The organism is Novosphingobium kalidii (assembly GCF_040534015.1).
Classification (GTDB): domain Bacteria; phylum Pseudomonadota; class Alphaproteobacteria; order Sphingomonadales; family Sphingomonadaceae; genus Novosphingobium; species Novosphingobium kalidii.
Genome location: NZ_JBEWLY010000027.1, coordinates 56,124 through 111,198 on the forward strand (window position 1 = coordinate 56,124; position 55,075 = coordinate 111,198).

Sequence of the window (55,075 nt, forward strand, 5' to 3'; positions counted from 1 at the left end):
TAGCCGCATGCGTCCACGTGCGACCGGAATCTGCAAGTTTACGCCCGTTAAAGTCGCTCGCAAATGCGCGGGCATGTCGTCCGGCCCTTCGTCGTCATGCCGGTAGTGATCGCCCTCTGGCGCGATGCGATCAAACCACGCCATCAAATCGTGCCGAACGGCACGCGCTGCATTCTCCTGGATCAGAAGCGAGGCCGATGTATGGCGGCAAAGCAAAGTCAGCAGGCCGTCGGTCATGCCGGTGCCGGAAAGCCAATCCGCCACGTCCGAACTGATATCCGTCAGCCCGCGTCCCGCGGTGTCGAAGCAAAGGGTTGTGCCAGCCTGCCGCATTCCGCCTTTTTGGCCCGCAACGTGCGCGCTGGCAATGGCGCCTCGTCCGTTCAATTGCCGAACGGCCCTGCTACGAGTAGCTTGGCGGGATTCCCAAGCGACAGGACTGCCATGAGCACGACGGCCGAACCCGAACTGCACTACCTCGAATACTACGAAGAGTTTCTCGCCAAAGTACGGCTCCTTGCGTGCAGGATCGTGGAAAGCGAGTGGCAGCCCGAGTTCGTCATCGGCGTGGGCCGCGGCGGGCTCGTGCCTGGGGTCTACCTCTCGCACCAGCTCCAACTGCCGATGCTCTCCATTGACCATTCCTCGCGCGTGCCAGGCTTTGCCGATGAACTGCTTGCCAAAGTGGCGGCGATGAGCGCAGCTGGCAATCGGCTGCTGTTCGTAGATGACATCAACGATAGCGGCGGAACGATCACAACCATTCGCAAGCTGCTCCATGGCAGCGGTTGCTCCGACGGAAACCTACGCTTCGCAGTGCTGATCAACAATCGAGGGTCGAAAGCAACCGTCGACTACTGGGCCGACATGATCGATCGTGCGGAGGACAAGCGCTGGTTCGTCTTCCCGTGGGAAGCCGTGGGCAGGACCGACGCGATCGTGGACGAAGCGCAGTCTGTGCCCGAGCGTTTGGCCTGAGTGCCACCCTAGCCCGGCTCGTGGGCTGCCAGGAAAGCGTCGAGCTTGCTCAGGTGCACCGCGATCTGTTCGGGCGGCAGGAACGAGCCGGTAAAGCTGTTGCGTGCCAGCATAACGAGATGTTCGCGCCCAAGGCCGCGCGCCCTCGCCACTGCGCGATAGTTGTCGCCTACGTATCCGCCGAAATAGGCCGGATCGTCCGAGTTCAGCGTCGCCTTCAGGCCCGCTTCCAGCATCCGGTCTATAGGATGGTTTGCGAGATCATCGACGACGCACAGCTTGAGGTTGGACAGCGGGCAGACCGTCAGCGTCACCTCCTCGCTGCTCAGCCGCTGCACCAGCCCGGGATCCTCCATGGCGCGATTGCCGTGGTCGATCCGATCCGCTCCGATCAGGTCCAGCGCTTCGTAGACGTAGGCGGGCGGCCCCTCCTCTCCTGCATGAAGCGTGATCTTCAGGCCCTTCTGGCGCGCAGCCGCAAAGACCCCGGCGAACTTGGCAGGCGGATGCCCCACCTCTGAAGAATCGAGGCCCACGGCAGTGATGCGGTCCAGCCATGGCTCAGCCTCTGCGAGGGTGGCGAACGCCGCTTCCTCGCTCAGGTGGCGCAGGAAGCACAGGATCAGTTCGGTCGTCATGCCGAACTTGGCCCGTGCGTCCGCCATCGCCGAAAGCAGCCCCTCGATCACCTCTGCAAAAGCAATGCCGCGATCGGTGTGCGTCTGAGGATCGAACATGATCTCGGCATGGATCACCCCATCGGCGGCCGCCCGTGCGAAGTAGGCCGCGGCAAGGTCATGGAAATCCTGCCGCGTGCACAGGACGGCAGCGCCAGCGTAGTAGATATCCAGGAAATCCTGCAAGTTCGAGAAGGCATAGGCCGCCCGCACCTCTTCCACCGTCGCGTAGGGGATCGCCAGGCCATTACGCTCCGCGAGCGAGAACATCAGTTCAGGCTCCAGGCTGCCTTCGATGTGCAGGTGAAGTTCGGCCTTCGGAAGGCCGGAGATGAAGCTGTCGAGATCGGTCATGGTACCCTTTCAGGGCTCAAGTCTTGAGCAACATGGCAGATGCCGCGAGGCCGCGCTACGCCATTTCAAACCGCATCACCGGCCCGTGCTTCAGCCGCACTTCTCTCCGCCAGACGGGTCGCCTGCGCCGATTCAACCGCCCGTGCCGAGCGGGCATAACGCCCGGCAAGCCACGCGCAGACAAACAGCTGCAGCTGGTGGAAGATCATGAGCGGCAGCACGACGAGTCCCACTTGCGCGGGAGCGAACAACGCGCCGGCAAGAGGCACGCCCGATACCATGCTCTTCTTAGAGCCACAGAACAGCAGCACAATCGCGTCTTCGCGCGGGAGCTTCGCCAGCCTGGCCGTGAATGCGGATGCTGTTAGGATCAGCGCCAGTATAGCCGCGCTCAAGATCAGCAGCATGCCAAGGTCGGAAACGTTCAGCACCTGCCAGATGCCGTTGACCACGGCTGCACTGAAGGCGGTGTAAACGACCAGAAGGATCGAGCCGCGATCCACCAGCATCAACATCTTCTTGTGCCGGTCGACAAAGCTGCCGATCAGCGGGCGTAGCAGGTGGCCCGCTACGAATGGCACAAGCAGTTGCAGGACGATACCTTGCGCCGCATGCCAGTCGAAGCCCTGCCCTGAAGCCCCCGAATGGATAAACAGCGCGGCCAGCAGCGGGGTCGCGGCGATCCCAAGCACATTCGACAAGGAGGCGCTGCAGACTGCCGCCGCCACGTTGCCGCGCGCCATCGCCGTAAAGGCAATCGAGGACTGGACGGTGGAAGGCACCAATGTGAGGAACAGCACGCCGGAGACCAGCAATGGGTTAAGCCAGCCTTGGGCAAGCTGCGCGGTCACCAGTCCCACCGCCGGGAACCAGACATACGTCGATGCGAGAACAAGGGCGTGGAGCCGCCAGTTGCCGATCCCCTGCACGATCGCCGCGCGGGACAGCTTCGCGCCATGCATGAAGAACAGCAGCGCGATAGCGGCGTCGGCGAGAACGTCGAAAGCCTCTGCCGATCCACCTCGGACCGGCAACAGCGACGCCGCCGCCACCACCCCGATCAGGCACACCAGAAAAGGATCGATGCCGGGGATGAACGACCTACGGCGCATGAAACCTCTCGATGACATCTTTTGCCGATCTAGCGGGAAGGGATCTGGAAACGCGATCCAATGATGGAGTGCCCCTCGGCACCCCGTCACTACCGGCTCACGCCTCCATCACCCTCAGGTGCCTGTGCTACCACCGGCGGCTGAGTTTGCCGGAGGGTGTCGGACGGTGGCCGCCGCGCTTCGATCATCTGCGCGGCTTCATCCAAAGCCCTTGCCTCGCCCACCGTCACCCCTCCGGGACCCGGTGCGTTATCGGCCTTCTCGCAGCCGCCAAGCAGCAGCCCGGCCAGTCCGATCCATATCAGTCTCACGCCGCAGCTATAGCGAACCTATGCCCGCGCGAGAACCTTCAGCCTTCGATGATTCGTGTATGCGGATGATGCTTGTCGAGATGGCGCTGAATAATCTTCAGATTGCGTGTGTTGGAGCGGAACAGAAAGTCGAAGGCATCCCCCGCGATCGGCACCGCGCCGAGCACCGAATCGACGCCAACGTTCGCCGCCATGCGCGCGATCTGGAACTTGGACATGCCCAGCTTTCGCGCTTCCCAGACCAGGTAGAAGCCGAGCGCGGCGGAGACGACGTCGCCTGCGACCGGAACCAGGCCGACCACCGCATCCAATCCCACCCGTCGCCCGATCCCGGGTATCACGAAGCTGCGCTCAAGCACCTTCTCAAGCGCTTCGATACGCCGGCGAATTGACGCCGCGTCGTTCCCAAGCGGTAGCTCGGGACGCATGGGCCGGGCCGACCCTGTTTCGGGCATCGTGACGAACCTTTCAAAAGCGAGTGAAAGCCTATCTGTGCAGCCAGGCGAGCGGCATCAAGGGGTGCCACGCCCAGGCGTTCGTCGCAAAGCCTTCCACATTCCCGCGCACCAATGACCAGCGGATCGGCGTTCCGAGAGGGATGAACACGTTTGCCTCGGTCAACCTCGATTGCGCCTCTGCCATTTTTGCGGCGCGCTCGGCGGCATCCTCGGTCTTGACCGCCGCCGCCACAAGGGCGTCGATCTCGGCATCGCAGAGACCATTGCGGGCAACGCACGACAAACGATTCAAGAACCAGTGCGCGCGGGGATAGCGGGCAACTTCGTCAACCAGCCGCAACCCGGCTGACTCTGGATCTTCCACGCGCTTGCTGCTTACCCCGATGATGCGGAAATCGCTCGACAGGCGGTTGAACAGGATGTCGGATCCTGGCCCCGACGGCAGCCAGATCGATACTTCCGGCGCTGCCGCGGTGTCCTCCCCGTCTTCACCGGCCAAACTCGCAGCCCACTGCCGCACGCGCTGCGCGGCCACCGCTCGCCTTTCCTCCAGCGAGAGATCGGCCCAGCGCTCTCCCTCGGGGCCAAGCTCCCCTTCCAGATCGGGCGAAAGAATGCTGGTCGACGGGTTCCACCCACTCACGCCGAACGGTTCGATCAGGGCCGGACGGTCGATCGCCATGGCCAGTGCCTCACGATTTGCGGGATCGCTGAGGAAGCCCTCGTTCTTCATCACCTGCAGGCCGAAAAGCCCGATGACAGGATCCAGTTGGATCGTGCCGCGCAGGATGCCAACTGACTTTGTAAGCGGAAAGTCCTGAATTCGTCCGCCCAGCACAAGGTCCACCTGCCCATCGTTGAAACGCTCCACCGCCTGCTCTGCCGGAAGTGCGACCATTTCAACTTCCCGGACGCGTTCTTCCCACTCGGGCACCTCGGGCAAGCCCAGGCGCCCGGGCTCAATCGGTGTGAAGCGGGCGATCGCACCATCTCGCTTGAGCATCATCGGCCCATCGCCCTTCTTCTCGTGCAGAAGGGCCAGCTCAGGCTGCGCCAGCAACTGCAGGAAATACGGCATGGGACGGTGCAGACGAATTTCGATGACCCGCCCGGCCATAACCCGAACCTCATCCACTCCAGCGAGATCAAGACCGAGCGGGGTATTGCGCAGCGCACGCATGGCGGCATTCAGCGACCTCTTGGCAGACTTGGCGGTCAGCGGCTCACCGTCCAGCCACTCCCCATCGCGAAGCCGGAAGATGTAGCTGCGGCCGTCATCCGTCACGATCCAGCGGTCAGCCAGAGCGGGGACCACTCGCCCCTGCTCGTCGAAAGAGACCAATCCACCGGCAGTGGAGGCGCGCGTTAGCTGTCCTGCAAGAGGGCGATTGAGACCGGTTTCGAAAGGATCATCAGGTGACCCGATAACCGCGACTGCGAAGTGCGACGTGTCGTTGGAACCGCAACCGGCGAGTAACGCAAGCAGCAACCCTAGCGCCGTCAACCAGCAGGTCTTGCATATCGCAGGCGCATTTTTCAGAGCTGCCATGGAAAATCGACTAGTCGATTTTTGCGGTGTCCGCAAAGGCGCCGTCTAGCAACATTGCGCGACCGCAATCTCTTGCCGCCCCGGCGTTGGTCCGCAAGCGTCAGACTTTTCGGATCTTGCCCGTGCTGGAGTAAGGCTGGTGATTGCGCGTGTAGCCCGGAATCGAATCGTCTTCCGTGTTCAACCTGGTTCTCGCGATTCGCGCGTCGATCGGCTCAAGGAAGGCGACGCCGAACCGGCTTTCCTGAATCCACGCAATTGAACCTTTGACCCAGCCGATGTTGCGAATGTTCACCTCAACGACGGAGCCGCGCAGAACACGCACATTGCCTTCGCCCATCATCCCGCCATCGGACAGGTTGCGAACTTTGATGCGGTGCTCGCCCGAGATGTTTTCAGTCCGCAGATCAGCCATGAGAAACAGGCTGTCGCGGGCGATCTGCCTATTTTCGCTTTCGTCCATCGGCTCCATCCGCAAGGCTTCGGGCGTCTCGTCTATAACTCATCGCCGCCGCAAAGGTGACGAGAGACGTACTCTAATCGCAAAGCGCAAAAAAACGCTTAACGCTTGAGTAATTTTTAGACGCCCGACACCGCCGGTCAATCGTCGCGTGAGACCTTTTCGCGCCGCTCATGCGCCTCCTGCGCCTCCACAGTCATTGTCGCAATGGGACGCGCGATCAGGCGGCCCATACCGATCGGCTCGCCGGTCACTTCACAGAAGCCGTATTCGCCCTCCTCAATTCTGCGCAGCGCCGAATCGATCTTGGTAATGAGCTTGCGCTGGCGATCCCGCGTGCGCAGCTCGATACCCCAATCGGCCTCGCTGGAGGCCCGGTCATTCAGATCCGGCTCGCGTATCGGCCCGTCCTGCAACTGCTGGAGGGTTCCGGCCGAGGCATTCAGTATCAGGCGTTTCCAAGCCAATAGCAGCCTGCGAAAGTACTCCTGCTGCGGCTCGGACATGTAAGGTTCGTCGTCAGAAGGGATATAGGCGCCGCCGATTTCTCGCTTCGCCTTGGCAAGTACGTCAATTTCGTCAGCTAGGGCCGTCGTCATTTCAAGATGAACTCCGCACCGTTTCACCCCTGGGAACGACGATGCCCTGCAGCCCCAGGTTGTCCCTGGTGACCCCCGCTTTCCCAGGATGCCGGGCCTATAATTCCGAGGGTTTCCGCACACAAGCATTGATGCAGCTTCTTTGACGAAAAAGCTTCGCGTCAGGCAGGCTCACGGTCGGCGAATGCCCGAGGTGGCTGCGGCAATTAAGCGCTCGCGTTAACCATTTGTTGAGTGCGGAAAGGCAGATTTAACCGTGAACTGAAGGGCGAAAGGGTCGTCTCGGCGGTTCGGGGGTGAATCCTATGAGCATTGCCTGGTTTAACCATCCTGATAAGAACAGCGTCGAGAGTGCTGCCGTGGAAGACGCACTTGTCGCAAGTTGCCTTGCTGCTGCCGGGCAAGGCGACATCTCCGCATACTTCGATCTTGGCGTAGCATTCTCCACCGGTAGCCACGGGGTAAGCTGCGATCTGGTCGAAGCGCACAAGTGGTTCAATCTGGCGGCCGTCGCCGGGCACGAGGAAGCGGCCATGTGCCGCGCCGACATTGCCGACGAGATGACCGCACGCGAAATCGCCGAGGCACAGCGCCGTGCGCGCCAGTGGCTCTCGACGACCACTCGCCGCGCTGCCTGACCTTAGTCGCTTTTCCGAAAGGGCGTTCGCTGCGCCAGCCAGAGCTGGTCTTGAGCGACACCCTGGCGTTCGCGGCTGAGGAAACCCGCGACAGCGTCGCGGAAGCTCTCGTTCGCGATGTAATGCGCTGAGACGGTGCTGACAGGCTCATAACCGCGCGCCAGCTTGTGCCCGCCTTGCGCACCGGCTTCCACCCGGGACAGGCCAAGCGCAATCGCGGCATCGATCGCCTGATAGTAGCATAGCTCGAAGTGCAGGAACGGCCGGTCCACAAGCGCTCCCCAGTAGCGACCGTAAAGTGCTTCGCCGCCAATGAAGTTTAAAGCACCGGCAACAGGGCTGTCGTCCTCGTAAGCCAGGATGAGCAGTATCTTGTCTGCCATCCGCTCGCCGAGCAGCGTGAAGGCGTCACGAGTCAGATACGGATGGCCCCACTTGCGCCGTCCGGTGTCCTGATAAAACTGCCAGAACACGTCCCAATGGCGGTCCGTCAGCTCATCGCCCGTCAGCGCGCGGATGGACAGGCCCTCTTGTGCCTTGGCCCGCTCCTTGCGCAAATCCTTGCGCTTTCGCGACGCGAGCACGCCCAGGAAATCCTCGAAGCTGGCGTAGTCCCGGTTGGTCCAGTGGAACTGCGTGTCCTCCCGCAGGAGCCATCCAGCTTCCTCGAACGCAGGCACTTGTTCGGGCGCGATGAAGGTCGCGTGTGCCGATGAGAGGCCATTCTGATCGCACAGCGCCTCTGCAGCCCGCAGGAGCGGCAGCACAAACTCGGGTTTGCCAGTCAGCACGCGCGGCCCCGTCGCCGGTGTGAAGGGCACCGCGATCTGGACCTTGGGATAGTAGTCTCCCCCCGCTCTATGCCAAGCGTCGGCCCAGGCGTGATCGAAGACGTACTCGCCTTGGCTATGCTCCTTCAGATAGGCAGGAAGTGCGCCTGCAAGCTCACCGGCCGCACCTTCTATAACGATCGGCGTGGGCGCCCAGCCACTGGACCCGCCCACACTTCCGGAGTCCTCCATCGCCGACAAAAAGGCATGGCTGACGAAGGGATTGCCGCAGTCAGTGAGTGCATCCCACTCCGCTACCGGCAGAGCGGAAACGCCGCCAGCAGCGACCTTCGCAACGAACTCTCCTTCGTTCACGCTTAAAGCCCCGTTTCGTTCGCCACGCCGGCGACGCCCTCGGCCTCTGCTATTGCGGCGTCCGCGTTTTTCACAGCGCGCTCACGCTCCTCGGCGCTGCGCACCGTCCAGGTGGTGATCGGGAGACCGCGGTTGCGCTGCCCGGCCGCAAAGCGGCTGGGGAGGTCGCGAATATCGTAAGCCAGGAAATCCGGCCGCGCATGCCATAGGGCTCCACGCCGTCGAAGCATGCCAGCACCCCCTCGCCGCCCGTTCTCAGACAGGACCAGCCCGCGGACGGTATGCGGTGAATGAAGGAAGAACCATCGGGCAACCCGCGGATCGAAGCTCATCACGGCATGACAGCCGGTGTAGCCCTCCAGGACTCGGCGCACTGCCAGACATAGAGGAGCCACGCCCTGTTCGCGGCGGGTTTTAATTTCGATCAGCAGCGGCACGCGCCCGGCAATCAATGCCAGAACTTCGCGCAAGGTCGGGATGGTACCGCAGCCTCCTCGCAGGCTGATCTGGCCGAGTTGAGCCGCGCTGAAGCGAACGATCGAGCCGATCCGCTCTGTCAGGCGCTCGAGCTCCGAGTCGTGGAACACCATTGCCTGACCGTCACTGGAGCGCTGGATGTCGCACTCGATTCCCAGTCCCCTGCCAATGGCCGCCTCGAAAGCTCCAAGGGAGTTTTCCAGCACACCGGCCCTGTGCAGCCCTCGATGTGCGTAGTCCTGCTTGCCGATCCACGCCACCTTGCGCGGATCAGGCGCAGGCGCCCGCCACTGATCAAGGAGCGCGAACAGCGACAATCGCATCAACCTCCACCGCTGCCCCGAGTGGCAGCACCGGCACGCCCACAGCGCTGCGGGCATGTTGGCCCGCAGCGCCGAATACCGCCGCCATCAACTCGGAGGCTCCATTGGCGACCTTGGGCTGGTCCGTGAACAGCGCCGTTGAATTGACGAAGACCCCCAGCTTCACGATTCGCTCCACCCGCGTCAGCGATCCGAGCGCCGCCTTGAGCTGTGCGAGGATCATGACCCCGCAGGCCTGCGCCGCGAGGACGCCGTCTTCAAGGCTTACATCTTCGCCCAGCCTACCCGTCACCAGCTTGCCGGAGACGAAGGGCAGTTGTCCTGAGACATGAGCGAGACCGCCCGCCTCGACGACCGGCACATAGGCGGCGACAGGTGCTGCGGGCTCAGGCAGCGTCAGCCCCAAAGCCGCCAACCTGGTCTCGACTTCGCCGTCACTCATGTGTCTTGCCTTTCTTCGTACTGGTGTAGCTGGGTGAGCAGCCAGGGCACTGCTCCTTCCCAATCATCGATGCGCGCATGAGCATGACCCGCCTTGTGCGCGCATGCGATATGGGGCGCAATCAGCGGCTCTGCGCACAAGTGCAACCGCGACACATTCGGCGCGATCTCCGAAACCGAATCGTGATGCTGCGCAAGATCGTCGATGAAAGCCGCACGGCTTGGTGCGTATTCTTCGAGGATGGCTTTCAGCGCCGGCCCCTTGGGTCCTTGATTCGTAAAGACGCGCAGATCGAGCCCGTGCTCCAGCAACTGCCGCGTGCGGGCTTCCTGGCGGAAATCCATAAGGTTGGTGAGCACGACGACATTAGCATGTTCACGCAGCGCATTGATGGCGTTCACAGCGCCGCGAACGGGCGTCTGGCGGTGCATCTGATCGTCGAAAAACCGGTTGAGCAGCGTCCAGATCTCGGGCTGCGGCACCGGTTCGCCGCTGTCGGTACGCCGCATGGCATTGGCGAAGTCACTGCTGCCCATCGCGAAGGTCACACCCTCTGCCTCGGCCAGCCAGTCACGAAAGTGCGAGACCATGTAGAGCAGCACTTCGTCGCAATCGGTTATCACCAGTGGACGCTTCATGCGCGGAGCCTCCCACGTGCGGCCGCAAGATCTTGCGGAGCGACATCGAGTGCCTCGGCAGCGCCCAGAAGATCCGGCTCATGAGAGCACAGGAACTCGAGCACCGCGCCCAACGTACCTCGCTCGCCAAGGGAGGTGCGGAGGTCTTCGGGCGTAAGACCCGTCAACGCCAGAAAACGGCCAGCGCGATCTTCGTCACCGAGAATCCAGCCCAGCGCGTTGAGTGCGAGCGTCTGCGGATCAGGCGCGTTCGCGCTTGGGGATGCGGGTTGCTTAAGAATTGTCAGCCTCGCGTGTGTGCCATAGGGTGCAGGATCAAACTGTTGGATGCCAGTCCGTTAGATAGGGTCGCAAACCGAATGGCAAAGCGAATCCTCGTTGTCGAGGACAACGACCTAAACCGGAGGCTCTTCTGCGACGTGCTCAAGAGCCAGGGGTTCGCGTGCGAACCGGTAGCAGACGGGCGCGATGCGCTCGAAAGAGCCCGCGAGTTCGTGCCCAACCTCATCATCATGGATATCCAGCTGCCGAATATATCAGGCCTCGATCTCATCGAAACGATGAAGCAGGATCCGACACTGCGCTCCATTCCGGTGCTCGCCGTCACCGCCTACGCCGGTAAGGGCGACGAGGAACGGATCCGCGACGCGGGAGCAGAAGGCTACCTCGCAAAGCCAGTCTCTATCGGCCCGTTCATGCAAGCGGTAAGAGCGCTCGTCTAAGGCGGGGTTGACACTCAAGCGTGGTGCCGCTTTTGCGCCCTATTTTCCGGCCAAAGAGCCGACGCCGTTAACCGGAGCACCTGATTCATGGAACGCGAAGCCACCAAGGCCCGCATCGACGCCCTCATTGAACCCTTCAACAAGAAGGGCATCGCCGTCACCGATGAGACGCGTTTCACCGACGATCTCGAGTTCGACAGCCTTACGGTGATGGATTTCGTCGCAGCGATCGAGGACGAGTTCGACATCATCATCAGCATGAACCAGCAGGCCGAGATCGAGACTTACGGCCAGTTGGTGGACGCCGTGGTGAAGCTGAAGGGCTGAACGCGATGACCGAAGCCGTGAGCCAGCCCGACCAGCCCTGGACGATTGAAGGCGGGACGCCCGACTTGTTCAGCAAGTTCGATCCGCTGATCCAGATGCGCGAAAACTTGCTCGCCTCGGGCGTCGAGGATCCGTTCAGCCTGGTGATGGAGAAGGTGCTCTCGCCCACGGTCGCCGTGTGCAACGGACGCGAGACAATCCTGCTCGGCACCTACAACTATATGGGGATGACCTTCGACCCGGACGTGATCGCCGCCGGCAAGCAAGCGTTGGACGATTTCGGCTCCGGCACCACCGGCAGCCGCGTGCTCAACGGCACTTACGCAGGCCACCGCGCCGTCGAGCAGGCGCTATGCGACTTCTACGCCATGGATCACGCCATGGTCTTCTCGACCGGGTATCAGGCAAATCTAGGGATCATCTCGACGATCGCTGGCAAGGGCGACTACATCGTCCTCGACATCGACAGCCACGCTTCCATCTGGGACGGCTGCAAGATGGGTGACGCGGAAGTCGTCCCCTTCAAGCACAACGACATCGAGGCGATGGAAAAGCGCCTGCGCCGCATTCCCGAGGGCGCCGGCAAGCTGGTTGTCCTCGAAGGCGTTTACTCGATGATGGGCGATATCGCGCCGCTCAAGGAAATGGTCGCGGTCGCCAAGAAACACGGCGCGATGATCCTTGTCGACGAGGCGCACTCGATGGGCTTCATCGGCCCGAACGGCCGGGGCGTGGCAGAGGATCAGGACTGCCTCGACGACGTGGATTTCATCATCGGCACCTTCTCCAAGTCCGTCGGTACCGTTGGAGGCTTCTGCGTCTCGAACCATCCCAAGTTCGAGATCATGCGGCTGGTCTGCCGTCCTTATGTGTTCACCGCCAGCCTGCCGCCGAGCGTCGTTGCCACTGCATGCACCTCGATCCGCAAGCTCATGGACGCCGCCGACAAGCGCGCCCATCTTTGGGAGAACTCACGCACACTGCACAAGGGCCTCAAGGATGCCGGATTCCAGCTCGGCACCGAGACTCCGCAGAGTGCGATCATCTCGGTCATCATGCCTGACCTGGAGCGCGGCGCGGCGATGTGGGAGGCCCTTCTGCATGAGGGTCTTTATGTGAACCTCGCGAGGCCGCCGGCAACGCCCGCCAACATGACGCTGCTGCGCTGCTCGCTATGCGCCGAACACTCGGCCGAGCAGGTGCAGCAGATCATCGGCATGTTCCAGCGAGCGGGTGCCCGCGCGGGTATCGTCTGAGCGCAAGTCAAAGCCCTGCGAAGATCGACAGGGCCACGTTGATCCATAGCGCGAAGACGAAGACCACGCCCACAACGAACGCCAAGCCGCGATGCGCGGGGTCATTGTACGTCATGTGTACAAGGCTCTGCACAACGCGGGCGGCGGCGTATCCCCAAGCGAAGGCGAGCGTCCAGCCCGTGACGCCGCCCAGCACGAACGACGTGAGGCAGCCCGCATAGAACAGCGTCGGCAGTTCGAACAGGTTGTCCCAATGCCGGGCTCCTGCGGCGGCACTCTCAGGCTCGGGGGTGCCGTGGTGAGCTCGGTAATAGGAAGGATCGTGGCCGCCCTTGACCGCAGCCGCCCTTCCCATTGCCAAGCGTACGAACGCGACCAGCGTCAGCGCGATAACGAGAAGCACGGGCAGGAAGATCAAGGTCTGGTCAGTGGCGTACGGCATCGTGTCTCTCCCAGTTTTGCGAGAAAATGCCTCCGGGTAGTGCCGGCTGCAAGCTGCGAGGCGACTACGATTTCGTGGAGGCGCTATCGGGTGCGCGGAAGTTCCTCAAAAGCGTAGCGGTCACGAATTTGGGCGTTGAAGAAACCGCCCTTTCACGATGCGGCGTCGAACTCGTGCGCAAGATGGTCCGGCACCCCAAAGTAGCGGTAACGCCGCCCGGTGACGAACGTCACATCCAGCGCCTGTACCTCTGGATCATAAACGAAGTGGCGTATCGCGGTAGATGGCATGGAAGGGCAGTGTCGTGACCGCAGCGACAGCCGAGTTCGTTGCCGCCGCTGTGTCAGTTTGCGGCGGCTAGCGGCTTGGCCCTTATGGTCGACGCCTGCGCCTGGAGCACGGCCTTGGGCTGACGGGTTGCGAAGTAGTCTTTGCCATACTGATTGTATGCGAAAAACTCAGTGATCGGCACGCTAAACTCGCGTTTGCCATCGGCGAGGATGACATCGTTGCCCGAAAGACGAGCGATGATGCCGACAAGCTTGCCACTGGCATCAAAAACCCGCTGGCCCGTCACCATCTCGCGTCGCGTAACATTGCGAACAGTCATCACGTCATGGTGAGACATGGCCGCTTCGACCGCCGCATCATCGGCGCTCGCGTCGTCGGCATCCTGAGCCACGACCGGGGCGGCTGCTGCAAGCGCCACGCCCGCCGCAGCGAGGAGCATTATCCTGGTCATCTTACGTGTCTCCACTAGGGACATTCCACTAGAAATGCAGCATGCGCGGCCGAAGTTGCATGCGCAGCACCTCGTAATGCCGAGAGTCGACCAGGTGACGTGTCGCAATGATGAACACGGGCGTGTTCGCCGCCAGCGCCCGCTCAGTAGCGCCTGGCGCGCGATGGCCTGCGTCTGCCGGTCAGGGGGTCGGAGACGCCTGACCGGCCTCGGGTGTCTCCGGCGGGACATTCGTCATTGGCGTATCCGGCACATCGACCGGCACACCGGGTGAGGTCGCCTCGGTGACGATCAGCTCGCCGCCGCTAACATCGGTGGCGTCGGCCTCATAGGTTGTCTCTTCCTGGCCGCCGCATGCCGCGAGAGGCAGAGCCGCCGCGGCAGCGAAAAGCAGGACACCAAAGCCGCTTGTGCGTGAAGCGATCATGGGACTTCTCCTATTACTTTTGCGGTTTTGCGATGAGTACTCGGTCCCGCCCTCTACATCGGAAAGCTCGACGCGGTACGGACGCGCTCGAAGCACTGTGCGCAGCTAAGCCGAAAAAGTGCAAGGCGCGTGCTGCCGACCATAAGTACGCGCATAAGTTGCCTGCGCGCTAGAGCTTACCAGAAGGCAGTGCGGCAGGCTGGCGCACAGCGGTCAAAGCAGTTCCTGGGCCTCACTCCGCCGCGACGCCCTCTCCGAACAATCCGGGCACCATCTCTACCGCGTCGTTCGCCTCTTCGCCTTTGCTGGCTTTGCGGCGCGAATCGAAATTGCTCCACACGTCCTGCCAGTTCCCGCGCGTGGCACCCTTCGAGTACTCGGTAGCTCGGGTCTCGAAGAAATTGGCGTGCTCCACACCATTGAGCAAGGGCTGAAGCCAGGGGAGCGGGTGATCTTCCTGCATGTAGATTGCCGGCAGTCCCAACTGGCCCAGCCGCCAGTCCGCGATGTAGCGGATGTACTTCTTGATCTCCTTGGCGCTCATGCCGGGCACCGGTCCTTGCTCAAACGCGAGATCGATGAAGGCATCTTCCAGCCGCACCGTCTTCTGGCAGCAGTCAATGATGTCTTCCTTCACCGCCTTAGTGAGGCAGCCCCGCTCCTTGGTGAAGGTGTGAAAGAGCTTGGTGATGCCTTCGCAATGCAGGCTCTCGTCGCGAATCGACCAGGTGACGATCTGCCCCATACCCTTCATCTTGTTGAAGCGCGGGAAGTTCATGAGCATAGCGAAGCTGGCGAAGAGCTGCAGCCCTTCGGTAAAGCCGCCGAACATCGCGAGAGTGCGGGCGATATCCTCGTCGGTGTCGACGCCGAAGGTGTGCAGGTAATCGTGCTTGGCCTTCAGTTCCTCATATTCCAGGAACATGCCGTACTCGCTTTCGGGCATGCCGATGGTATCGAGCAAGTGCGAGTAAGCCGCGATGTGCACCGTCTCCATGTTGGAGAAGGCTGCCAGCATCATCTTGATCTCGGTTGGCTTGAACACGCGAGCGTACTTGTCGTGATAGCAGTCCTGCACCTCGACGTCGGCCTGCGTGAAAAAGCGGAAAATCTGGGTGAGCAGGTTGCGCTCATGCTCGGAGATTTTCTGCGCCCAGTCGCGGCAGTCCTCTCCCAGCGGCACTTCCTCGGGCATCCAATGGATCTGCTGCTGGCGCTTCCACATGTCGTAGGCCCACGGGTACTCGAAGGGCTTGTAGGTCTTGCGGGCTTCGAGAAGGGGCATCAGTGAACTCCGGCATAAACGGTGGCGGCATGGGCACTCACAAGCGCTCTCATGCGGCCGGCGACACACAGTCGCGGCATCTGCCCGAGATAAGCATTTCCAGAGCAAATTGGGAGGGGGGCGCTACCTTGTCCACAGTCGCGTTGAACCGCATCTAGGGGGTCGGCGATCTCCCCGACGCAAGAAGTTGTAGTAGATCCTGGAGCAAGTGAGCGCGCCGGAGGACCGCGTAGCAGCTTCAGCGGCCACTCCCGGCGAGTCGCTCCGCCCACAGCGTTCCTCACATGTTCTTGACGGCAGAGTAGTCTTTTTCCGGCACCGAACCCGTGCGGCAGAAGAAGCGGTCGAGGTCTTCCTCGCTGGCGCAGCGCCGCGTGCGATTGGCGGCTTCGGTGAAGGCTTCATCGGCACGAGCGCGCGCACGCTGGACCGAAGGGCGCGCCGCTATACGCTCACGCCATTCCACGAGATGCGGGTGTTCACCCGCGTCGAAACCATGACGCTCCAGGTACAAGGCCCAAGGCTGGGTGGCGATGTCCGCGATCGAGTACGCTTCGCCGGCCAGCCATTCCCGCGATGCGAGACGATCGTCGAAGAGGCGGTAGAGATTCCCGGAAATCGCGCGGTAACGGGCATGAGCATAAGGTTCGCTGCCGGGGGGCACGAGATTGAAATGGTTGAGCTGGCCGAACATTGGCCCGAGGTTCGCCATTTGCACCATGAGCCACTGCATCACCTCGGCGCGGGCGGGCTGCTCTTGAGGGAAGAAGCGGCCTTCGCGCTCCGCAAGCCAGAAGAGGATGGCGCCCGATTCGGCGAGAGGGACGCCGAGTTTCGGATCCTCCAGCACGGGTACTTTGCCGAGGGGGTTGAGCTTGAGGAATGCGGGTTCGAACTGCTGCTGGCTGAACACGGCCACGTGGCGCAGCTCGTAGGGCAGGCCGAGTTCCTCCAGCATAATCACGATCTTGACTACATTGGGGCTGCCCATGCCGTGAAGAATAAGGGTCTCGCTCATGATGATACCGCCGCAGTTGAAGGAAGGAAGAAAGAAACGATTTGGGGTGACACGCCCCGCACCACAGTTCGGGCGATGTCCGGCGCATCGGATATGGTCGCACTCGGCTCTTCCGGGCTAATCACGGCGCCTATCCGCCGCCAAACGTCGACGGCTGCTTTCATACATTCCTCCATCGTCCCTTCTGTCCTCCAGCAGATCGGTAGCGCCCCACGCGTTGTTTCCATCGTCACGCCTGCAGGACGTCTGACGCCTCTGGGGAACCGGGCCCATGTGCCGATCATTCCCTATGGCAAGAGCCCGCATCGTTCCCAGCGACACCCCCTTTCACGAGTGGAGTATTCCCGTGACGCAGCAGCAAAGGCAATCCCACTTCTCTCGAGTCCCGTCGGACAAAGCCAGCGACACATCGCAGGACCCTTCCCTTTCACCGCCAGCGTCTCCCGACCGGACTTCGCCGTACGAGGGACCGGCCGATCATGAGAAGAGGCCTCGGGAGCCCGAGTACGTCGATGAGGGCAGCCCGACAGATATGGAACAGCCCTATTTCTCAGAGGCGCAGTCAACCCTGGGCTCGTTCGCGCCCGTCCAGCGGCCCGGCGATCCGTTCCCCGAACCCGAGGATCCTCAGGCCCGCAAACTTCCGGACCGCCCCGTCGAACAAAAGCGGACTGGCGTTTACCTTCCTGATCCCGACGCCGAATTCCAGACGACAGCCGGCGCTGTTCGCGCCGGCATGACCGTGCTCGACAGCTATGGCCATGCACTCGGTATCGTCTCGGGGCTGGACGGGGAGCGCCTGCGGCTTGCCTCCACCGACCCGCATGATGACGGAGTCGCCTTCCTGCCGGTCAGCCTGATCGACGGCATCGAAGGCAACAATGTGTTGCTGGGCGGCCGCGGCGACGCTTCGTTCGGAATTGATGCGACCTGATCCGGGCTGAGGCCCGCAGCCTGTGCTGGTCCTTGAGAGGTCCAGCACAGGCGGCAGGGCTACGAACGCGGGACAACCCCGTCGCACGCTTCAGGCGTCTGCGGGGTCAGCCACGATCACGCCCAGGGGTGTCTGCTGGTGCTGAACCACATCCCATTCCTCATGCGAAAGACGCCGCAGCGTCGTGGTGCAAACTGCATGATAAGTGCCGCCATCGCCGTGGGCTTCGGCGCGGTAGGCAATCACGATCAAGCCCTCTTGAGGACGGCTCACCTGCTTGTCCCGGAACTCAACGCCGTCCCAGCGCGGAGTATGCTCCACCGCTTCAGCCGCATCGCCGCCGGCAAAGAGGTAAGGATCTGACGGCAAGGCCATCAGACAATTGCTGCTCACGCGCTCATGGTAGAGGGCATCCCCTCCGACCCAAAGCTCACGCTCGAACTTCCAGATGCGTTCATCTTCCATTGTTCTCTCCAAGATGGGGTGCCGGAGGAACGTCGCACCGGTATCAATGGCTTCCATGCCCGGAAGGTCATGCCGTCAGGCGTTTCACATCTGCGGCGGGGGACCGGAACGGCGCAGCGCCTCCGGTCGTTCTATCTGCGTGCATGAGAGCAACGAAAATAAAGAGGAGTATCCTTTATGTTCGAGAAGCTTCGCATCAAGGAGCATATGGAAATTGCCGACCACAGCGGTCGGCATATCGGCACCGTCGATGAAGTGGTCGACGATCGGATCAAATTGACGCGGTCCGATAGCGGCGATCAAGCCCACCACTTCCTCGACATCGAGCAAGTGGATCGCATCGACGACAACCGCATCTACCTGAAGGTCGGCACGCCCATCCCGGTGGGTATCAACTGATCTGAGCAGCTACCCGCGGCGGCTCCTCCCCCTCCCTGCCGCCGCGCAACGACCCCGGTGCCCCTTCGTGGGTGCCGGGGTTTCGTTTTGCCTGTACCGGAATATGATACACATAAGCGCATAAATCGCTTTGCCGCTGTACGCGTGAATGATAGTTGCACGGTAAAGGCCAAGAGCCCTGGGGGAGGATATCGAGGATGGGCCGCACCGCACGGAGCGTTTTAATCACGCTCGCCTGCTTGTTGCCGGTGCTGACGATGGGCGCATGCGACCGCGCGGCACAACCTGTCGACGCCGCGCTGGTCGCCAACCCCGATGAATGGCCAAGCTGGGGCCGCACCGGTCACGAGGCGCACTACAGCCCGGTGGACGAGATTGACACGAACAACGTCGGAGAGTTGAAGCTCGCTTGGCACTACGACCTTGAGCCGGGCTACAGTGCATCCACGCCTTTGATGGCCGAAGGCAAAGTCTTCATCACCACCGGCCATTCGCATATTCGTGCCTTCGACGCCGCCTCTGGCAAGGAGTTGTGGGACTACGACGGCGGCACCCGCACGCGGGCCAAGTCAGCGCTGCAGATGAACTGGGGCAACAAGGGCATCGCCTACGACAAGGGTCGTGTCTTTCTCGTCACCACAGACGGGTACGTCATCGCGCTGGACGCGAAAACCGGCCACGAAATCTGGAAGACCTATGACTTCCCCGACGATGCCCCGCGCAATGCCAATGGCGCACCACGCGCGTTCGGCGGCAAGGTGATCGTAGGTTATGGTGGTGCCGACATCAGCCCAGCACGCGGTTTTGTCACCGCCTATGATGCAGCGACCGGTAAGCGGGCGTGGCGCTTCTACACGACACCCGGCGACGAAGTGACTTCCGTCAATCAGAAGGCCGAGGAGGTCATGCGCAAGACCTGGCCGAGCGGGTGGAAGAATCCGGACGGCAGCCGCCGCGGCGGCGGTGGCTCCGCATGGAACGCCTTCAGCTACGATCCTGAGCTGGAGCTCGCTTACCTCGGCATCGGCAACGGCTTTCCCTACAACCAGGATCTGCGCAGCCCCGGCGGGGGAGACAACTTGTTCCTGGCTTCTATCGTCGCGGTCGACATCAACACCGGGGCCTACAAGTGGCACTACCAGGTCTGCCCTGCCGAACAGTGGGACTGCACGGCCACCACCGACATGACTCTCGCCACGCTCGAGATGGACGGCAAGGAACGCAAAGTTCTGATGCAGGCTCCCAAGAACGGTTTCTTCTACGTTCTGGACCGTGCGACCGGCGAGTTCATTTCAGCCGAGAAGATTGCCAAAGTGACTTGGGCCGAACGGATCGACAGCAAGACCGGGCGGCCCATTGAGAATCCAGGCATCCGCTACCAGGGCAAGCCCGGCCTGTTCGAAATGTGGCCCGGCCCCACCGGGGCCCATTCGTGGATGCCCCAAGCCTACAGCCCACAAACCGGCCTCGTCTACGTTCCCACGATGGAGATGCCGGCCCTCATCGGCGAAGGTCAGGAGGGCGGCGGCGAAATCGCTGCCGGCATGGGCGTCACTCTTATTCCTGAGGTCGAACTGCCGGGCGGACACAAAAGCTATCTCAAGGCTTGGAACCCCGCCACGCAGTCCGAAGCCTGGAAAGTGGAGCTTCCGGGAACCTGGCCGGGGGGCGTGATGACGACAGCGGGCGGGCTGGTCTTCCAAGGCCAGATCGACGGCAAGTTCGTCGCGCGCGACGCGAAGACGGGCAAGAAACTGTGGTCGTTCAAGACGGAAAGCCCGATCGTGGGGGCGCCGATCTCCTACCGGGTGAACGGCAGACAATACATCACCGTGATCACCGGCTCGGGCGGTCAGGGTGCAGGGATGCAGACGCTGGGCAATCAGGCGTACCGCACCGACTACCGCCTGCCCCGTCGCGTCCTCACCTTCGCTCTCGACGGTACCGACATAATACCACCGTTTGAGATGCCTGAGCGGGCGCCTCCAGCTGATCCTGACTACCAACCCGATGCGGCGCGTGCGCAGGCAGGTTTCATGCTGTTCGCCACGCGCTCTTGCCTGGTTTGCCATGGTTGGAACGCAGTGGGCGGCGGCGCAGCGCCTGACTTGCGCTACTCACCCACCATCACCGACGCGGCCACCTTCCGTACGATCGTGAAGGAAGGCGGGCTCAAGATGAACGGCATGCCGCCCTTCCCGCAATTCACCGACAAGAAGCTGGAGGACTTACGCTTCTATCTGCGCACGCGGGCGCAGCAGGCTCCTGCCGAGCACAAGGCCTACATGGAGCGGCTGCAGGAGGCGAAGGCAAGCAACGCCAAGCCCCAAGACTTCGCGGGCAAATGGAACATCGTCATCCAGTCGCCGATGGGCCCTCAGAAAGCGGTGATGGATTTGAAGGTTGATGGCAACATCGTGACCGGCAAGGTCACTGCGGACCAGGGAAGCGTCGACCTTGCCGGAGGGGTTGCCAACGGACGCGCCAAACTTGAGGGCAAGGCGGCCACGCCGATGCCGATCACGATCAAATACGACGTGACCGTGAGGGACGGGAAACTCACAGGCGAGAACTTAAACGGCCCCTTTGGCACGTTCCCGATAAGCGGCACACGCCACGGGACATAGCCCTGCGCGTGCGCCTTAACGGCGGAAGCGGACCAAGGCGCGCAGCTTGCGCCACTTCCGGAAAGCGAAGCCTCCTCCCACCACAGCGCCGCCCATGGCCAGAAGCTTGGCCAGCGCGATGAACGTCCCGCTCAGCGCCCCGATGGTCACGCCCCAAAACAGTTGCGAGAGGATTGCCATGACCGTGCCCATTCGCGCTAAATCGCGATCCGGAGCTGGAAGATCAAGGCTTTACTTGGCCTCAGGCAGCGAGCGCAAGATCTGCCAGGCTCCGGCGCTGGTTCTCCCGCAGCGCCGCATAGCCCGCTATCGCTGCCGAACCGAGCAGCGCAAGCGCATCCTCGGCGAAGGCTACAGGCTTGTCGCGGCCCAGCGCCCTAGCGAGAACCGCGCGCGCACGGTAGCTGACATAGCTGCCCGCCAAGGCTCCAGCGGCACCAAGGCCTGCCGCAAGCAAAGCCCTGCCCGGCCGGGCTGCAGCGGCCCCAGATAACGCGCCGCTCAGCACACGTCCTGCAAGTGCCGAAGGCGCGATCCGGTCAGGTATCGCAGGCTGTTTATCCGCAATGTATTCGCCGACAGCAGCGGCACTCATGATGGCGCCGGTCCATTTGGAAGTAAGGAAGGAAAGACGGGTCTCCTCCAACCCGAGACCGGCGCCTGCTGCAGCCAGGCTCACCGCAGCAGGAGGAGTGAAGGTGCGTTGCCCGCTCGCAAACCCCAGGAGAATGGGAACGGAGATATCCTCCATCGTTACGCCGGAGCTCTCCTGCACGGCTGGCTTGCGGCTACGCAGGGCCTTGCGGACCGCTTCCGTGACAAACCCGAAGACCAGATGCGAGGCGTAGCCGTAAAGATGTGTGCGGATGGTGTAATGCCACGAAGGACGCGCGAACCCCGCCAGCGGCACGGCAATCTGGTCGATCAGCGTTGCACAGGTAAACCCGAAGGCGAGGCCGCGCCACCGCGCGACACCAGGAGCGGCTTCGGCAAGGGCGCCGTAGCCCGCACCCGCGAGGGTGCCGACAACGTAGTGCACGGCCGCGCCGCCGGCCTTGCTCTCTGCCTTGCGCAACCGTGCTCCGCCGACAAGGCGCACGAGCGCCTGCGCCGCTTGCTCGGTCGCCGGCGGCGTCGACCCGGAGGGCTGGAACAGCGCAGCCGCATAGGTCTGAAATCCTTCCATCACTGCGGCCCCGGCCAAACCGGCCAAGGCTCCCGCAGCAGCGCCGCCCGCGATGTCAACCGCAGTGTCTACGGGCGGACGCGTCGGCGTGAGGGTTTCCCCGTTACTGTTTTCAAGAAGCATGTGCTCGTCCCTGTCCTGTCACGCCGATGGCCGTTCAGGACAAGGACGAACAAGAAGGGGCGCAAGTTCCCTTGTCGCGCTGCTAAGCACGTGGGTCGCACTTCCACTGCGTTCAACCGCAGCGACCAATCCCTCACTGGCAAGCGAGACACTCGTCGTAGTCGGTGGTCTCTCCCAGTTCGAACTTGGGTGCCTCAGGCGTGTTGTCAGCCTCCACGCCGCCGGCAAAACCGGCGCGCTGCACCGACTTCGAGCGTAGATAATAGAGCGATTTGATGCCCTTCTCCCAAGCCTGGAAGTGCAGCATCATCAGGTCCCACTTGTCGACATCGGCAGGGATAAACAAGTTCAGCGACTGCGCCTGATCGATGTAGGGCGTGCGGTCGGCGGCAAACTCCAGCAGCCAGCGCTGGTCGATCTCGAAGCTCGTCTTGTAGACCGCCTTTTCCTCGGGGCTGAGGAAATCGAGATGCTGGACCGAACCGCTGTGCTCCAGGATCGAGTTCCACACGTTGTTGGAATCCTTCGACTTCGAAGCCAGCAGCTTTTCCAGGTATGGGTTCTTCACCACGAAGCTGCCGGAGAGCGTCTTGTGGGTGTAGATGTTCGCCGGGATCGGCTCGATGCAGGCCGACGTGCCGCCGCAGATGATCGAGATCGACGCGGTGGGCGCGATCGCCATCTTGCAGCTGAAGCGCTCCATCACGCCCACATCCGCCGCGTCAGGGCACGGACCCCGCTCCTTGGCCAGCAGCATCGAGGCCTCGTTGGCCTTCTGGTTGACGTACTGGAACATCTGCATGTTCAGCGCCTTGGCCATCGCGCTTTCGAAGGCGATGCCCTTCTTCTGCAGATAGGAGTGAAAGCCCATCACGCCCATGCCGACCGAACGCTCCCGCGCGGCGGAATATTTTGCGCGCGCCATCTCATCCGGTGCGCGGTCGATATAGTCCTGCAGCACATTATCGAGGAAACGCAGCACGTCTTCGACGAAGCACTTTTCGCCCTTCCACTCTTCCCAGGTCTCCAGGTTGAGCGAAGAAAGGCAGCATACCGCCGTACGATCTTTGCCGAGGTGATCGCGGCCGGTGGGCAGCGTGATCTCGGAGCACAAGTTCGACGTCGAAACCTTGAGACCAAGCTCGCGGTGATGGCGCGGCATCATGCGGTTCACCGTGTCGGAGAACACGATGTAGGGCTCACCCGTGGCAAGCCGCGTTTCGACCAGCTTCTGGAACAGCGCGCGAGCATCGACCTTGCCGCGAACTGAGCCGTCCTTGGGACTGCGCAAGGCGAACTCGGCGCCGTCACGCACGGCATCCATGAACTCGTCGGTCAGCAGAACGCCATGGTGGAGGTTGAGCGCCTTGCGGTTGAAGTCGCCCGAGGGTTTGCGAATCTCGAGGAACTCCTCGATCTCCGGATGCGAGACATCAAGATAGCAAGCGGCCGAACCGCGACGCAGCGAACCCTGCGAAATCGCCAGCGTCAGCGAATCCATCACGCGCACGAAGGGAATGATGCCGCTGGTCTTGCCATTCAGACCCACTGGCTCGCCGATGCCGCGCACGCTGCCCCAGTAAGTGCCGATGCCGCCGCCCCGGCTTGCCAGCCAGACGTTCTCGTTCCAGGTGGCAACGATGCCTTCCAGGCTATCGTCGACCGAGTTCAGATAGCATGAGATCGGCAAGCCCCGGCCAGTGCCGCCGTTGGACAGCACCGGCGTGGCCGGCATGAACCATAGCTTCGAAATATAATCGTAGAGCCGCTGCGCATGATCCTGGTCGTCGGCGTAAGCGTCCGCCACGCGGGCGAAGAGATCCTGGTACTTTTCGCCCGGCAACAGGTAGCGATCGTCCAGCGTTTCCTTGCCGAAGTCCGTCAGCAGCGCATCGCGGCTATCGTCAGTGACGACGGTGAAGCGGCGGGCGTGAATCGTCTTGGAGTTGCTTTGTGTCGTGGGCGCCGCCTCAACGGGACCCCCGACGAGGTCAGCGGTGGCGATATCGGTCTTGTCCATTTCGATAGCCGGGCCTGGACCCGCCTCCTTGTTATTGTTTGCCACCGAAGTTTCGAATTGACTGTCGACGCCGGGCTGCTCCACATCTGTGCTCCCGAGCTGCCCTTCGCTGACGTTCCTGAAATCCACGTTGCGTCCCCCGTCCGCATATCTTCGGTTCGATTCGACGAGCAAGTGACGCCTAGCAGAATGAGCACAAAACAGGAACACTCGCTTCGCTCAGCACCGTTAGCACTGCACACACTCGCGCCCGCTCCGCCAACCGTGGGTTTCCCCGCTGCGGTATGACTGAAGCTAGGTCTTGAGGCGGTCTCTTCAACCGGCCACTACCTATAGTGTGCGCTTTTGCCGTTTCGGCGCAAGAGGCTCCCCAACCTAACAGTGCCATGGCTCCCGCGCAGCTTAGCCATGCCGAGCTGGCCGCGACGCGTGGGAAGTCCTTGGCCGACGCAAATCGCAAGAGGCAAACGCCCACTAAGGCGGAAATCTTTTTCCACATTCTTGGTGGCTGAAACGAGTCAGGAATGAGGTGAACGACAGTCGCGGTTCAAGTGCGTCACCACGGACGATGCCTCCGGTGTCCTCCCCCTAGACGACGGCGCCGGAACGCTTGCCAGGCGTCTCCCCGCCGTGCAGGCTGCGGACCGCCAGCGAGAGGATATTTACGCATGATCAACGTCATCACCGCCATTATCAGCGGCCTGATCATCGGTGTCCTCGCCCGGTTCTTCTATCCGGGGTCGGTCCACATGGGCTGGATCGCCACGATTCTTCTCGGGATCGGGGGCTCTGTGATCGCTGGCCTCGTCACCAGCCGCGGCAGCGCTGATTTCAATCGCGCCGGCTGCCTTGCCTCGGTGATCGGCGCAATCGTGCTGATCTTCATCGGCCGGATGCTCGGCATCGGCTAAAACCGTAGCGCGTTGCTCCTCGTCCGTTAGGGGACAAGGAGCGTATCGACGGCCTCTGCCAGCGTTTCGGGGTAGTCCAGCGTGTAGTGCAGCCCCCGGCTCTCGTGGCGTCTCAGTGCTGAGCGCACGATAAGGTCAGCGCTCTGCAGGAGGTTGCGCAGTTCGACCAAGTCGGTCGAGACGCGGAAGTGGCGGTAGTATTCCTCCACTTCGTCGTTGAGCAGCTTGATGCGATGCTGCGCGCGTTCAAGCCGCTTCGTGGTCCGCACGATGCCCACGTAATTCCACATGAAACGCCGGATCTCGGTCCAGTTCTGTTTGATGACGACTTCCTCATCGGAATCGGTCACCCGGCTAGCGTCCCAAGGCCGCACGGGAGGCGGGGCATCAAAGCGGTCCCAATGCGCAAGGATGTGCGCAGCGGCCGCTTCACCGAAGACGAAGCACTCGAGCAGCGAATTGGACGCGAGGCGATTGGCCCCGTGCAGCCCGCTCTCGGTGCACTCACCGGCGGCATAGAGGCCGGGCAAGTCGGTGCGTCCGTTAAGGTCGATCAGAATGCCGCCGCAGGTATAGTGCTGTGCGGGCACCACCGGGATCGGTTCACGGGTCATGTCGATGCCAAGACCCAGCAGCTTCTCGTGAATGGTCGGGAAGTGCTCGCGCACGAACTCTGGCGGCTGATGACTAATGTCGAGGTGAACGTAGTCCAGGCCGAAGCGCTTGATCTGGTCGTCGATGGCGCGCGCGACAATGTCCCGCGGCGCCAGTTCCCCACGCGAATCGTAGTCTGGCATGAAGCGATGGCCCGTGACGGGATGCTTCAGATGCCCGCCTTCGCCTCGCACCGCCTCGGTGATGAGGAAGTTCTTGACCTCCAGATTGTAAAGGCAGGTCGGGTGGAACTGCATCATCTCCATGTTGGAGACCCGCGCCCCGGCACGCCAGGCCATCGCGATACCGTCACCCGTGGCGCCGCGCGGTGCGGTGCTGAATTGGTATACGCGCCCTGCGCCGCCGGTCGCGAGGATCGTCGCGCGCGCGGTATGCGCCTCCACCTGCCCGGTCGCCTGATCGAGAGCATAGACGCCCCAGACGCGGCCGGAGCCGGAGTAGCGCTGCTCATGCCGTCCGGTGATGAGGTCGATGCAGGCGCGGCCCGGCAGCAGCGTGATATTCGGGTTGGCTTGTGCTGCGCGCATCAGCGCTTTCTGCACCGCCTGCCCGGTGGCATCGTCGACATGGACGATCCGCCGGTGCGAGTGGCCACCCTCCCGGGTGAGGTGCAACACGTCGCCCTCGGTGTTGAAGGGAACGCCGAGTTCGACCAGCCGCTCAATTGCAAAGGGTGCTCGCTCGATCACGAACTCCACGGTCTGGAGCCGGTTGAGGCCAGCACCCGCCACCATGGTATCGTTGATATGTTCCTCAAAGGTATCGCCCGCATCGAGCACTGCAGCAATGCCGCCTTGCGCCCATGCGGTAGAGCCGCCGGCCAGCTCGCCCTTGGCGACGACCAGCACCTTCAGCTTCTCCCCAAGCGCCAGCGCTGCAGTCAGCCCGGCCGCGCCGGAACCGACGATGATCACGTCGTGCTGCGGCTTCTCGCCCCGTTTCAGGTCATCCATATCGCTTCCTTGCAGCCAACGCAGGCGCTCGGCAACAGTTAGCAATGGGCTTCATGCCCTTCAGGGCAGCATCGGACGCGCTAAGCGCGGCAGCATCAGGCGCCTTGGTTCGCGCTCGTGAGACTGACGAAAACGTCTTCGAGATCGGCTTCGCGCGTCGTCACGTCAACAATGGTGAACCCTTGCGCCTGAACGACCGAGAGGACCTGCCCGGCAGTGCTACGATCCTTGTCATAGGTGATCGCGATCGTACGCTCGCCGGTTTTCTCGCTCTTGATGAAAGCGGCATCGACGGGCAGCTGGCCGAGATCACGATCCAGCGTCAGTTCCACCACTTTCTCCCGCGCCATGCCGACCAGTTCGCGCGTGGGCTTGTTGGCGATGCACTCGCCATGGTTGATGATCGCGATGCGGTCGCACAGCTGCTCGGCTTCCTCGAGATAGTGCGTGGTGAGGACGATGGTGACGCCCTCCCGGTTCATCTCCGTCACCAATTCCCACAACTGCCGCCGCAATTCCACGTCGACACCAGCCGTCGGCTCATCGAGCACCAGTACCGGCGGCTGGTGGACAAGGGCCTTGGCGATCAGCAATCGCCGCTTCATCCCGCCTGACAGCGTGCGCGAGTAGGCATCTCTCTTGTCAGCGAGGTGCACGGCGCGCAGCAGTTCTTCCGAGCGCCGCAAGTGCTTGGCGATGCCATACAGGCCGCCCTGATTTTCCAGGACCTCAAAAGGCGTGAAGAACGGATCGAATACGATCTCCTGCGGGACGATGCCGATTGAGCGCTTGGCGTTGCGCTTATCGTGATCGGTGTCGAAGCCCCAGATCGAAATCGAGCCGGAGGTCTTGTTGACCAGACCGGCCATGATGTTGATCAGCGTTGACTTGCCCGCGCCGTTGGGGCCGAGCAGTCCAAAGATGCCGCCCACCGGAACATCGAAGCTCACGCCTTTCAGCGCCAGCTTGCCCTCACCACCCCCGGCAGGCGCATAGCGCTTCACAACGTCACGGATCGAGATGGCTGCGTTTTGCGAAGAGCTGCTCATGCGGGGGCATTTGAAGCATGGCGAAGCGTGGGTAAAGAGGTCGGTGCGCAGGCGCTCCCGTGTACCTCTGCCAGACTGCTCTTTTTCATTTGGCCTTTTCATCTGGCGCACAGCCGCCGCTCTTGGTAATCGGCGCGGATGATCGAGCCGCCTGAAACCGTCTACACCGACAAGCGCCGCGTCTTCTGTGACGGAGCGACCGACATTCGCGCCGGCGCTGCCCTTGGCCACCCTCGCGTATGGATGGAAATCGACGAGCGGGGTTATGTCGATTGCAGCTACTGCGATCGGCGTTTCCAGCTGAAGGGCGACCCGCACCAGCGCGAGACGAACGAGCTTTTCCCAGGCGAACTGGACGAGCACGGCCCAAGCACAAGCGCCGACCCCAGCGTGCCTGCGCGCGCAGGCACCTGATCGCGCTGGCGGAAATCTTGAGCGGTCTTATATTCGCTCCATGGCATCTGCACCCGATCCCCGCTCGCTCCTTTATAGCCCCGGTCAGCTCACGCCCGACGAAGCACAGGCGCTCGCCGCCGAGACGCTGAAGGCGTGCGACGACGGTGAGCTCTACCTCCAGTTCATCGCTTCGGAGGCGTTCGGCTTCGACGATGGACGCCTGAAGACCTGCGACTATTCGCGCGACGCGGGCTTCGGACTTCGCGGCGTCTCGGGCGAGATGACCGGTTTCGCGCACGCCAACGACATCAGCGCCGCTGCTATTCGCCGCGCTGGTGAGACGTTGCGGCTGCTGGACCCCGCAAGGGGGGAGCGCCCTGCCCCGCCCCGTGCCAGCAACCGCCATCTCTACACCGACGCTTCGCCTCTCGACCTCGTGCCCTTCGCGGAAAAAGTGAAGCTGCTCGAGACCATCGATGCCGCCGCTCGCGCCCGCGATCCGCGCGTGGCGCAAGTTTCCTGCTCCCTAACCGGCAGCTGGTCCGTGGTGGAAATCGTGCGGCCCGACGGTTTTCTCGCAACGGACGTCCGCCCGCTGGTGCGCCTGAACGTCTCGATCGTGGCCGAGAGCAACGGCCGGCGCGAAACGGGTACTTTCGGAATGGGCGGTCGCTGGCTCTACGATGACTTGTTCGACCCGGCCCACTGGAACCGCGGCATCGACGCCGCGCTGAACCAGGCACTGACGAACCTGGAGAGCGTCGACGCCCCAGCCGGCGAAATGACGGTTGTGTGCGGCCCCGGCTGGCCAGGCGTCCTGCTGCATGAGGCAGTCGGCCATGGCCTCGAAGGGGACTTCAACCGCAAAGGAACAAGCGCCTTCTCCGGCCGCATCGGCGAACGCGTCGGCGCCCCGGGCGTGACGGTCGTCGACGACGGATCGATCCTGAACCGGCGTGGCTCGCTGTCGATCGATGACGAAGGCACGCCCACCCAGGAAACAGTTCTGATCGAGGATGGCATCCTCAAGGGCTATATGCAGGATCGGCTCAATGCCCGGCTTATGGGCGTGGAGGCCACTGGCAATGGCCGCCGGGAGAGCTATGGCCACGTACCGATGCCCCGCATGACCAATACGTTCATGCGCGGTGGTAACGACGACCCGGCCGAACTGCTCAGCCGGGTCAAGAACGGCATCTACGCCAAAAGCTTTGGCGGCGGGCAAGTCGACATTGTCTCAGGCAAGTTCGTGTTCTCTTGCACCGAGGCGTACAAGATCGAAAGCGGCAAGCTGGGCGCGCCGATCAAAGGCGCCACGCTCATCGGCGACGGGCCCTCGGTGCTGACGCGTGTGAAGGGTATCGGTAACGACATGGCACTGGACGAAGGCATCGGTGTTTGCGGCAAGGGCGGCCAAAGCGTACCTGCCGGCGTCGGCCAGCCAACCCTGCTTATCGAAGGCCTGACGGTCGGCGGAACAGCCTAAGGAACACGTTCTATTTCAGCTAGTTAACCAGTCAGCATGGGTTCATTGTCGTTGTGACATACTTACCCTCATAATGCGGAAGACAGAGGTTATTATGAAGAGGAACATCATGACCGCGGCAGCGCTCGCGGTAATGGCGACGGGGCTGGTCGCCAGTCCTGCGCTCGCGGCAAAGGAGAGACTCACCGGCGAAGCCAAGCTGGCCAAGCTGCTCGAAGGGCGCGAGGCCGGTAAACCGGTGAGCTGCATCTCCTCTTGGCAGGCCCGCGAAACGCGGGTGATCGACGGAACGGCCATCGTGTATCGAGTGGGAGGCACCTTATACGTGAACCGCCCCACGAATGCCGATATGCTGGACGATGACGACATCCTCGTCACCCGCCAGCATATCGGCCAGCTTTGCCGCCCAGACACAGTGCAGTTGCACGACAGAACCAGCTTCTTCTACAGCGGGTTCGTTGGGCTTCAGGACTTCGTGCCGTACCGCAAGGTTGCGTCGGCGAACTAACGCGTATGCTCCGGGGCGCCCTCGTACGTGCCGGAACATGGCCTCCCCGCTTTGCAGAACAGTACTGCGCCGATAGGGCGTGTCCCTTTCGGTCCTGCGCGTGGAGCATCGCCCCGGCGCCGAGTAGCCGCCTGGAGAATGCGATGGTAGCGAACCGCGGATATCAGTCTACCGGAACGAAGACGCGGCTTCGCTTGATCGACGCTGCCGCCGAACTGCTGGCGGAGGAAGGCTCCCCAGCGATCACGGCGCGGCGGGTGGCGGGTCATGCCGATCTGAAGCCGCAGCTGGTGCACTATTACTTCCGGTCTATGGAAGAGCTGGTGGTCACCGTGTTTCAGCGATCCTCGGCGATTTACTTTCGCCTGCACGATGAGGCGCTGAGTTCCCCGCGACCGCTTCAGGCACTCTGGGCGCTCAATTCGGCAGTGCCTGAGGCCAAGCGAATTCTGGAATTCGGCGCGCTTAGCAAGCAATATCCGCTGCTGCGCGAGGAGATGCGGAAGGCTGGCGCCAGCTTTCGGGCGCTGCAGATCGAAGCCATCGAGAAGGTCTACGCGCAGCGCGGCATCACGGCCCCCGACATCAGCGCGCCAGTGCTGGCGACATTGATGTCGGCCGCAGCGCGCTCCTTGGTCATCGAAAGTCAGGTCGGGCTCGACAAGGCACATGCAGAGACACGCGATTCGATTGTTCGATATCTCGCCCAGATAGAGGGCGGGGAAGTGCACACCCTCGACGTCTAACCCAAGGCGCCCGGCCTTGTGAGTTCGAGACGCCTTATGCTTGCGTAGGAGCTGCTTTGCGTGCCCACTGATGCCGAAAGCCGCGCAAGAATGCTCGCGCGAATCACGCTGGCAGTGCTTTACGCCGTCGCCGGTCTTGCCCACCTCCTCATACCAGGACCGTTCTTGTCGGTGACTCCGCGCTGGGTGCCGAGTCCGGAAGCAGTTATCGCGATCACCGGGCTGGCCGAGCTGGCCGGCGCGGCAGGACTGATCCAGACCAACTCGCTCCAGACACGGCGCTGGGCCGGGTGGGGGCTGGCCCTCTATGCCCTCTGCGTGTGGCCGGCCAACCTGCTGCACATGCAGATCGACATGGCCAAGCCCGACGGAGGACTGGGCTTGGCCTACCACATCCCGCGAATGCTGGCGCAGCCGCTAATCATCTGGTGGGCCCTTTGGGCGAGCGGTGCCATCGGCCGTTGCCGTCACGGCTGAAGACAGTTCGTCAGCAACGCTGGGGTCCGGTCCCGACCTTGCCTCCCTCCCGAGAGCAGGTATGGGAGCGCATGGCCACTCGGATAACTAAAGCCGCGCTCGCTATGACGCCGCTTGCGGTCGCTTGGCCCCCTGTCGCGATGGCTCAGAACACAGCTGTGCAGCCGATCACGGTCATCGGCCGCGGACTTCCAGACAGCCCGGCCACTCCAGCGTACGACACAACGGAGATCGGACGGGATACGATCGTGACCAGCGCCTCGGGACGAATCGAGGATGTGCTCGGGTCCGTCGCAGGCTTCACGCAATTCCGCCGCTCCGACAGTCGTTCGTCGAATCCCTCGGCCCAAGGAGTGACGCTACGGGCCCTCGGAGGCAATGCTTCGAGCCGCGCACTCGTGCTGCTCGACGGCGCGCCTGTCGCCAATCCCTTCTTCGGCTATATTCCATTTAGCGCCCTGTCGCCCGAGCGGCTGGCGCGGGTGCGGGTCACACGCGGCGGTGGTGCCGGCGCGTTTGGATCCGGCGCCGTCTCTGGCACGATAGAGCTGGAGAGCGGAGGGCCCGATACGCTCGGGCCTTTGCAGGCGAACCTGCTGGTCAGTCAGCGAGGCGAAACGCAGACCTCGCTCACCGTGGCGCCGCGCCTGGGGCAAGGCTTTGCGGTCGCCAGCGTCGCCTGGGATCGCGGGAAAGGCTTCTGGACCACGCCAGCCGACCAGCGCGTCCCTGCCAGCGTCCGTGCTGGCTATGAAAGCTGGTCAGGCGCGATCCGGGCCGTTGCGCCGCTGGATGATCTGACGGAAGTGCAGGCCTCTGTCCTGATCTACGACGACCAGCGCACTTTGCGTTTTGCGGGTGCCGATTCGAGCTCCAGCGGGCAGCAAGCGAGCTTGCGCCTGGTGGGCCGGGCAGATTGGGCATTCGACGTGCTGGGCTATGTCCAGGCGCAGGACTTCTCGAACGTGGTCATCAGCTCGAGCAGCTTCCGCAAGGTGCTTGACCAGGTGAAGACCCCAGCAAGCGGGTTCGGCGGCAAGATCGAGCTGCGCCCGCCGGTCGGCGGCTCCCATGTTCTGCGGGTCGGCGCCGATCTCAGGATTGCCGAGGGCGAGCTCTATGAAGAGCCGTTCAACGCCCGCACGGGCTTGCGCACGGCTGTCCGTCGAGCAGGCGGGCGCAACAGCGACGCAGGATTTTACATTGAGGATGACTGGACAATCGGCAGCGTTGTCCTGACGGCTGGGGCCCGGGCGGACCGCTGGCGCATGGCCGATGGCTTCTATCGTGAAATCGACGCTGCGGGCGCGCTCACCACCGATGCACGGTTCGTCAACCGGAGCGGCTGGGAGGCCAACTTCCGCGGCGGCGCGATCTGGCGCGCCAGCGAAGTGGTGGCGTTGCGCGCCGCCGCTTACACTGGTTTCCGGCAGCCAACGCTGAACGAACTGTACCGGCCGTTCGTGGTCTTTCCGGTGACGACGCAAGCTAACGCCGATCTCAAGAACGAACGGCTTGAGGGCTATGAAGTCGGTCTGGAGCTCACGCCGAGTACCGGTATCTCGTTCAGCATCACCGCATTCGATAACCGCCTGAAGGACGCGATTGCCAACGTTACGCTAACCCCTGTCCTGCGCGAACGGCAGAACGTGGATGCCGTTCATGCCCGAGGCCTGGAACTCGGTTCGAGTGTGCAGCTCGGGGCGGTCTCTTTCGACGGCGGCTTGTCCTGGACCGACTCCGAGGTGGAGGCGAGCGGCGCTTCCGTGGCGCTCGACGGGAATCGACCTGCACAAGTGCCAAAGCTCATGGCGAGCGGTACTCTGGCCTGGGCGCCTCGCCCGGGTTGGCGCGTTGCAGCCACACTACGCCACGTCGGTGCCCAGTTCGAAGACGATCAGGAAACCGACGTGTTGCCCGCCGCGACCACTTTCGATGGCTTCCTGCAAGTGCCGCTCACGACAGGCGTGAAGCTGGTCCTGCGCGGAGAGAACCTGTTCGACGAGCGGATCGTCACGCGCAACCAGTCTGGCTCGATCGATCTGGGCACGCCCCGCACGCTCTGGGCCGGTGTGCGCGCCGGCTTCCGCTAAGCGGGTAGCGGGGCGAAGCAGCACTGGCTAAGGCGAGAGAATGTCACGGCTGACCGTCAACGACCATCCTGTCGAGTTCGACATGGACCCGATGACGCCACTGCTGTGGGCGTTGCGAGATGCCGCGAACCTGACCGGCACGAAGTATGGCTGCGGCGTGGGCGATTGCGGCGCTTGCATGGTGCTGGTCGACGGCGAGGCCCTGCGCTCATGCCTGGTCAGCCTGGCCGAGTGCGAAGGGCGGATCGTCACCACGATCGAGGGACTCGCGCGCGATCGCTCTCACCCGGTTCAGCAGGCCATGGTGGCGGAGCAGGCGATCCAATGCGGTTTCTGCACGCCGGGGATGGTTATCGCCGCGGCCGCGCTGCTGGCTCGTAACTCCAACCCCACCGAAACCGAAATCAAGGGTGCGATTCCGAACCTGTGCCGCTGCGGCGTTTACCCGCGGCTTGTGCGCACAGTGCAGCGCGCAGGCCGCATCATGCGCCGCGAAGAGACGCTCAGCGCCGCGCCTGCGCCGGGAATCACCGCCGAGGACGCAGCGCGCGCCGTACCGGCGCTCAAGCCACCACAGCCCTGAGGAGACATGCGATGAAGGCAACGATCTGGCACAATCCAAATTGCGGCACGTCACGCAAGACGCTGGCGATCCTGCAGGACACGCCCGGTCTCGACGTGGAGGTGATCGAGTACCTCAAGGCGCCTCCCTCGGCCGAGAAGCTGGAGCAGCTCTATCGGGATGCTGGCCTGACGCCGCAGCAGGCCCTGCGCACCAGAGGCACCGACGCAGTTGAGCGTGGCTTGCCCGATGCGAGCGACGAAGCCGTTCTGGCTGCGATGGCCGCCCAGCCTCTCCTGATCGAACGCCCTCTGGTCGAGACGGAAAAAGGCGTCAGGTTGTGCCGTCCGCAGGATAAAGTACACGAGATCCTTTGACCCCCGCGACCTCGCATCCCTTGCAAACGATACGGTAATCTGCCACCGCCGCCCTTCGAAATTCCATGTCATCATATCCTGAGAGCCGCCGCCGCATGACCAGTTCAGAGCTTGCCCGCGAGGCGTTTCCCCAACGGATCAAGCGGCGGATCAAGCACTCGCTCGGGCCGTGGGGGGTCTTCATCGAGGGCTTTGTGCGCCATCCCGTGATGGTGGGCTCGATCATTCCCTCCTCGCGCTTCACCATCACCAAGATGCTCTCGCGCGTGAAGTGGGACGAGTGCAAAGTTTTCGTCGAGTACGGTCCCGGTGTCGGTACTTTCTGCCGCCCGGTGCTGGAGCGCCTGCCGCGCGACGGCGCGTTGATCGTGATCGACACCAATCCGCTCTACATCGACTATCTGCGCCGCACGATCACGGACAGCCGCTTCACCGCGGTGCTCGGCTCGGCAGCTGATGTCGAGGACATCGTGCGGGCCAATGGGCACGAGAAGGCAGACTATGTGTTGTCAGGCCTGCCCTTCTCCACTCTTCCGGAGGGTGTCGGCCCCGCTATCGCCGATGCGACGGCCCGCGTGATCCGTCCTGGCGGAGCCTTCCTTGTGTATCAGTTCTCGACCCGGGCGCGCGACTACATGGCGCGCCATTTCACCCGGATCGAAAAGGACTTCGAACCACTGAATGTCCTTCCATGCCACCTGTTCTGGGGCTGGAAGGACGAAGAAGAGGCCGCCTGACGCGCTCGGCCTGCGCCACACCCAGCTAGTTTTTACTCACACGGCCGTCATTCGAACGGCCGCTGCTCCTCCTCGGCAGTACGGCCGGCCAATTGGCCGTGCACGGCTCCCACGATCCCGACAAGATAGAGCGCCATCAGCGCATTGAGGCCGGAGGAGATGAGCGCGGTCGCAAGCTCGACTGTCCGGCTGCTTGCCATCATCTGCAAAGGTATGCCGAGGATCACGCTGACAATCGTCAGGATCACGAAGAAAGCCAGCAGGAATAACGCGTAGAAGCCGAACAGCCGCCACCCGTGGTCTGCGGTAAGCGCCCAGGAGCGACGCAATGCGCGGATCGGGTTGCGCTCTCCCTCGATCGCCACGACGGCTCCCGACAGCGAGACCCTAACAGCGATCGCAATCGTCAGCAGGACAATCAGGAACAGTCCGGCAACTGCGAGGGCTGCGGCGCCACTGAGAGCCAGAAGACTGAGGATCAGGCCGCCCACGACGCCGACCGCCAGAGCCACGACAATCTGTGCCGCAAGATACGTCGCCAGGCCGGCGGCGCCAAGGCGCAGCGCCTCACCCACAGTTGGGCTCGCCGCGTGCCTGAGCAGGCACAGAAGTCCCAGCGTACCTAGCGCCTGCGCCAGGATCAGCGGGATCATCGCCGGCAGGGTAGATAAGTAATAGGTCTGTGCCAGTTCCAGGATCTGCTGCTCGCTCATGCCGGCAGTAGGCTCCGGCTGCGGGAAGAACAGCGCGAGCGCAAGCTGCGGCAGCAAGAAGAACACGCCCGCTATGGCAAGCGAGGTGTCCCGATTGCGCGAGATACTGCGCGAGGCGTCCTTCCAGGCGCGATTGCTGTCGAGCTTCATCTTGAACTCCTGGTGGGTCGGTCCGTCCCCGTACGCCCCCCAGCCCCCGGAAGAAAGTCCCCCTTGATAACCGCAGCGATTGCGGCCACGCAGCGAGCCATGACGACTGCTCCCGCATATCTTCCGGGCGACATCGAGCTTCGCATCTCGGACCAGCCGGTCGCGTACCGCGAAGCACTGGCTGAGATGACCGCGCGCAACGCGGCAATCGCCGCAGGAGAGGCGCGCGAGCTGGTCTGGCTGCTTGAACACCCGCCGGTCTATACAGCGGGGACAAGTGCCGCCGCCGCCGAACTTCTCGATCCGCGCTTTGAAGTCGTCGAAGCCGGCCGGGGCGGCCGCTATACCTATCACGGACCAGGTCAACGCGTTGGCTATGTCCTCATCGACTTGCGCAAGCGCGCGCGCGACGCGCGCGGCTTCGTCCATGCCTTGGAAGGCTGGGTGATCGACACCTTGGCGGACTTCGGCATCCAGAGCTTCCGCAGTGAAGGGCGCATCGGCATCTGGACTCGCGACGTGGATGGACGCGAAGCGAAGATCGGAGCGATCGGCGTGCGGATCCGCAAGTGGGTGACGATGCACGGCTTTTCCGTGAACCTGAACCCGGACCTGTCACACTTCGCCGGCATCGTGCCCTGCGGCATCGAAGAGTTCGGCGTGACGAGCCTCGCCCGACTGGGCCGCACCATCGACGTGACCGAATGGGACCGCGCCCTTGTTGCGCGTGCGCCGGCCTTCCTGGCGGCGCTTGATCGGGCCTGCGCCAAGGAACCTGTCGAATGAAAATGCTGCGTGCGCTACCCTTGCTCCTCGCCCTGTCCGCCTGTGGAAGCCAGGAAAGCGAAGCGCCGGCCAAGGGCTCATCTTTCGGCGAAGTTCTGCCGGGTTCGGTCAGCGATGCGATGCTTCCCTACAACACGGCCTCTTCGGCGCCGCCGCTCGAAGCCGGGGAAGGCGCTTCATTCTCCGCCCCCGAAAAAGCGGCGGGCGACGCTCGGCCGGCGCCTCCAGAGGCCACCGACGCGAGCGAACCTGAGCCCGACGCAACTTGATATGGATGCGTAAGGCGAAGCCCTGCACTCAGAGCGCCTTTTCGTAGATCCGGTACTCGCGGTTGATTTTGCTGTCGATGGTGTCGGCGATGGCCACCATTCCCTGGTTATCCTCCAGGATCCAGCCGATCTCGCCCCGCTTCGCCCCATAGCGCGTCACTGCGGCCCGGCGGATGTATTCGATCATCATGAAAGCGAGTTGGCTCGCCAAGCGCGAGGATTGCAGCCGTTTGCGCACGCCCATCAGCGGCACGCGCATCTCGGCCGGGCGCGGTTTGCGCAGCCATAGCGCGAGCTTAATCCAGCCGAACAGCGAGGGCTTGCCGTTCCGCCCGTTCACACGCTGCTGCACCTTGTTGAGGTCGGGCAGCGTCATCATGAAGGCGACCGGCTCCCCTTCATATTCGGCGATGAGGATGAGGTCGGAGTGCACCAGCGGCTTCATCTTCTTGCCGGTGTGGGCGATCTCCCGCTCCGTGAAGGGAACGAAGCCCCAGTTATCCGACCAGGCATCGTTCAGGATGTCGCAGATGATTGCGGCATCTCTGGCAAATTCCCTGAGCACAACCTGGCGCACTCGGATCTTGGCGTTCTTTTCGCCCGACGACACGATTCGCTGCACCAACGGCGGAAACTCCTGCCGCACGTCCAGCTCGTATGTGTAGAGCCGCTTCGCCTGCGTGTAGCCGACGCCCTCGATCCACGACTGGTACACAGCGTCGTGATGAGCCATCATCACCATCGGCGCATGATCGTGGCCAAGCACTTGCAGTCCAGGCTCTTCCCATACGGACAAGTTCATTGGTGCCAGCACGCGAGTCATGCCCTGCTCGCGCAGCCAGGCCTCGGCGCGGGAGATGAGCGCATGCGCCGCCGCCTCGTCATCTGCCTCGATCGCGCCCCAGTTGCCGGTGCCCGGCCCCATGCCCTGCTCGACAGGCTGCTTGAGCGCGAGTTCGTCAATATGCGCCGAGATCCGTCCGACGACTTTACCCGCACGCCTCGCAAGGAACAACTGGACGCGGGCATGATCGAAGAAGGGGTTCCGGCCGGGTGTGAACTTCTCGATCTCTTCAGACCGCAGGTTTGCCACCCAGTTCGGGTTTGCGGCATTGCGTCGGTATGCATAGTCGACGAAGGCGGCGCGTCCGGCCTTGTCGGAAACGGCCTCGATGATTAGCTCACCATTGTTCTGCTGGGCGTCCGCCACGATGCTGCCTTTGTTCTGGTATAGTTAAGCTGCGAAAGCGCGAAGTGCGTTGCGCCCCGGCAGCTTGTCAAGGATGAGCTGCCAAGCCACAGCACCGAGCCCGCAATCGGGAGCGATTGTTCCCGGCAACACATACGGATACAAGCATGAGCCTGCACCAGTCGCTCTCTCCATCGGGCGTTTCTCAATCCGTCTCGCGGGTGAGCGCGCCGGCGCGCGTGGCGATCGCCGACGATAAGGAGATGCTGCGTGCCGCCGTCGAGCTGACGCGCGATATCGCCGTAGCCCGGCCTGCCATCTACTGGACGGACATGCTGGGCTCCGCCTTCCTCGGCTACGCCGCGCTGGCTGGAGCCATCGTCGCAAGCAGCCCTGCGCTGGCGGTCTTTTTCGGCCTTGTGTCGGCACTCGCGCTCTACCGTGCGATGCTGTTCATCCACGAACTGACGCACATCCACCGGAACGCTCTGCCGGGGTTCCGGCTGGGCTGGAACCTGCTCGTCGGCATACCGCTGCTGACGCCCTCGCTCATGTATGAGGGCGTTCACCAGTTGCACCATGCCCGCACCCGCTACGGCACTTCGGAAGACCCGGAATACCTGCCGCTGGCGCTGATGAAGCCTTGGTCGCTCCCGATTTTCCTCATCACCGCAATTCTCTTGCCGCCGGCTTTGCTGGTGCGCTCGGCCGTGCTGGTGCCGCTGGGGGCGGTGTTTCCGCCCTTGCGCAAACTGGTGTGGGAGCGCCTTTCCTCGCTCTCGATTAATCCCGCGTTTCGCCGCCGCCCCCCGGAAGGCGAGTTTGCCCGCATGGTGTTCTGGCAGGAGCTGGGCGCCAGCATCTGGGCTCTCGCACTTGTCGCTTCGAGCTTCGCCTTCGGCTGGCGTCCGCTGGTGATCGCCCTTGCCGTCGTATCCGTGGCGGCGGTGCTGAACCAGTTGCGCACGCTTGTCGCGCATCTGTGGGAGAATGAGGGCGAGGCCATGACGGTGACGGCTCAGTACCTCGACTCGGTCAACGTACCTCCTCCGGGTCCGGTTCCGGCGCTCTGGGCTCCCGTGGGTCTGCGCTACCACGCGCTGCACCATCTCCTGCCAAGCATGCCCTACCATTCTCTCGCCGAGGCTCACCGACGGCTCACCACGCACTTCGGTACCGAGGGAACATACGCAAAAGCGCACCATCCCGGATTGCTGCCGCTGGTCGGCCGGATCGCACGCAGCACCATGCGCGTGCGATAAGGACAGCCCCTTCGCGCCAACTCTGCCGGTGCGCTACTCTTCGGTTCGGACGAGTACCGTCTCGCCGATCAAGGCAAAGAGCAGAAAGGGCGCCCAAGCGGCGATGAAGGGCGGGTAGCCGCCGAAGTTGCCTACCGCCAGCGCTGCGTTGTCGAGCACGAAATAAGCAAAACCCAGCGCCATTCCGATCACCGCGCGGATGAGCAGCTGGCCAGAACGCGCCAGCCCAAAAGCAGCGACTGCCCCGAGCAGCGGCATCAACGCAGCCGAAAGCGGCCCGGAGATTTTGTGCCACCAGGCAGCCTCCAGCTCACTGGTGCGCCGGCCGGCCACCTTCAAGGCATCGATGGACGCCGAAAGTTCAAGCAATCCCTGCGCATCCGCGTCAACACCGGAGATCGCAACGCGCTCCGGCGAGATGCCTTGCGCGACGATAGCCGAAGCCGGCTGGTTCGATGTCACAGCCTGGGCATCGAATCTGGTGGGCTCTTCCAGCCGCCATCCGGGATGAGCGTAAGTGGCGTAAGGAGCGCGCAACTGCTCCACGATCATGCCGTCCTCGTCACGGCGATAGTAGGTGACCTGCTCCATCACCATCGCTGTGCCCGTGCCGCTCACGGCTCCGGCCAGCAGGATATCTCGCCCCTCGGCCAAGTACACGTTGGTACGCCCGCCCGCAGATCGAGGAATGGCTCCATAATCCACCGCCGACCAAGCGTTCAGCGCAGAAGTGGCGCGCGTCACGACACGCTCGTTGAACAGGAAGCTGACACCCGCAATCGCCAGGGCAGCCGCGATGAGCGGCGCGAGAATCTGGTGAGCGGAGAGGCCGGCCGCCTTCATCGAGATCACTTCACTGTTCTGGTTCAGTGTCGCGAGAGTGATGATCGTAGCCAGCAGCACCGAGTATGGCAGAAAACGCGCGATCAGCTGCGGTATGCGCAGCGACACGTATGTGAGCAACTGCGCCTGTCCGTTGCCGGGGTAGGCGAGAATTTTACCGCTCTCACCCAGCAGGTCGAGCATCTGCAGCACGAGCACGAGCATGAACAGCACCGCGACGATCCGGGTGATGAACAAACGCGCGAGGTAAATCGTCAGCGTGCGCGAAGGGAAGAACTCGAAATGCACGTCAGAGAGTCTCGCTCGTGTTTTCGCCGAGTGCGGGAAGGACCGGCCCTCGGCGGCGGCGGCGCAGGAGTGACTTGAGCTTCTTCATGACGTTCTCTGCGCCCTTCTCAAGCCATCCGATCGCTTGTCCGCCCGGAACGTACGCGACTCGATAATACATCCATAGGATCAATGCCGCGACGGCAGTAAACGGGCCCCAGAGGCCAAGCACGGGATTAATCCGGCCAAGGGAAGCGACATCAGCGGCGTACTGGTTCACCTTGTGGTACGCCACCACGAGCACGATAGACACGAACAGCCCAAGCGAAGAGGTGGAGCGCTTGGGCGGGATCGCCAGTGCGACCGCGAGGAGCGGCAAAAGCAACATCATCACCACTTCGACCATGCGATAGTTGAAGTTCGCCTGGCTAGCGACGCGTTCTGCCTTCGGGAGTTCCTTGTTCCACCCGATGCGCAGCAATTCCGGCAGGAGATATTCGCGCCGATCGTCCTCGGCACCCCGCGTGCGGAAACGTTCGATGGCGGGTAAATCGATCGGCAGATCGTGGCGAGTAAATGTGAGGATGCGTGGCTGGGCGCCGGGCATATCCTGAATGATCTGCCCTTCAGACAGACGCAGAATGATCGTGTCGGGCTGCTCTTCAAGGGCCAGGAAAGTGCCCTCTCGCGCCGAGATGGATAGGACCTGCCCCTTCTCGTTGGCAACGCGGGCAAAGATGCCGATAAGCCGCCGTCCGTCGTCGCGGCTTTCCTCGATCCGAAGCGCGACGCGGTCCTTCAGCGTGGTGAACTCGCCAACCTTGATCGCCGCACCGAGCGCACCAGACTTCAGCTCGTATTCCAGCTGCTCATAATAGTAGCGCGCAAGCGGCTGCAGATAGCCGACGATCGCGAAGTTCAGCAGAGCGAGGCTGATCGCGATGATATAGGGCACGCGCAGAAGTCGCGTGTAGCTGAGACCGACGGCGCGCATGACGTCGAGTTCGCTCGAAGTGGCGAGCTTCCGAAACGCGAGCAGGATGCCCAGCATAAGGCCGAGCGGGATTGCCAAGCTCGCATATTCCGGCAGCAGATTCGCGAGCATCTTGAAGACGATGCCTACAGGACCGCCTTGAGTTGCGACGAAGTCGAACAGCCGCAGCATCTTGTCCAGCATGAGCAGAGACGCCGCGAGAATGAAGATGCCGATCATCGGCATCAGCACCAAGCGAAAGATGTAGCGGTCTATGGCGCTGATGAATGTCACAAAATTGGAGTCACCGGAGGCTGGCTGTCCGCCTTAACCGCAAGCTGCCACTGGCGGAAGGGCAGAATCTACTCCCAGACGTTAGCTGCCCCGAGGAGCGTTGACATGTGGCACAGCGGCGACGGATGACATAGCGTCCTCTGCCGTCGGCTTCGACGGAAGCTCGCACTCACGTTAGTTTCGGCTGTGTGCGGGGGCGCAAGGGCAAACTGCTGCGGTCGGCGCGCAGTCTTAGGCGCCATCCTTCAACCCAGGCAGCGGAGAGTCAGGCCTTCTCCAACGTACACTGCAGAGGGTGTTGGTTCTGACGCGCGAAGTCCATCACCTGGTTTACTTTGGTTTCGGCGATTTCGTACGGGAAGATGCCGCAGACACCGACGCCTTTCTGGTGAACGTGGAGCATCACCCTGGTCGCCTGCTCCAGATCCATGTGGAAGACGCGCTTCAGCACCAGCACGACGAACTCCATCGGCGTGTAGTCGTCGTTGAGCATTAGGACTTTGAACTGGCTCGGCTTCTTGGGCTTCGCGCGGGTTTTCGTGGCGATGCCGACCTGACCATCATCGCCCGGCGGGCGGCCGCCCCCGGTTCCGTCGTCATCCCCGTCATCGGCCGCGCGGAGCGAGCTGAGGGGGGCAGATTTAAAACTGGCGCGATGAGGAATCATGGACTGAGAATATCGTAAGCCTCAAGCCATCTTCAAGATGGCGCGACGGGCATCGTCGTACCTGAAGCACAAAAGGGCCGGGCCTTTCGGCCCGGCCTAACGTGTTAGCGTGGAAACGAACCAGCGATCAAACGGTAGCGGAAGGCGTCGCGGTCTGACGCGCCTTTTCAACCGCCAGGCTCACGCGACCGGAGATCGGCGCCATCGCGTCGCTCATGAGCTTCAGCATGGCTTCGCTGTTCTTCGAACCGTACGCGACGGCCGTATCGAAGTTCTTGCGAACCATGTCGCTCTGGATCTTGAAGAAGTCGGTCGGAGACTTGGCAGCTGCCAGTTCCTTGACGTCCGTCGTCATCGCCTCGAACGCGGTCCGGCTCTCGGCGACGAGCGAACTACCCATTTCCTGGCAACCATCGGCGAAGATCTTGCCGGATTCGATCACCGCTTCAACGTTGCCCTTTGTGAAGTCACCGACTTCACCGAGTACATTGGTGCTCTTTTCAAAAGCTTCCTTTGCCTTCGCCTGAGCTTCGCTCATCACGCCCTGAAAACCGTTGAAGTTGGAGCTCATGTCCATGGTTGCATCCTTAAAGCTGAAAACTGATTGAGAAACGGCGGATTTGGTATTCGGATCGTGTGATTTCGGAGTGTCGCGGCTCGCCAGGGCAGTCATTGAACCTTGAGGCACCGCTGTTTCGGCAGCCGAAGCGGCGGCCTCGTCTACTGCGATCGCTGCGCTCACCAGCCCCGTCTCAACCGGCGGCTTGGCCTCGGCGGGTGTCGCAGTGGTCCGACCCTTACGAGCTTTGCGTTCGCGCTGCGACACTACGGCGCTGTTAACAGCAGGCTGCTCGCGCTGCTTAGATGGCGCCTTCTCAGGTGCGACGACTTCACTGTCTGCAGACGATTCAAGCGCGGGAGAGAAGTCCGCGGACTTGCCTTCAGTGCTGGCAACTGAAGGTGGCGGCACCTCGGTCACGGTAGCGCTCGCAACTGCAGCGAGTGACACCTCACCCTCTGGAGCTGTCGCCGGCTTCTCCACCGGCGGTGCAGGTCGTGAACCTTCCGACAGAAAGGCTGCCTTGCGACGCACCGCACGCTTACCAGACTCTGAAGCAGGTCCGTTCGCCTGACGGGCTAGCCCATTCGAACCGTCGTTATTGGTCTCGTTGTCAGCCATTAAACAGGGGTCCCGCGATCAACCTTCTACGAAGAACGCCATTTCGGAGTTCCGGTTGCAGCTGCGAAAAAAGATCCGGCGTCATGCTGCACTGCAACAATAGGGATGCGGAGCGCGGAGTCAACTGATCTACGTTGCATCGCAACATTAGCAGCCAGCGGCTGGTCGAACGCAGAGGGCGGCCTGCCGCCCAGTGTCAGCGCGTGGCCACGTAACGCCCCGGTGCATCTTCGATCACGGCATCGCCGCGCCCGCCCGGCTTCCGCCTGCCTCGCACCGGCACGGATGTCTCATCCAGCGATTCGAGCCACCCTCTCCAGTGTGGCCACCAGCTGCCGGGGTGCTCCTGTGCGCCAGCAATGAAGCTGTCCAGCGAGTCGGGCTCTCCGGAGTTGGTCCAGAACTGATACTTTTTGGCATGCGGGGGGTTCACCACCCCTGCGATATGGCCAGAGCCTGCCAGCACAAATGTCCAGGGCCCGCTCAAGTGACGTGTCAGCTTCCAGACACTCTTCGCCGGCGCGATGTGATCTTCCCGCCCCGCTTGAATATAGCAGGGGGTCGCGATCCGCCGCAGGTCGATCGGGACCCCGCAGACCTGCAGAGCGCCCGGCTCCACCAGCCGGTTGTCGCGGTACAAGTCCCGCAAGTAAGCGCAATGCCAGCGCGCCGGAAGGTTGGTGACGTCCCCGTTCCAGTGGAGCAGGTCAAAAGCGGGATGCTCTTCACCCTGCAGGTAGTTCTTCTCTACATAGCTCCAGATGAGATCATTGCCGCGCAGCACGTTGAAGGCGGCTGCCAGATACCGTCCATCAACGATGCCATCGGATGAGAGCTGCGCAAGCGCTTCAATCTGGTGATCATCGATGAAGTTCTTGAGATCGCCCGCCTCTTCGAAATCGACTTGCGCGGTGAAGAAAGTCGCGCTGGCGACTTTATCGGCCTCTCCTCTGCTGGCCAGCAACGCCAGCGTGGCAGCAAGCGTGGTACCCGCGACGCAGTAGCCGATGGTATGCACCGACGGAACGTCCAGCCGCGCACGCACATGGTCGATCGCATCGGTCTGCGCCTGAACGTAATCGTCCCACTGCAAGTCCGCCATGGTGGCATCAGCGGATTTCCAGGAGACCATGAAAACCGTGATCCCCTGCTCGACAGCCCAGCGCACGAAGCTCTTCTTCGGAGCAAGATCGAGGATGTAGAAGCGGTTGATCCACGGTGGGAAGATCACCAGCGGGGTCTTAAGCACTTTGTCCGTGGTCGGCGTGTACTGGATCAGCTGGAACAGCGGGGTCTCATAGACCACCTTGCCCGGCGTCACCGCGATGTTCTCACCCAGCTTGAAGGCAGTTGGGCTGGTGTGGGTAAGCTGCCCGCGGCGCAAGTCCGCCAGCAAGTTCTCCATGCCCTTCACCAGGCTTTCGCCGCGAGTCTCCAGCGCTTTCTCGATGGCGACGGGATTGGTCAGGGGGAAGTTGGCCGGGCTGAGGCCATCGATCAGGGCCTTCGTAGCGAACACGAGCTGGCGCTTCTTGGCCGCATCCAGCCCCTCCAGATTCTCAGCCATGGCGAGCACCTGCTCCGACAAGAGCAAGTAGAGCTGATGAACCATCGCGAAGTACGGCTGACGCCGCCAACTCGGATCCGCAAACCGCTTGTCGCTGCGAGGAAGCTGCGGTTCGCTTCCCTCAGTTCCCGGGTTTTGCGCCGGATTTTGGCCAATGCCGAATTGCCCCAGCACGGCATTGGTCAACGCGAGCCCCTCCTCCCAGAACTTTTGCTGGACCTCCGGGTTGGCGAGCGGCAGCTGACGCAGCACCGTTTCGGTCATCTGGCCCCACTGGAAGGGATCCATCAAAGGCGAGGCCGCACTGACCCTGGCCATCTGATCGACCTGGAATTCGGCCCACATAGCTTGCAGGCGCGCGGCGCTCTCAGCCCAATCCCCACTCTCCCTCTCGCTCTCGGCCACAGACGCATCGGACTGCGGCAGCATCTGGCCAAACAGCGCCAGCGCACCCTGCGCCTGCGCCATCAGCAGCTCAGCGAAAAGATCGGTCGTCTTGTCTGTGGGTCCCACCTTGCTGGGCATCGGCCTGCAATCTCCTTCGTGGCAGATCCTAAGTGCTTATCGTCAAGCGCTCTGTCGAGTCCCTTCGCCGCGTTCGACACGCGAAACGTGCGATCAGGGATTTGCTGGGCGAGCTGTAATCCCCTACAGGGCGCTGGCGGCGCCGGTGCCGCTTTAAGGAAGCCAAGAGGTCATGGAAGACGAGTTCTACCGCATCAAGCGACTGCCGCCTTACGTCATCGCCGAAGTCAACGCGATGCGGCATGCAGCACGTCAGGCGGGCAAGGACATCATCGACCTAGGCATGGGCAACCCCGATCTGCCGCCGCCGCAGCACGTTATCGATAAGCTTTGCGAAGTCGCGCAGAAGGCGAGCGCGCACGGCTACTCGCAATCGAAGGGCATTCCCGGGCTGCGTCGCGCGCAGGCGAAGTACTATGCCAACCGCTTTGGAGTTGAAGTCGATCCCGAGCGCGAGGTGGTGGTGACCATGGGCTCCAAGGAGGGCCTCGCCAGCCTTGCTACCGCGATCACGGCGCCGGGCGACGTCGTGCTCGCACCCAATCCGAGCTATCCGATCCACACATTCGGCTTCATCATCGCCGGAGCGACGATCCGCTCCGTACCGACCACGCCTGACGAAGACTACTGGCGCTCGCTCGACCGCGCGATGGCATTCACGGTGCCCCGGCCTTCGATCCTGGTCGTGAACTATCCGTCGAACCCGACTGCGGAGACGGTGGACCTGGCTTTTTACGAGCGGCTGGTCGCCTGGGCGAAAGAGAACAAAGTCTGGGTCCTGTCGGACCTCGCGTATTCCGAGCTTTACTACGACGGCAATCCCACTCGATCGATCCTCGAAGTTCCCGGCGCCAAGGACGTCGCGGTCGAGTTCACCTCCATGTCGAAGACCTACTCGATGGCCGGTTGGCGCATGGGCTTCGCGGTGGGCAACCAGAAGCTTATCGCGGCCATGACGCGGGTGAAGAGCTACCTTGATTACGGGGCTTTTACTCCGATTCAGGCAGCGGCCTGTGCGGCCTTGAACGGGCCGCAGGACATCGTAGAGAAGAACCGGCAGCTGTATCAGAAGCGCCGCGACGTAATGGTCGAGGCATTCGGCCGCGCCGGCTGGGATATCCCGCCACCCAAGGCCTCAATGTTCGCGTGGGCTCCGCTGCCGCCAGCCTTGCGCGAAATGGGAAGCCTGGAGTTCTCGAAGGAATTGCTCACCCATGCCGACGTCGCGGTCGCGCCGGGTGTGGGCTACGGCGAGGACGGCGAAGGCTTCGTGCGGATCGCCATGGTCGAGAACGAGCAGCGCCTGCGCCAGGCGGCGCGTAACATCAGGCGTTACCTGACCTCCAAAGGTATCAATACCCCGGCAAGCTAAGCACCAGCAGATTACCTGTAAGAAGATTTACCTAGTTCCCTGAGCACCGGAGGACCACGCCCGCCGACACTCAGGTCCGGCCATCAATCCTGAACAGCCCAATGGTCGGACCCGGGAACTATGGAGGACGCAGTGGGTGCTTTCCGCTGGATTTCGGACGACGTCATCTCTGAGGCGTGGGATCTGCGCCGAGATGGGTGGAAGCTGGCCGCCCCGGATGAGGTGGCGGTACGTTGCATTGCCGTCATCGATGCCGGCGGTCTCGACAGGGTCGAATGGGGGCGCCTGCTGACATCGACTTGCCACGAAGCCCGCCGGCTCATGCTCGTGAGCGGGGTCAACGCGCCGGGTGAACGCGCCGAGCTTTTGCAGTCAGGTTTTGGTGATGCTGTTGGCGATGGCACCAGCACCGTGGAGTACCACGCGCGTGCACGGCGATTGCTCGATCTGACGTCCTGGGTTCCGCGCCAGCGAGTCATCGGGCCTATTCGCCTGGATTTGCTGACGCGCAAAGCCTTCGCCGACAACAAGACTCTTGACCTCAATCCCCGTGAGTTCGGGCTGCTCTGGCGCCTCGCGGACACGCTAGGCAGGCCGGTGAGCAAGCAGACGCTCATTCAGGATGTATGGCAGCTAGGTTTCATGCCAGAGACGAACAGCATCGCGGTGCAGATGTCGCGGCTGCGCAGTAAGCTCTCCGTTGCCGGTCTCTCGCATCTGGTCACGACGGCCAACGGCGGTTACTGCCTGTCTCTCCCGGAGCCGACCTCTCTTCAACTACCCACCTACCGCCTGCGTTAGGAGTGTCGCCGCACCACTGCCGCCAGATCTGCGGGGGTGTTGACGTTCGCAGGAGGCCGCTCGATCTCGACGAAGTGCGCACCGATGGACCGCGCCAGGCGGTACAGCGAATGTGGCGGATCCCGGTGCAGCAGTGCCTCGATGTGCGGCGCGGCGCTGGCGGGCCACAAGCCCACCACCGGCTGCGCCTTCAGGCATGCCGGCGCGCTCCGCAGCAAATCCGGGAGGTCGTCCGGAAGGCCGAGCGAATCAACCCCGCAGCTCAAAACCGCAGAATAGCCTTCGTCCACGGCCAGGCGCAGCGCGGCAGCGAGGCCGCCGAGAGGTCCCATTCCAGCGCGCGGCCAGTCCGGCAGGGTCGGAGCCGGGGCTTCGGCCCGTCCCACCACAACCACATGGTCACACCAGCCGGAGAGCGCGTCCACTGCATGCGAAAGCAATGTGTGGCCTTCGAACTCAGCCAGCGCCTTGTCGCTCCCGAAGCGCGTCGATTGGCCGCCCGCCAGTACAGCTCCCAGAATCACGTTCGATCTCCTCTCCGCCGCTCCAGACACCGCCCTGCTGGCGTAGCGGAACCATAAACGACGGATGACCCGATAGTTGCCCTGCGGCTGCCGATCCGCAGAGAGCCAACAAAAAAGGCGCGCCGTGGAGCGGCGCGCCTTCCTTGCGAGATTGGCTTCGCGAGACGTTGAGTCTCGCGAAAAGGCCTCAGTGCTGCATCTCAGCTTCAGCATCAGCCGCGGCGCTCTCAGCAGCGGCGGCAGCGTCGTCGGCAGCATCACCAGCCTTGGCGCCGGCTTCCTCAGCGGCAGCAGCAGCTTCGCCAGCAGCTTCCGAAGCCTCAACAGCAGCTTCACCGGCAGCGTCGGCGGCATCACTGGCGCCAACGGCCAGGTCGTCAGCGGCCGAGCTCGCGGTCGCCTCAGCGGCGTCCTGCGTCTGCTCGGAGCAAGCGGCCATCGTCAGCAGGCCAAAGCCAGCCGCAGCAGCGAGAACGATCTTGCGCATCTTCTTGTACCCTTGGTCTATTTTCCGGACGTGCGAGGGTGCCCCGCACTAAAGCCTACCAATCCGATAGACTTCGACTGGGCAGTTAGTGCGGTTCTCGCGCTGATGCAAGCATCCGTCGTTTCGCGGTGCACGGCTCGTCGCATCCGTTCCGCTCGGCCCCAAGGTTGGCTGAGCTTGCTGACGACGCGCACCTAGCTGCTGACGGCTTACGTGCGCACTGCTACGAAGCGCGCATGGAGCCAAAACAGCATCTCTATCTGGTCGACGGGTCGGCCTACATCTTTCGCGCCTATCACCGTCTTCCGCCGCTTACGGACCCGCAAGGCACGCCCGTGGGCGCAGTCTACGGATACACGACGATGCTGTGGAAGCTGGCCGAGGACCTGAACAAGGCAGATGGCCCCACACACCTGGCCGTGATTCTCGACAAGGCCAGCACCTCGTTCCGCAATGACCTTTACGACCAATACAAGGCGCATCGGCCGCCGCCGCCGGAGGACCTCGTCCCGCAGTTTCCGCTGATACGCGATGCCACTCGCGCATTCAGCCTGGCCTGCATTGAGGAAGAGGGCTTCGAAGCGGACGATATCATCGCCAGCTATGCACGTGAGGCGACGCGGCAAGGCTGGGACGTGACGATCGTCTCGTCCGACAAGGATCTGATGCAACTTGTCGGCAAGTGCGCCAAGCCTCGCGACGGAGTCGAAGGCGGCTGCATCGACATGCTCGACACGATGAAGAATCAGCGGATCGACGTGCCTGAGGTGGTCGAGAAGTTCGGTGTACCACCGGAGAAGGTGGGCGATGTGCTCGCCCTGATGGGCGATTCGGTGGACAATGTGCCCGGTGTCTTCGGTGTCGGTCCTAAGACTGCCAGCAAGCTGATTCAGGACTATGGAGATCTTGAAGCCGCCTTGGCAGCGGCACCGTCGATGAAGAAAGGCAAGTTGCAGGAACGGCTGATCGAACAGGCCGACATGGCGCGCCTCTCGAAGGAGCTTGTAACTCTCAAGGAAGACTGCTCGCTTCCCATCCCGCTTGAAGACTTCCGGTTGACGGCGATCCCGCCGGAACCATTGGCTGCATTTCTTGCACGCCATGGCTTTACAAGCCTCCTCAAGCGGCTGGATGGCGGCCGCGGCAGCCCCGAGCGCGCCACGCAATTGCACCCCTCGAAACCGGTCACCACGGGTGTCGCCCCCGTCGAAGGCGGTGCCCGCCAGCCCATGCCCCAGTGGCCGGCCCTTGATCTGGACGCATACACTTGCGTGACCTCTCTTGCGGAACTTGATGCCTGGATCGCCCGTGCTGCCGAGGCGCGGCTTGTGGCGATCGACACCGAAACGTCAGCGCTCGACCCGATGCGCGCTGATCTTGCGGGCATCAGCCTGGCTCTGGGGCCGAACGATGCATGCTATATCCCGCTCCACCACGGTGGCACTGATATGTTCGCCGAACGACCGGTGCAGGTACCGTTCGAAGAGGCGCTGGCGCGGCTCAAGCCCTTGCTGGAGAGCGATGCGGTCCTGAAGGTCGGCCAGAACATCAAGTATGACATCAACGTCCTTGCCCGCCACGGCATAGCGCTAGCCCCCGTGGACGACACGATGATCATCTCCTTCTGCCTAGACGCCGGACGCCAGGTCGAAGGCATTGGCGGCGGCCACGGCATGGACGAGCTTTCAGAGCGGCACCTCAGCCACAAGACTTTAACCTTCAAGGAAATCTGCGGCACTGGCAAAAAGGCGATTCCGTTCGGCGAAGTCCCGCTCGACCGCGCCACCCGCTACGCCGCCGAGGATGCCGACGTTACCTGGCGCCTGCTCGGCCTGCTGCGCCCCCGGCTTTCGCTGGAAGGCGGCACCCGCATTTACGAACGAGTCGATCGCCCACTGATCCCCGTGGTGGCGCAAATGGAGCGTTACGGGATCAAAGTGGATCGAGACAAACTTGCCGGCCTGTCCAAGCAATTCGCCGAGGCGGTCTCCGCTCTGGAATGCGAAATCTTCGGCTTGTGCGGGCAGGAGTTCACCATCGGCAGCCCCAAGCAGCTCGGTGACATCCTGTTTGACAAGATGGGCTATAAGGGAGGGCGCAAAGGCAAGTCCGGCCAGTATTCGACGGACCAGACCATTCTCGAAAATCTCGCCAGCCAAGGCGCGGAGGTTGCGACCAAAGTGCTGGAATGGCGGCAGCTGACGAAGCTGCGCTCCACGTACACGGAGGCGCTGCAGGCAGCGATCAACCCCGCGACGGGTCGCGTGCACACCAGCTACTCGCTGGTCGGGGCGCAGACCGGGCGCCTGTCCTCAACCGACCCCAACCTGCAAAACATCCCGATCCGCACCGAAATCGGCCGCCAGATCCGCGACTGCTTCGTGGCAGAACCAGGCAATGTCCTGCTATCAGCGGACTACTCGCAAATCGAGCTGCGGCTCGCCGCCCACATGGCCGATGTGCCGCCCCTCAAGGAGGCCTTCGCAAGTGGTGAGGACATTCACGCCCGCACCGCGATGGAGATGTTCGGCACCGTCGATCGCGATACCCGCGGTCGCGCCAAGACGATCAACTTCGCCATCCTCTACGGGATCTCCCGCTGGGGCCTCGCGGGCCGTCTGGGGACAGGCGCGGATGAGGCGCAGGCGATGATCGACCGCTATTTCGAGCGTTTTCCCGGCATTCAGCGCTACATTGTCTCCACTCTCGAACTGGTGCGCGAGCGCGGCTATTCGGAGACGCTGTTCGGCCGCAAGACCTGGTTCCCCCGGATCACATCCAAGGCACAGGCCGAGCGGCAAGGCTCAGAGCGCGCCGCGATCAACGCGCCGATCCAAGGCACCAGCGCCGACATCATCAAGCGAGCCATGGTACGGATGGGGCCTGCGCTCGCAGATGCTGGCCTGAAGGACGTTCGCATGCTGCTGCAGGTGCACGACGAACTCGTTTTCGAGTTGCCGGAACGCGACGTCGCTGCTGCCTCTCCGGTTATCGAGCGTGTGATGGCCGAAGCCGCGCTGCCCGCAGTGAAGCTGGACGTGCCGCTGGGCGTGGAGATTGGGTCCGGGGCTAGTTGGGGCGCGGCGCACTAAGGCCCGACAATCGCACAAGCCTCTGATGCAGTAAGCCCGGCCATGATGGGCCGGGCTTACGTCAAGAAACAACTTGGTACGAGAGCGACGTCAGTCGCCGTGTTTCCGCTCTCTTCGCGGCTCGACCATGCCGGGCGCGATGAAGCCGATCGGTTCGACTGCCATAGCGCGCCGTTTGAGTTCGCCCTTCATGCGGGCGTACTCCTCCTCCATTTCAGGCGTCACAGTGGCGCGGCTGTCCTCCAGCGCTTCATCGAAGTCTTCGCGCGTGACAGCGCTGACCTCCGATCCCCGCTTGCGGATAGCGCTAAGGCCGGCACGGCGGACCACGTCCTCCAGATCGGCGCCGGTGAAACGTTCGGTCTGGCGAGCGATACGGTCCAGGTCGACATCGGCCTCGAGCGGCATCTGTGCGGTGTGGATGCCCAAAATATGCGCGCGGCCCGCCTCGTCGGGGGTGCCGACATAAACCAGTTCATCGAAGCGACCCGGCCGCAGCAGCGCGGGGTCGACCAGCGCCGGGCGGTTGGTAGCGCCGATGACGACGATCGACTGCATGTCTTCCATGCCGTCCATTTCCGCTAGCATCGTGTTAACGACGCGAGAGGTTACTTGCGGCTCGCCCATGGAATTGCCGCGCGCGGGCACGAGGCTGTCGATCTCGTCGATGAAGATCACGCAAGGCGCAACCTGGCGGGCGCGGCTGAACAGCTTGGCGATCTGCTGCTCGCTTTCGCCGTACCACTTGCTAAGCAAGTCGGACGACTTGATCGAGATGAAGTTGGCTTCCGCCTCCTTCGCCACCGCTTTGGCCAGCAGCGTCTTGCCGGTGCCCGGCGGCCCATAGAGCAAGAAGCCCTTCGCCGGACGTATCCCGAGCCGGTGAAAGCTCGCCGGATCCTTGAGCGGCAGTTCCACGCCCTCGCGCAGCTTCATCTGCGCATTGTCCAAGCCGCCGATGTCGGCCCAACCGATATTGGGCACTTGCACCATGACTTCGCGCATCGCCGAAGGCTGCACCCGCTTCAGCGCGGCAAGGAAATCGTCGCGTTCGACCGAGAGGCTCTCCAGCACTTCGGGCGGTATTGTGCGTGCTTCAAGGTCAAGCTTGGGCATGATGCGGCGCACCGCATCGATTGCCGCCTCGCGCGCCAGCGCCGCCAGATCAGCACCGACGAAGCCGTGAGTAGTGCGGGCCAACTCGCTCAGGTTCACGCCTGAACCCAGCGGCATGCCGCGGGTGTGGATGCCCAGGATCTCTCGCCGGCCGCTTTCGTCGGGAACGCCGATCACAATCTCGCGGTCGAAGCGGCCCGGACGGCGCAGTGCCTCATCAATCGCGTCCGGCCGATTGGTAGCCGCGATCACAACCACATGGGCACGCGAATTGAGCCCATCCATCAGTGTCAGCAGCTGAGCGACCAGGCGCTTTTCCGCCTCGCCGTGAACCTGGCTGCGCTTGGGCGCGATTGAATCGATCTCATCGATGAAGATGATCGCGGGGGCGGATTTGGTCGCCTCCTCGAAAACTTCGCGGAGCGCCTTTTCGCTCTCTCCGTAGCCGGAGCCCATGATCTCGGGGCCGTTGATCGAATGGAAGCTGGCATCGCTTTCGTTCGCGACCGCTTGGGCCAAGCGCGTCTTGCCGGTGCCCGGCGGACCGTGCAGGAGCACACCCTTCGGCGGATCGACCCCAAGCCGGGTGAAAAGTTCGGGGTAGCGCAGCGGAAGCTCCACCATCTCGCGCAATTGACGGATGGTGTCTCCCATGCCGCCGACATCGTCATAGTTGATGTCACCGCGAGGCCCCTGCGCTTCCTCGTAGACTTCGCGCAGTTCCACCTCGGTATTCTCGTCGATGTGGACGATGCCCTTGGGAACTGTCGAAACGACGTTCAGACGTATCTGCGTCAGAGAATACGCTGGCGCGTTGAACATGCGCTGCAGCTGGGGCGGCAGATCGGCGACTTGCTGCTGGCCGGTGGTGGCGACGAGGTCACCCTGCACCATCGACCGACCGAAAAAGTTCCGCTTCAGAGCTTGTGCCGGCCCCTGCAGCCGCATTTCCTTGTGCGCAGGCGCGAAGACGACGCGCTGGGCGGGCCGCGATTCGGCCTTGCTCACTTTTACGTGCTCACCCGAACCAACCTCGGCATTGCCGCGCTGAAGGCCGTCGAGGCGAATGACCTGAAGCTCCTCGTCCTCGGGATAGCCGAGCATGGCGCGAGCCACGGTCATGCTCTTCCCGGTGATCTCCAGAACGTCGCCTTCCATAGCGCCGATGGCCGAGAGCGAGGCGCGCGAAAGTCGCGCGATACCGTGGCCGCTCTCTTCTTGGCGCGCCGCCGCCACTTGAAGCTTGATCGTCCTGTCCTCAGACTGGATCGCAGCGTCGGCCATGCTTGAACCCCCTCGCGTTACATCCGGCCCATCGCGGGCCGGAGCCGAACTAGGGACGCGATCGAAACATTTCAAACGAGCCGCCGCGCAATCGTTCGATTCCGGATCGCAGCGCGGACCTCGCGCTGGCAACGATGTTCAGGATGAAAAAAAGGCCCGATCGGATACCGACCGGGCCTTGGAAGTTTTGGGAGAGGATGCCTGAAAGGCGAGTTCTATATGCTGCCAGCGGTGATTTTGTGCAAATGCGAAAAGCTCGATCATGGTTGCATGAAACGCAATCGCCGCTGACAAAGCGGGCGAACATGCATGATTCCCGTCGTTTAACGGCATTCTAAGTCGAGAATGGCAGCGTGATCCGGTCTCACGTGAGCCCCCTCTCTTTGAGGATCAACATAGCTCATAAGTGTCTTCGGCCATATCGCTGCATTGCAGCATACATGAGCTGGACGAGCATCCAGGATAAACTTCCTGCGTCAGTGGATGAGCAGCAATGGGGGTGAGGCTTCGTGCTGAAGGAAGTGCGCTGTTACGCCGCCGAACAGATACTCCCGCAAGCGGCTCTTGCCGTAAGCACCAATCACGAGGAGATCGGCGCGCGCTTGTTTCA

Annotated in this window: 60 protein-coding genes (2 of these 60 only partly in view); 24 read left to right on the forward strand and 36 right to left on the reverse strand. The window is 62.7% G+C overall.

Annotation, left to right across the window (positions count from 1 at the left end; translation table 11 throughout):
• Positions 1-333, reverse strand: the 5' portion of a protein-coding gene (locus ABVV53_RS16550; protein WP_353985537.1) for a secondary thiamine-phosphate synthase enzyme YjbQ. The gene continues 84 nt to the left of window position 1, outside the view; only the first 333 of its 417 coding nucleotides appear in the window; it begins with the start codon at positions 331-333; its stop codon lies off the left edge, out of view.
• 111 nt (positions 334-444) lie between these two features.
• Here ABVV53_RS16550 and ABVV53_RS16555 point away from each other — a divergent pair, with 111 nt between their 5' ends.
• Complete coding sequence (locus ABVV53_RS16555) at positions 445-978, forward strand: phosphoribosyltransferase (RefSeq protein WP_353985538.1); 534 nt, start codon at positions 445-447, stop codon at positions 976-978.
• A gap of 8 nt (positions 979-986) precedes the next feature.
• Here the strand turns inward: ABVV53_RS16555 and ABVV53_RS16560 are convergent, their stop codons facing one another.
• The 7 genes from ABVV53_RS16560 to dksA form a co-directional block, all read right to left on the reverse strand.
• The gene (locus ABVV53_RS16560) at positions 987-2,009 is read right to left on the reverse strand and encodes an adenosine deaminase (protein ID WP_353985539.1); all 1,023 of its coding nucleotides are present in this window, start codon (positions 2,007-2,009) and stop codon (positions 987-989) included.
• Between the two features lie 65 nt (positions 2,010-2,074).
• Positions 2,075-3,121 carry a bile acid:sodium symporter family protein gene (locus tag ABVV53_RS16565; RefSeq protein WP_353985540.1) on the reverse strand — a complete coding sequence of 349 codons (1,047 nt, stop codon included), beginning with the start codon at positions 3,119-3,121 and terminating at the stop codon, positions 2,075-2,077.
• Between the two features lie 89 nt (positions 3,122-3,210).
• Positions 3,211-3,432, reverse strand: a complete 222-nt coding sequence (locus ABVV53_RS16570) for a hypothetical protein (protein WP_353985541.1) — start codon at positions 3,430-3,432, stop codon at positions 3,211-3,213.
• 38 nt (positions 3,433-3,470) lie between these two features.
• Positions 3,471-3,887 carry a DUF4112 domain-containing protein gene (locus ABVV53_RS16575; protein ID WP_353985542.1) on the reverse strand — a complete coding sequence of 139 codons (417 nt, stop codon included), beginning with the start codon at positions 3,885-3,887 and terminating at the stop codon, positions 3,471-3,473.
• A gap of 31 nt (positions 3,888-3,918) precedes the next feature.
• Positions 3,919-5,439, reverse strand: a complete 1,521-nt coding sequence (locus ABVV53_RS16580) for an ABC transporter substrate-binding protein (RefSeq protein WP_353985543.1) — start codon at positions 5,437-5,439, stop codon at positions 3,919-3,921.
• A 100-nt stretch (positions 5,440-5,539) separates the two neighbouring features.
• Complete coding sequence (locus tag ABVV53_RS16585) at positions 5,540-5,902, reverse strand: PilZ domain-containing protein (RefSeq protein ID WP_353985544.1); 363 nt, start codon at positions 5,900-5,902, stop codon at positions 5,540-5,542.
• Positions 5,903-6,039: 137 nt separating this feature from the next.
• A complete protein-coding gene (gene dksA / locus ABVV53_RS16590) occupies positions 6,040-6,498 on the reverse strand; it encodes an RNA polymerase-binding protein DksA (protein ID WP_353985545.1) in 459 nt (152 codons plus the stop codon).
• 305 nt (positions 6,499-6,803) lie between these two features.
• On the opposite strand from dksA, the gene ABVV53_RS16595 reads away from it, so the two are divergent.
• Positions 6,804-7,136 (forward strand): SEL1-like repeat protein, encoded by a 333-nt coding sequence (locus ABVV53_RS16595; RefSeq protein ID WP_353985546.1) that lies wholly within the window; start codon positions 6,804-6,806, stop codon positions 7,134-7,136.
• Between the two features lie 2 nt (positions 7,137-7,138).
• On the opposite strand, the gene ABVV53_RS16600 is transcribed toward ABVV53_RS16595, so the two are convergent.
• Genes ABVV53_RS16600 through ABVV53_RS16620 form a run of 5 tightly spaced genes read right to left on the reverse strand, consistent with a single transcriptional unit; the run spans position 7,139 to position 10,490 of the window.
• Entirely contained in the window at positions 7,139-8,281 is a 1,143-nt protein-coding gene (locus tag ABVV53_RS16600; protein ID WP_353985547.1) for a GNAT family N-acetyltransferase, read from the reverse strand.
• Positions 8,282-8,283: 2 nt separating this feature from the next.
• On the reverse strand, positions 8,284-9,081 hold the full coding sequence (locus tag ABVV53_RS16605) for a glycerophosphodiester phosphodiesterase family protein (RefSeq protein WP_353985548.1): 798 nt from the start codon (positions 9,079-9,081) through the stop codon (positions 8,284-8,286).
• The gene (locus ABVV53_RS16610) at positions 9,053-9,523 is read right to left on the reverse strand and encodes a RidA family protein (RefSeq protein WP_353985549.1); all 471 of its coding nucleotides are present in this window, start codon (positions 9,521-9,523) and stop codon (positions 9,053-9,055) included. Before ABVV53_RS16610 ends, ABVV53_RS16605 begins: the two co-directional genes overlap by 29 nt.
• Positions 9,520-10,161 (reverse strand): HAD family hydrolase, encoded by a 642-nt coding sequence (locus ABVV53_RS16615; RefSeq protein ID WP_353985550.1) that lies wholly within the window; start codon positions 10,159-10,161, stop codon positions 9,520-9,522. The genes ABVV53_RS16610 and ABVV53_RS16615 overlap by 4 nt, the downstream gene beginning before the upstream one ends.
• Positions 10,158-10,490, reverse strand: coding sequence for a DUF3572 domain-containing protein (locus tag ABVV53_RS16620; RefSeq protein WP_353985669.1), 333 nt, complete (start codon positions 10,488-10,490; stop codon positions 10,158-10,160). The genes ABVV53_RS16615 and ABVV53_RS16620 overlap by 4 nt, the downstream gene beginning before the upstream one ends.
• A 30-nt stretch (positions 10,491-10,520) precedes the next feature.
• Here ABVV53_RS16620 and ABVV53_RS16625 point away from each other — a divergent pair, with 30 nt between their 5' ends.
• The 3 genes from ABVV53_RS16625 (at position 10,521) to spt (ending at position 12,466) form a co-directional block, all read left to right on the forward strand.
• Positions 10,521-10,883, forward strand: coding sequence for a response regulator (locus ABVV53_RS16625; protein ID WP_353985551.1), 363 nt, complete (start codon positions 10,521-10,523; stop codon positions 10,881-10,883).
• A gap of 87 nt (positions 10,884-10,970) precedes the next feature.
• Positions 10,971-11,210: an acyl carrier protein gene (locus ABVV53_RS16630; RefSeq protein WP_353985552.1), complete on the forward strand. Its 240-nt coding sequence runs from the start codon at positions 10,971-10,973 to the stop codon at positions 11,208-11,210.
• Positions 11,211-11,215: 5 nt separating this feature from the next.
• Positions 11,216-12,466, forward strand: a complete 1,251-nt coding sequence (gene spt / locus ABVV53_RS16635) for a serine palmitoyltransferase (protein ID WP_353985553.1) — start codon at positions 11,216-11,218, stop codon at positions 12,464-12,466.
• A gap of 7 nt (positions 12,467-12,473) precedes the next feature.
• Here spt and ABVV53_RS16640 read toward each other — a convergent pair whose 3' ends face one another.
• The 6 genes from ABVV53_RS16640 to ABVV53_RS16665 all read right to left on the reverse strand — a co-directional run bounded on the left by ABVV53_RS16640 (position 12,474) and on the right by ABVV53_RS16665 (position 16,380).
• Positions 12,474-12,908 carry an MAPEG family protein gene (locus ABVV53_RS16640; RefSeq protein WP_353985554.1) on the reverse strand — a complete coding sequence of 145 codons (435 nt, stop codon included), beginning with the start codon at positions 12,906-12,908 and terminating at the stop codon, positions 12,474-12,476.
• Between the two features lie 152 nt (positions 12,909-13,060).
• Positions 13,061-13,198, reverse strand: a complete 138-nt coding sequence (locus ABVV53_RS16645) for a KTSC domain-containing protein (RefSeq protein WP_353985555.1) — start codon at positions 13,196-13,198, stop codon at positions 13,061-13,063.
• Positions 13,199-13,251: 53 nt separating this feature from the next.
• Positions 13,252-13,650, reverse strand: coding sequence for a hypothetical protein (locus tag ABVV53_RS16650; RefSeq protein WP_353985556.1), 399 nt, complete (start codon positions 13,648-13,650; stop codon positions 13,252-13,254).
• Positions 13,651-13,831: 181 nt separating this feature from the next.
• Positions 13,832-14,077, reverse strand: coding sequence for a hypothetical protein (locus ABVV53_RS16655; RefSeq protein ID WP_353985557.1), 246 nt, complete (start codon positions 14,075-14,077; stop codon positions 13,832-13,834).
• A gap of 232 nt (positions 14,078-14,309) precedes the next feature.
• On the reverse strand, positions 14,310-15,362 hold the full coding sequence (locus ABVV53_RS16660) for a ribonucleotide-diphosphate reductase subunit beta (protein ID WP_353985558.1): 1,053 nt from the start codon (positions 15,360-15,362) through the stop codon (positions 14,310-14,312).
• 280 nt (positions 15,363-15,642) lie between these two features.
• Positions 15,643-16,380 carry a glutathione S-transferase family protein gene (locus ABVV53_RS16665; RefSeq protein ID WP_353985559.1) on the reverse strand — a complete coding sequence of 246 codons (738 nt, stop codon included), beginning with the start codon at positions 16,378-16,380 and terminating at the stop codon, positions 15,643-15,645.
• Between the two features lie 532 nt (positions 16,381-16,912).
• On the opposite strand from ABVV53_RS16665, the gene ABVV53_RS16670 reads away from it, so the two are divergent.
• Entirely contained in the window at positions 16,913-17,314 is a 402-nt protein-coding gene (locus tag ABVV53_RS16670) for a DUF2171 domain-containing protein (protein WP_353985560.1), read from the forward strand.
• Between the two features lie 90 nt (positions 17,315-17,404).
• Here ABVV53_RS16670 and ABVV53_RS16675 read toward each other — a convergent pair whose 3' ends face one another.
• Positions 17,405-17,779, reverse strand: a complete 375-nt coding sequence (locus ABVV53_RS16675; protein WP_353985561.1) for a DUF4440 domain-containing protein — start codon at positions 17,777-17,779, stop codon at positions 17,405-17,407.
• Between the two features lie 177 nt (positions 17,780-17,956).
• On the opposite strand from ABVV53_RS16675, the gene ABVV53_RS16680 reads away from it, so the two are divergent.
• Together ABVV53_RS16680 and ABVV53_RS16685 are read left to right on the forward strand one after the other, a co-directional pair.
• The gene (locus ABVV53_RS16680; protein ID WP_353985562.1) at positions 17,957-18,178 is read left to right on the forward strand and encodes a DUF2171 domain-containing protein; all 222 of its coding nucleotides are present in this window, start codon (positions 17,957-17,959) and stop codon (positions 18,176-18,178) included.
• A 197-nt stretch (positions 18,179-18,375) separates the two neighbouring features.
• Positions 18,376-20,805 (forward strand): PQQ-dependent dehydrogenase, methanol/ethanol family, encoded by a 2,430-nt coding sequence (locus ABVV53_RS16685; protein WP_353985563.1) that lies wholly within the window; start codon positions 18,376-18,378, stop codon positions 20,803-20,805.
• Positions 20,806-20,820: 15 nt separating this feature from the next.
• Here the strand turns inward: ABVV53_RS16685 and ABVV53_RS16690 are convergent, their stop codons facing one another.
• The 3 genes from ABVV53_RS16690 to ABVV53_RS16700 form a co-directional block, all read right to left on the reverse strand.
• Positions 20,821-20,985 carry a hypothetical protein gene (locus tag ABVV53_RS16690; RefSeq protein WP_353985564.1) on the reverse strand — a complete coding sequence of 55 codons (165 nt, stop codon included), beginning with the start codon at positions 20,983-20,985 and terminating at the stop codon, positions 20,821-20,823.
• A gap of 61 nt (positions 20,986-21,046) precedes the next feature.
• Positions 21,047-22,114, reverse strand: a complete 1,068-nt coding sequence (locus tag ABVV53_RS16695) for a DUF4126 family protein (protein WP_353985565.1) — start codon at positions 22,112-22,114, stop codon at positions 21,047-21,049.
• A 133-nt stretch (positions 22,115-22,247) separates the two neighbouring features.
• The gene (locus tag ABVV53_RS16700; protein WP_419956795.1) at positions 22,248-24,134 is read right to left on the reverse strand and encodes a ribonucleoside-diphosphate reductase subunit alpha; all 1,887 of its coding nucleotides are present in this window, start codon (positions 24,132-24,134) and stop codon (positions 22,248-22,250) included.
• A gap of 668 nt (positions 24,135-24,802) precedes the next feature.
• On the opposite strand from ABVV53_RS16700, the gene ABVV53_RS16705 reads away from it, so the two are divergent.
• Positions 24,803-25,045, forward strand: a complete 243-nt coding sequence (locus ABVV53_RS16705) for a GlsB/YeaQ/YmgE family stress response membrane protein (RefSeq protein ID WP_353985567.1) — start codon at positions 24,803-24,805, stop codon at positions 25,043-25,045.
• A 26-nt stretch (positions 25,046-25,071) separates the two neighbouring features.
• On the opposite strand, the gene nadB is transcribed toward ABVV53_RS16705, so the two are convergent.
• Both nadB and ABVV53_RS16715 read right to left on the reverse strand, forming a co-directional pair.
• Complete coding sequence (gene nadB / locus ABVV53_RS16710; RefSeq protein ID WP_353985568.1) at positions 25,072-26,673, reverse strand: L-aspartate oxidase; 1,602 nt, start codon at positions 26,671-26,673, stop codon at positions 25,072-25,074.
• A 95-nt stretch (positions 26,674-26,768) separates the two neighbouring features.
• A complete protein-coding gene (locus ABVV53_RS16715; RefSeq protein WP_353985569.1) occupies positions 26,769-27,722 on the reverse strand; it encodes an ABC transporter ATP-binding protein in 954 nt (317 codons plus the stop codon).
• Between the two features lie 138 nt (positions 27,723-27,860).
• Here ABVV53_RS16715 and ABVV53_RS16720 point away from each other — a divergent pair, with 138 nt between their 5' ends.
• The 9 genes from ABVV53_RS16720 to ABVV53_RS16760 all read left to right on the forward strand — a co-directional run bounded on the left by ABVV53_RS16720 (position 27,861) and on the right by ABVV53_RS16760 (position 35,104).
• The gene (locus ABVV53_RS16720) at positions 27,861-28,136 is read left to right on the forward strand and encodes a zinc-finger domain-containing protein (RefSeq protein WP_353985570.1); all 276 of its coding nucleotides are present in this window, start codon (positions 27,861-27,863) and stop codon (positions 28,134-28,136) included.
• A 40-nt stretch (positions 28,137-28,176) separates the two neighbouring features.
• Complete coding sequence (tldD, locus tag ABVV53_RS16725; protein WP_353985571.1) at positions 28,177-29,604, forward strand: metalloprotease TldD; 1,428 nt, start codon at positions 28,177-28,179, stop codon at positions 29,602-29,604.
• 109 nt (positions 29,605-29,713) lie between these two features.
• Positions 29,714-30,112 carry a hypothetical protein gene (locus ABVV53_RS16730; protein ID WP_353985572.1) on the forward strand — a complete coding sequence of 133 codons (399 nt, stop codon included), beginning with the start codon at positions 29,714-29,716 and terminating at the stop codon, positions 30,110-30,112.
• Positions 30,113-30,255: 143 nt separating this feature from the next.
• Positions 30,256-30,858, forward strand: coding sequence for a TetR/AcrR family transcriptional regulator (locus ABVV53_RS16735; RefSeq protein WP_353985573.1), 603 nt, complete (start codon positions 30,256-30,258; stop codon positions 30,856-30,858).
• 90 nt (positions 30,859-30,948) lie between these two features.
• Entirely contained in the window at positions 30,949-31,335 is a 387-nt protein-coding gene (locus tag ABVV53_RS16740; RefSeq protein ID WP_353985670.1) for a DoxX family protein, read from the forward strand.
• Positions 31,336-31,439: 104 nt separating this feature from the next.
• Complete coding sequence (locus tag ABVV53_RS16745; RefSeq protein WP_353985574.1) at positions 31,440-33,428, forward strand: TonB-dependent receptor; 1,989 nt, start codon at positions 31,440-31,442, stop codon at positions 33,426-33,428.
• A 40-nt stretch (positions 33,429-33,468) separates the two neighbouring features.
• The gene (locus ABVV53_RS16750) at positions 33,469-34,011 is read left to right on the forward strand and encodes a (2Fe-2S)-binding protein (RefSeq protein WP_353985575.1); all 543 of its coding nucleotides are present in this window, start codon (positions 33,469-33,471) and stop codon (positions 34,009-34,011) included.
• Between the two features lie 11 nt (positions 34,012-34,022).
• Positions 34,023-34,367, forward strand: a complete 345-nt coding sequence (locus ABVV53_RS16755) for an arsenate reductase family protein (RefSeq protein ID WP_353985576.1) — start codon at positions 34,023-34,025, stop codon at positions 34,365-34,367.
• 95 nt (positions 34,368-34,462) lie between these two features.
• A complete protein-coding gene (locus ABVV53_RS16760; RefSeq protein ID WP_353985671.1) occupies positions 34,463-35,104 on the forward strand; it encodes a class I SAM-dependent methyltransferase in 642 nt (213 codons plus the stop codon).
• 47 nt (positions 35,105-35,151) lie between these two features.
• On the opposite strand, the gene ABVV53_RS16765 is transcribed toward ABVV53_RS16760, so the two are convergent.
• Positions 35,152-35,967, reverse strand: a complete 816-nt coding sequence (locus ABVV53_RS16765; RefSeq protein WP_353985577.1) for a DUF7847 domain-containing protein — start codon at positions 35,965-35,967, stop codon at positions 35,152-35,154.
• 99 nt (positions 35,968-36,066) lie between these two features.
• Between ABVV53_RS16765 and lipB the strand changes: the two genes are divergently transcribed.
• Together lipB and ABVV53_RS16775 are read left to right on the forward strand one after the other, a co-directional pair.
• Positions 36,067-36,753 (forward strand): lipoyl(octanoyl) transferase LipB, encoded by a 687-nt coding sequence (gene lipB, locus ABVV53_RS16770; RefSeq protein ID WP_353985578.1) that lies wholly within the window; start codon positions 36,067-36,069, stop codon positions 36,751-36,753.
• Positions 36,750-37,022: a hypothetical protein gene (locus ABVV53_RS16775; RefSeq protein ID WP_353985579.1), complete on the forward strand. Its 273-nt coding sequence runs from the start codon at positions 36,750-36,752 to the stop codon at positions 37,020-37,022. Before lipB ends, ABVV53_RS16775 begins: the two co-directional genes overlap by 4 nt.
• A 28-nt stretch (positions 37,023-37,050) precedes the next feature.
• Here the strand turns inward: ABVV53_RS16775 and ABVV53_RS16780 are convergent, their stop codons facing one another.
• Positions 37,051-38,232, reverse strand: a complete 1,182-nt coding sequence (locus tag ABVV53_RS16780) for an N-acetyltransferase (protein WP_353985580.1) — start codon at positions 38,230-38,232, stop codon at positions 37,051-37,053.
• A gap of 146 nt (positions 38,233-38,378) precedes the next feature.
• On the opposite strand from ABVV53_RS16780, the gene ABVV53_RS16785 reads away from it, so the two are divergent.
• On the forward strand, positions 38,379-39,473 hold the full coding sequence (locus ABVV53_RS16785) for a fatty acid desaturase family protein (RefSeq protein WP_353985581.1): 1,095 nt from the start codon (positions 38,379-38,381) through the stop codon (positions 39,471-39,473).
• A gap of 33 nt (positions 39,474-39,506) precedes the next feature.
• Here ABVV53_RS16785 and lptG read toward each other — a convergent pair whose 3' ends face one another.
• From lptG to ABVV53_RS16810, 5 genes are all read right to left on the reverse strand, one after another.
• The gene (lptG, locus tag ABVV53_RS16790; RefSeq protein ID WP_353985582.1) at positions 39,507-40,604 is read right to left on the reverse strand and encodes an LPS export ABC transporter permease LptG; all 1,098 of its coding nucleotides are present in this window, start codon (positions 40,602-40,604) and stop codon (positions 39,507-39,509) included.
• Between the two features lies 1 nt (position 40,605).
• A complete protein-coding gene (lptF, locus tag ABVV53_RS16795) occupies positions 40,606-41,850 on the reverse strand; it encodes an LPS export ABC transporter permease LptF (RefSeq protein ID WP_353985583.1) in 1,245 nt (414 codons plus the stop codon).
• Positions 41,851-42,115: 265 nt separating this feature from the next.
• Positions 42,116-42,517, reverse strand: coding sequence for an ATP-dependent Clp protease adapter ClpS (gene clpS / locus ABVV53_RS16800; protein ID WP_353985584.1), 402 nt, complete (start codon positions 42,515-42,517; stop codon positions 42,116-42,118).
• Between the two features lie 127 nt (positions 42,518-42,644).
• Positions 42,645-43,697, reverse strand: a complete 1,053-nt coding sequence (locus ABVV53_RS16805; RefSeq protein ID WP_353985585.1) for a phasin family protein — start codon at positions 43,695-43,697, stop codon at positions 42,645-42,647.
• A 196-nt stretch (positions 43,698-43,893) separates the two neighbouring features.
• Entirely contained in the window at positions 43,894-45,789 is a 1,896-nt protein-coding gene (locus tag ABVV53_RS16810; protein ID WP_353985586.1) for a PHA/PHB synthase family protein, read from the reverse strand.
• 172 nt (positions 45,790-45,961) lie between these two features.
• Here ABVV53_RS16810 and ABVV53_RS16815 point away from each other — a divergent pair, with 172 nt between their 5' ends.
• Positions 45,962-47,161, forward strand: coding sequence for an LL-diaminopimelate aminotransferase (locus ABVV53_RS16815; protein WP_353985587.1), 1,200 nt, complete (start codon positions 45,962-45,964; stop codon positions 47,159-47,161).
• 132 nt (positions 47,162-47,293) lie between these two features.
• A complete protein-coding gene (locus tag ABVV53_RS16820; protein ID WP_353985588.1) occupies positions 47,294-47,962 on the forward strand; it encodes a winged helix-turn-helix domain-containing protein in 669 nt (222 codons plus the stop codon).
• Here ABVV53_RS16820 and mobA read toward each other — a convergent pair.
• Together mobA and ABVV53_RS16830 are read right to left on the reverse strand one after the other, a co-directional pair.
• Positions 47,959-48,486: a molybdenum cofactor guanylyltransferase gene (mobA, locus tag ABVV53_RS16825; RefSeq protein ID WP_353985589.1), complete on the reverse strand. Its 528-nt coding sequence runs from the start codon at positions 48,484-48,486 to the stop codon at positions 47,959-47,961. The two genes, ABVV53_RS16820 and mobA, sit on opposite strands and share 4 nt — an antisense overlap.
• A 187-nt stretch (positions 48,487-48,673) precedes the next feature.
• Positions 48,674-48,973: a hypothetical protein gene (locus ABVV53_RS16830; protein ID WP_353985590.1), complete on the reverse strand. Its 300-nt coding sequence runs from the start codon at positions 48,971-48,973 to the stop codon at positions 48,674-48,676.
• 236 nt (positions 48,974-49,209) lie between these two features.
• Between ABVV53_RS16830 and polA the strand changes: the two genes are divergently transcribed.
• Positions 49,210-52,065 carry a DNA polymerase I gene (gene polA / locus ABVV53_RS16835; protein ID WP_353985591.1) on the forward strand — a complete coding sequence of 952 codons (2,856 nt, stop codon included), beginning with the start codon at positions 49,210-49,212 and terminating at the stop codon, positions 52,063-52,065.
• Positions 52,066-52,155: 90 nt separating this feature from the next.
• Here the strand turns inward: polA and ABVV53_RS16840 are convergent, their stop codons facing one another.
• On the reverse strand, positions 52,156-54,465 hold the full coding sequence (locus tag ABVV53_RS16840; protein WP_353985592.1) for a CDC48 family AAA ATPase: 2,310 nt from the start codon (positions 54,463-54,465) through the stop codon (positions 52,156-52,158).
• A 476-nt stretch (positions 54,466-54,941) separates the two neighbouring features.
• Positions 54,942-55,075 carry the 3' portion of a universal stress protein gene (locus ABVV53_RS16845; protein WP_353985593.1) on the reverse strand. The gene runs 649 nt beyond the window's last position, so only the last 134 of its 783 coding nucleotides appear in the window; its start codon lies beyond the right edge, outside the window; it ends in the stop codon at positions 54,942-54,944.

Coding starts and splice junctions, on each gene's coding strand:
- ABVV53_RS16555 (WP_353985538.1), top strand. CDS start 445: ATGAGCACGACGGCCGAACCCGAACTGCACTACCTCGAATACTACGAA.
- ABVV53_RS16560 (WP_353985539.1), bottom strand. CDS start 2,009: ATGACCGATCTCGACAGCTTCATCTCCGGCCTTCCGAAGGCCGAACTT.
- ABVV53_RS16565 (WP_353985540.1), bottom strand. CDS start 3,121: ATGCGCCGTAGGTCGTTCATCCCCGGCATCGATCCTTTTCTGGTGTGC.
- ABVV53_RS16575 (WP_353985542.1), bottom strand. CDS start 3,887: ATGCCCGAAACAGGGTCGGCCCGGCCCATGCGTCCCGAGCTACCGCTT.
- ABVV53_RS16580 (WP_353985543.1), bottom strand. CDS start 5,439: ATGGCAGCTCTGAAAAATGCGCCTGCGATATGCAAGACCTGCTGGTTG.
- ABVV53_RS16585 (WP_353985544.1), bottom strand. CDS start 5,902: ATGGACGAAAGCGAAAATAGGCAGATCGCCCGCGACAGCCTGTTTCTC.
- dksA (WP_353985545.1), bottom strand. CDS start 6,498: ATGACGACGGCCCTAGCTGACGAAATTGACGTACTTGCCAAGGCGAAG.
- ABVV53_RS16595 (WP_353985546.1), top strand. CDS start 6,804: ATGAGCATTGCCTGGTTTAACCATCCTGATAAGAACAGCGTCGAGAGT.
- ABVV53_RS16605 (WP_353985548.1), bottom strand. CDS start 9,081: ATGCGATTGTCGCTGTTCGCGCTCCTTGATCAGTGGCGGGCGCCTGCG.
- ABVV53_RS16610 (WP_353985549.1), bottom strand. CDS start 9,523: ATGAGTGACGGCGAAGTCGAGACCAGGTTGGCGGCTTTGGGGCTGACG.
- ABVV53_RS16615 (WP_353985550.1), bottom strand. CDS start 10,161: ATGAAGCGTCCACTGGTGATAACCGATTGCGACGAAGTGCTGCTCTAC.
- ABVV53_RS16625 (WP_353985551.1), top strand. CDS start 10,521: ATGGCAAAGCGAATCCTCGTTGTCGAGGACAACGACCTAAACCGGAGG.
- ABVV53_RS16630 (WP_353985552.1), top strand. CDS start 10,971: ATGGAACGCGAAGCCACCAAGGCCCGCATCGACGCCCTCATTGAACCC.
- spt (WP_353985553.1), top strand. CDS start 11,216: ATGACCGAAGCCGTGAGCCAGCCCGACCAGCCCTGGACGATTGAAGGC.
- ABVV53_RS16640 (WP_353985554.1), bottom strand. CDS start 12,908: ATGCCGTACGCCACTGACCAGACCTTGATCTTCCTGCCCGTGCTTCTC.
- ABVV53_RS16645 (WP_353985555.1), bottom strand. CDS start 13,198: ATGCCATCTACCGCGATACGCCACTTCGTTTATGATCCAGAGGTACAG.
- ABVV53_RS16650 (WP_353985556.1), bottom strand. CDS start 13,650: ATGACCAGGATAATGCTCCTCGCTGCGGCGGGCGTGGCGCTTGCAGCA.
- ABVV53_RS16655 (WP_353985557.1), bottom strand. CDS start 14,077: ATGATCGCTTCACGCACAAGCGGCTTTGGTGTCCTGCTTTTCGCTGCC.
- ABVV53_RS16660 (WP_353985558.1), bottom strand. CDS start 15,362: ATGCCCCTTCTCGAAGCCCGCAAGACCTACAAGCCCTTCGAGTACCCG.
- ABVV53_RS16665 (WP_353985559.1), bottom strand. CDS start 16,380: ATGAGCGAGACCCTTATTCTTCACGGCATGGGCAGCCCCAATGTAGTC.
- ABVV53_RS16670 (WP_353985560.1), top strand. CDS start 16,913: ATGGAACAGCCCTATTTCTCAGAGGCGCAGTCAACCCTGGGCTCGTTC.
- ABVV53_RS16675 (WP_353985561.1), bottom strand. CDS start 17,779: ATGGAAGATGAACGCATCTGGAAGTTCGAGCGTGAGCTTTGGGTCGGA.
- ABVV53_RS16680 (WP_353985562.1), top strand. CDS start 17,957: ATGTTCGAGAAGCTTCGCATCAAGGAGCATATGGAAATTGCCGACCAC.
- ABVV53_RS16685 (WP_353985563.1), top strand. CDS start 18,376: ATGGGCCGCACCGCACGGAGCGTTTTAATCACGCTCGCCTGCTTGTTG.
- ABVV53_RS16690 (WP_353985564.1), bottom strand. CDS start 20,985: ATGGCAATCCTCTCGCAACTGTTTTGGGGCGTGACCATCGGGGCGCTG.
- ABVV53_RS16695 (WP_353985565.1), bottom strand. CDS start 22,114: ATGCTTCTTGAAAACAGTAACGGGGAAACCCTCACGCCGACGCGTCCG.
- ABVV53_RS16700 (WP_419956795.1), bottom strand. CDS start 24,134: ATGGACAAGACCGATATCGCCACCGCTGACCTCGTCGGGGGTCCCGTT.
- ABVV53_RS16705 (WP_353985567.1), top strand. CDS start 24,803: ATGATCAACGTCATCACCGCCATTATCAGCGGCCTGATCATCGGTGTC.
- nadB (WP_353985568.1), bottom strand. CDS start 26,673: ATGGATGACCTGAAACGGGGCGAGAAGCCGCAGCACGACGTGATCATC.
- ABVV53_RS16715 (WP_353985569.1), bottom strand. CDS start 27,722: ATGAGCAGCTCTTCGCAAAACGCAGCCATCTCGATCCGTGACGTTGTG.
- ABVV53_RS16720 (WP_353985570.1), top strand. CDS start 27,861: ATGATCGAGCCGCCTGAAACCGTCTACACCGACAAGCGCCGCGTCTTC.
- tldD (WP_353985571.1), top strand. CDS start 28,177: ATGGCATCTGCACCCGATCCCCGCTCGCTCCTTTATAGCCCCGGTCAG.
- ABVV53_RS16730 (WP_353985572.1), top strand. CDS start 29,714: ATGACCGCGGCAGCGCTCGCGGTAATGGCGACGGGGCTGGTCGCCAGT.
- ABVV53_RS16735 (WP_353985573.1), top strand. CDS start 30,256: ATGGTAGCGAACCGCGGATATCAGTCTACCGGAACGAAGACGCGGCTT.
- ABVV53_RS16740 (WP_353985670.1), top strand. CDS start 30,949: ATGCTCGCGCGAATCACGCTGGCAGTGCTTTACGCCGTCGCCGGTCTT.
- ABVV53_RS16745 (WP_353985574.1), top strand. CDS start 31,440: ATGACGCCGCTTGCGGTCGCTTGGCCCCCTGTCGCGATGGCTCAGAAC.
- ABVV53_RS16750 (WP_353985575.1), top strand. CDS start 33,469: ATGTCACGGCTGACCGTCAACGACCATCCTGTCGAGTTCGACATGGAC.
- ABVV53_RS16755 (WP_353985576.1), top strand. CDS start 34,023: ATGAAGGCAACGATCTGGCACAATCCAAATTGCGGCACGTCACGCAAG.
- ABVV53_RS16760 (WP_353985671.1), top strand. CDS start 34,463: ATGACCAGTTCAGAGCTTGCCCGCGAGGCGTTTCCCCAACGGATCAAG.
- ABVV53_RS16765 (WP_353985577.1), bottom strand. CDS start 35,967: ATGAAGCTCGACAGCAATCGCGCCTGGAAGGACGCCTCGCGCAGTATC.
- lipB (WP_353985578.1), top strand. CDS start 36,067: ATGACGACTGCTCCCGCATATCTTCCGGGCGACATCGAGCTTCGCATC.
- ABVV53_RS16775 (WP_353985579.1), top strand. CDS start 36,750: ATGAAAATGCTGCGTGCGCTACCCTTGCTCCTCGCCCTGTCCGCCTGT.
- ABVV53_RS16785 (WP_353985581.1), top strand. CDS start 38,379: ATGAGCCTGCACCAGTCGCTCTCTCCATCGGGCGTTTCTCAATCCGTC.
- clpS (WP_353985584.1), bottom strand. CDS start 42,517: ATGATTCCTCATCGCGCCAGTTTTAAATCTGCCCCCCTCAGCTCGCTC.
- ABVV53_RS16805 (WP_353985585.1), bottom strand. CDS start 43,697: ATGGCTGACAACGAGACCAATAACGACGGTTCGAATGGGCTAGCCCGT.
- ABVV53_RS16810 (WP_353985586.1), bottom strand. CDS start 45,789: ATGCCCAGCAAGGTGGGACCCACAGACAAGACGACCGATCTTTTCGCT.
- ABVV53_RS16815 (WP_353985587.1), top strand. CDS start 45,962: ATGGAAGACGAGTTCTACCGCATCAAGCGACTGCCGCCTTACGTCATC.
- ABVV53_RS16830 (WP_353985590.1), bottom strand. CDS start 48,973: ATGCGCAAGATCGTTCTCGCTGCTGCGGCTGGCTTTGGCCTGCTGACG.
- polA (WP_353985591.1), top strand. CDS start 49,210: ATGGAGCCAAAACAGCATCTCTATCTGGTCGACGGGTCGGCCTACATC.
- ABVV53_RS16840 (WP_353985592.1), bottom strand. CDS start 54,465: ATGGCCGACGCTGCGATCCAGTCTGAGGACAGGACGATCAAGCTTCAA.